General features: G+C 51.0%; 41 protein-coding genes and 1 pseudogene (1 of these 42 only partly in view). All 42 read left to right on the forward strand.

What is annotated here, in order from left to right:
* Window positions 1-124 precede the first annotated feature (124 nt).
* Window positions 125-913 carry a tyrosine-protein phosphatase gene (locus QQK89_RS22355; protein WP_284240901.1) on the forward strand — a complete coding sequence of 263 codons (789 nt, stop codon included), beginning with the start codon at window positions 125-127 and terminating at the stop codon, window positions 911-913.
* A gap of 173 nt (window positions 914-1,086) precedes the next feature.
* Window positions 1,087-2,124, forward strand: a complete 1,038-nt coding sequence (locus QQK89_RS22360) for an ABC transporter substrate-binding protein (RefSeq protein WP_284240902.1) — start codon at window positions 1,087-1,089, stop codon at window positions 2,122-2,124.
* Entirely contained in the window at window positions 2,124-4,175 is a 2,052-nt protein-coding gene (gene fhuB, locus QQK89_RS22365) for a Fe(3+)-hydroxamate ABC transporter permease FhuB (protein ID WP_284240903.1), read from the forward strand. Before QQK89_RS22360 ends, fhuB begins: the two co-directional genes overlap by 1 nt.
* A 199-nt stretch (window positions 4,176-4,374) precedes the next feature.
* Window positions 4,375-6,594 carry a methyl-accepting chemotaxis protein gene (locus QQK89_RS22370; RefSeq protein ID WP_284240904.1) on the forward strand — a complete coding sequence of 740 codons (2,220 nt, stop codon included), beginning with the start codon at window positions 4,375-4,377 and terminating at the stop codon, window positions 6,592-6,594.
* 322 nt (window positions 6,595-6,916) lie between these two features.
* The gene (locus QQK89_RS22375; RefSeq protein ID WP_284240905.1) at window positions 6,917-7,327 is read left to right on the forward strand and encodes an NADH-quinone oxidoreductase subunit A; all 411 of its coding nucleotides are present in this window, start codon (window positions 6,917-6,919) and stop codon (window positions 7,325-7,327) included.
* Window positions 7,312-7,830 (forward strand): NuoB/complex I 20 kDa subunit family protein, encoded by a 519-nt coding sequence (locus tag QQK89_RS22380; RefSeq protein ID WP_127497877.1) that lies wholly within the window; start codon window positions 7,312-7,314, stop codon window positions 7,828-7,830. The genes QQK89_RS22375 and QQK89_RS22380 overlap by 16 nt, the downstream gene beginning before the upstream one ends.
* Complete coding sequence (locus QQK89_RS22385) at window positions 7,827-8,594, forward strand: NADH-quinone oxidoreductase subunit C (protein WP_284240906.1); 768 nt, start codon at window positions 7,827-7,829, stop codon at window positions 8,592-8,594. Before QQK89_RS22380 ends, QQK89_RS22385 begins: the two co-directional genes overlap by 4 nt.
* A gap of 7 nt (window positions 8,595-8,601) precedes the next feature.
* A complete protein-coding gene (locus QQK89_RS22390; RefSeq protein WP_284240907.1) occupies window positions 8,602-9,702 on the forward strand; it encodes an NADH-quinone oxidoreductase subunit D in 1,101 nt (366 codons plus the stop codon).
* Window positions 9,702-10,715, forward strand: coding sequence for an NADH-quinone oxidoreductase subunit NuoH (gene nuoH / locus QQK89_RS22395; RefSeq protein WP_284240908.1), 1,014 nt, complete (start codon window positions 9,702-9,704; stop codon window positions 10,713-10,715). The genes QQK89_RS22390 and nuoH overlap by 1 nt, the downstream gene beginning before the upstream one ends.
* A 131-nt stretch (window positions 10,716-10,846) precedes the next feature.
* Window positions 10,847-11,296, forward strand: coding sequence for an NADH-quinone oxidoreductase subunit NuoI (nuoI, locus tag QQK89_RS22400; protein ID WP_284240909.1), 450 nt, complete (start codon window positions 10,847-10,849; stop codon window positions 11,294-11,296).
* Window position 11,297: 1 nt separating this feature from the next.
* Window positions 11,298-11,813 carry an NADH-quinone oxidoreductase subunit J gene (locus QQK89_RS22405; RefSeq protein WP_284240910.1) on the forward strand — a complete coding sequence of 172 codons (516 nt, stop codon included), beginning with the start codon at window positions 11,298-11,300 and terminating at the stop codon, window positions 11,811-11,813.
* A 2-nt stretch (window positions 11,814-11,815) separates the two neighbouring features.
* Window positions 11,816-12,118 carry an NADH-quinone oxidoreductase subunit NuoK gene (gene nuoK / locus QQK89_RS22410; RefSeq protein WP_284240911.1) on the forward strand — a complete coding sequence of 101 codons (303 nt, stop codon included), beginning with the start codon at window positions 11,816-11,818 and terminating at the stop codon, window positions 12,116-12,118.
* Window positions 12,119-12,126: 8 nt separating this feature from the next.
* Window positions 12,127-14,001 carry an NADH-quinone oxidoreductase subunit L gene (gene nuoL / locus QQK89_RS22415; RefSeq protein ID WP_284240912.1) on the forward strand — a complete coding sequence of 625 codons (1,875 nt, stop codon included), beginning with the start codon at window positions 12,127-12,129 and terminating at the stop codon, window positions 13,999-14,001.
* Entirely contained in the window at window positions 14,001-15,632 is a 1,632-nt protein-coding gene (locus QQK89_RS22420; RefSeq protein ID WP_284240913.1) for a complex I subunit 4 family protein, read from the forward strand. The genes nuoL and QQK89_RS22420 overlap by 1 nt, the downstream gene beginning before the upstream one ends.
* Window positions 15,633-15,635: 3 nt before the next feature.
* Complete coding sequence (locus QQK89_RS22425; RefSeq protein ID WP_284240914.1) at window positions 15,636-17,204, forward strand: NADH-quinone oxidoreductase subunit N; 1,569 nt, start codon at window positions 15,636-15,638, stop codon at window positions 17,202-17,204.
* A gap of 724 nt (window positions 17,205-17,928) precedes the next feature.
* A complete protein-coding gene (locus QQK89_RS22430) occupies window positions 17,929-20,805 on the forward strand; it encodes a S8 family serine peptidase (RefSeq protein WP_284240915.1) in 2,877 nt (958 codons plus the stop codon).
* 42 nt (window positions 20,806-20,847) lie between these two features.
* On the forward strand, window positions 20,848-21,111 hold the full coding sequence (locus tag QQK89_RS22435; RefSeq protein ID WP_284240916.1) for a DUF1146 domain-containing protein: 264 nt from the start codon (window positions 20,848-20,850) through the stop codon (window positions 21,109-21,111).
* 312 nt (window positions 21,112-21,423) lie between these two features.
* Window positions 21,424-22,797 (forward strand): UDP-N-acetylglucosamine 1-carboxyvinyltransferase, encoded by a 1,374-nt coding sequence (murA, locus tag QQK89_RS22440; RefSeq protein WP_284240917.1) that lies wholly within the window; start codon window positions 21,424-21,426, stop codon window positions 22,795-22,797.
* An 833-nt stretch (window positions 22,798-23,630) separates the two neighbouring features.
* On the forward strand, window positions 23,631-25,340 hold the full coding sequence (locus QQK89_RS22445) for an efflux RND transporter periplasmic adaptor subunit (RefSeq protein WP_284240918.1): 1,710 nt from the start codon (window positions 23,631-23,633) through the stop codon (window positions 25,338-25,340).
* On the forward strand, window positions 25,337-26,092 hold the full coding sequence (locus QQK89_RS22450; RefSeq protein ID WP_284240919.1) for an ABC transporter ATP-binding protein: 756 nt from the start codon (window positions 25,337-25,339) through the stop codon (window positions 26,090-26,092). The genes QQK89_RS22445 and QQK89_RS22450 overlap by 4 nt, the downstream gene beginning before the upstream one ends.
* Window positions 26,034-27,224, forward strand: a complete 1,191-nt coding sequence (locus tag QQK89_RS22455; protein WP_284240920.1) for an ABC transporter permease — start codon at window positions 26,034-26,036, stop codon at window positions 27,222-27,224. The genes QQK89_RS22450 and QQK89_RS22455 overlap by 59 nt, the downstream gene beginning before the upstream one ends.
* A gap of 238 nt (window positions 27,225-27,462) precedes the next feature.
* The gene (spoIID, locus tag QQK89_RS22460) at window positions 27,463-28,524 is read left to right on the forward strand and encodes a stage II sporulation protein D (RefSeq protein ID WP_284240921.1); all 1,062 of its coding nucleotides are present in this window, start codon (window positions 27,463-27,465) and stop codon (window positions 28,522-28,524) included.
* 80 nt (window positions 28,525-28,604) lie between these two features.
* Complete coding sequence (locus QQK89_RS22465) at window positions 28,605-29,354, forward strand: M23 family metallopeptidase (RefSeq protein ID WP_284240922.1); 750 nt, start codon at window positions 28,605-28,607, stop codon at window positions 29,352-29,354.
* A gap of 156 nt (window positions 29,355-29,510) precedes the next feature.
* Complete coding sequence (gene spoIIID / locus QQK89_RS22470; protein WP_042170162.1) at window positions 29,511-29,798, forward strand: sporulation transcriptional regulator SpoIIID; 288 nt, start codon at window positions 29,511-29,513, stop codon at window positions 29,796-29,798.
* A 138-nt stretch (window positions 29,799-29,936) separates the two neighbouring features.
* The gene (mreB, locus tag QQK89_RS22475; protein ID WP_284240923.1) at window positions 29,937-30,938 is read left to right on the forward strand and encodes a rod shape-determining protein MreB; all 1,002 of its coding nucleotides are present in this window, start codon (window positions 29,937-29,939) and stop codon (window positions 30,936-30,938) included.
* Window positions 30,939-31,103: 165 nt separating this feature from the next.
* Window positions 31,104-31,970: a flagellar hook-basal body protein gene (locus QQK89_RS22480; RefSeq protein WP_284240924.1), complete on the forward strand. Its 867-nt coding sequence runs from the start codon at window positions 31,104-31,106 to the stop codon at window positions 31,968-31,970.
* 18 nt (window positions 31,971-31,988) lie between these two features.
* Complete coding sequence (locus QQK89_RS22485; protein WP_284240925.1) at window positions 31,989-32,816, forward strand: flagellar hook-basal body protein; 828 nt, start codon at window positions 31,989-31,991, stop codon at window positions 32,814-32,816.
* 13 nt (window positions 32,817-32,829) lie between these two features.
* Window positions 32,830-33,129 carry a DNA-directed RNA polymerase subunit beta gene (locus QQK89_RS22490; protein WP_284240926.1) on the forward strand — a complete coding sequence of 100 codons (300 nt, stop codon included), beginning with the start codon at window positions 32,830-32,832 and terminating at the stop codon, window positions 33,127-33,129.
* A 181-nt stretch (window positions 33,130-33,310) separates the two neighbouring features.
* Window positions 33,311-33,853 carry a CDP-alcohol phosphatidyltransferase family protein gene (locus QQK89_RS22495; protein WP_284240927.1) on the forward strand — a complete coding sequence of 181 codons (543 nt, stop codon included), beginning with the start codon at window positions 33,311-33,313 and terminating at the stop codon, window positions 33,851-33,853.
* 164 nt (window positions 33,854-34,017) lie between these two features.
* Complete coding sequence (gene fabZ, locus QQK89_RS22500; protein ID WP_284240928.1) at window positions 34,018-34,449, forward strand: 3-hydroxyacyl-ACP dehydratase FabZ; 432 nt, start codon at window positions 34,018-34,020, stop codon at window positions 34,447-34,449.
* Between the two features lie 124 nt (window positions 34,450-34,573).
* Window positions 34,574-36,265, forward strand: a complete 1,692-nt coding sequence (locus QQK89_RS22505) for a phospho-sugar mutase (RefSeq protein ID WP_284240945.1) — start codon at window positions 34,574-34,576, stop codon at window positions 36,263-36,265.
* Between the two features lie 64 nt (window positions 36,266-36,329).
* Window positions 36,330-38,429, forward strand: a complete 2,100-nt coding sequence (locus QQK89_RS22510; RefSeq protein WP_284240929.1) for a DUF5693 family protein — start codon at window positions 36,330-36,332, stop codon at window positions 38,427-38,429.
* Window positions 38,393-39,572, forward strand: a pseudogene (csaB, locus tag QQK89_RS22515) (polysaccharide pyruvyl transferase CsaB). Before QQK89_RS22510 ends, csaB begins: the two are co-directional and overlap by 37 nt.
* Window positions 39,573-39,630: 58 nt before the next feature.
* Window positions 39,631-40,341, forward strand: a complete 711-nt coding sequence (locus QQK89_RS22520; protein ID WP_284240946.1) for a WecB/TagA/CpsF family glycosyltransferase — start codon at window positions 39,631-39,633, stop codon at window positions 40,339-40,341.
* Window positions 40,342-40,446: 105 nt separating this feature from the next.
* On the forward strand, window positions 40,447-41,583 hold the full coding sequence (locus QQK89_RS22525; protein WP_284240930.1) for a glycosyltransferase family 4 protein: 1,137 nt from the start codon (window positions 40,447-40,449) through the stop codon (window positions 41,581-41,583).
* Window positions 41,584-41,946: 363 nt separating this feature from the next.
* Entirely contained in the window at window positions 41,947-45,984 is a 4,038-nt protein-coding gene (locus tag QQK89_RS22530; RefSeq protein WP_284240931.1) for an S-layer homology domain-containing protein, read from the forward strand.
* A gap of 529 nt (window positions 45,985-46,513) precedes the next feature.
* Window positions 46,514-49,066: an S-layer homology domain-containing protein gene (locus QQK89_RS22535; RefSeq protein ID WP_284240932.1), complete on the forward strand. Its 2,553-nt coding sequence runs from the start codon at window positions 46,514-46,516 to the stop codon at window positions 49,064-49,066.
* Window positions 49,067-49,435: 369 nt separating this feature from the next.
* A complete protein-coding gene (locus QQK89_RS22540) occupies window positions 49,436-51,352 on the forward strand; it encodes a hypothetical protein (protein WP_284240933.1) in 1,917 nt (638 codons plus the stop codon).
* A 106-nt stretch (window positions 51,353-51,458) separates the two neighbouring features.
* A complete protein-coding gene (locus tag QQK89_RS22545) occupies window positions 51,459-51,956 on the forward strand; it encodes a hypothetical protein (protein WP_284240934.1) in 498 nt (165 codons plus the stop codon).
* Window positions 51,957-52,062: 106 nt separating this feature from the next.
* Window positions 52,063-52,338 carry an alpha/beta-type small acid-soluble spore protein gene (locus QQK89_RS22550; protein WP_284240935.1) on the forward strand — a complete coding sequence of 92 codons (276 nt, stop codon included), beginning with the start codon at window positions 52,063-52,065 and terminating at the stop codon, window positions 52,336-52,338.
* A gap of 169 nt (window positions 52,339-52,507) precedes the next feature.
* Window positions 52,508-53,716, forward strand: a complete 1,209-nt coding sequence (metK, locus tag QQK89_RS22555; protein WP_015847319.1) for a methionine adenosyltransferase — start codon at window positions 52,508-52,510, stop codon at window positions 53,714-53,716.
* A gap of 169 nt (window positions 53,717-53,885) precedes the next feature.
* On the forward strand, window positions 53,886-57,671 hold the 5' portion of the coding sequence (locus QQK89_RS22560) for an Ig-like domain-containing protein (protein ID WP_284240936.1). It continues 633 nt past the right edge of the window; 3,786 of the gene's 4,419 nt are visible here — the first part of the coding sequence; it begins with the start codon at window positions 53,886-53,888; its stop codon lies beyond the right edge, outside the window.

Here is a 57,671-nt window from a genome sequence, read left to right on the forward strand (position 1 = left end):
AATCTCTTAGTTGAGATTTAAGCGGCTTTTCTTTTGCCAAAGACGACTTGCGTCTCATTGACACCAATATAACTATCTTTCACAATGGATATACATAGAGGAACGATAGAAAGGGGGCATTGGTATGATTGATATCCATACGCATATCCTGCCTGGCATTGATGACGGAGCTGCCGACTGGGACTATTCGATCAAGCTAGCCCGTGCCGCAGCAGCCGAAGGGATCACCGGCATCATTGCAACGCCGCACCACTACGACGGCAAATATAGCAATGAAAAGGAAACCGTCATTGAGCTGACCGCCGAATTAAATAATAGACTGCTCGGGCTAGATATACCGATTACGATTCAATCGGGGCAGGAGATCCGGGTTCATTCCGAATTTCTGACCAACTGGCAAGGCGGAAGACTGCTGCCAATGGGCAATTCGTCTTATGTCCTTATTGAGATGCCGTCCTCGCAGATTCCGAAGTCCATGGAGCAGATCGTATATGAGCTGCGTTTGATAGGAATTCGTACGGTTATCGCCCATCCGGAGCGGAATGCCGAGGTGGTACAACATCCGGACCGCTTGGCAGAACTGATCGACCTTGGCGCTTGCGCTCAAGTAACGACCCATTCCTTGCTCGGAGGTTTCGGCAGAGGAATTGAGAAGTCGGCTTGGAACTTGTGCAGGCGGGGTCTTATTCATGTCGTGTCTTCAGATGCTCATCATTTGGAATGGCGCGGTTTCCGAATGAAAGAGGCGTACGAGCGGGTTGAAGCTGAGATGGGGCCAGTATGGAGAAGATATTTCGAGGGCAATGCGCAGGCCATCTGGGACGGTAGAGCGTTAACTGATCAGCCGTCGCTTACGCAATCCGCATCCAAAGCCGGAGGCTGGGGCAAGCTAAAGTCTTTATTCGGCAAGTGAAAATTTAGCGCTAAAATAGTGACCTGTCAGACATGACGAAATTATGATCATGTTGTGACAGGTTATTTTTTTTCGCGAAAAGTTGGTCCGATTCTATTGACTCTGATAGTGATAATCTTTATCATTGAGAACGTAATTAATGAGAATGATAATCATTATGTGGGGGTTTAGCAATGAAACAACTGAAATGGACAAGTCTCATGCTTGCTGTAATGATGGTATTTCTAGCAGCGTGCGGAAGCGGCAATAACTCGAATGCGGGTAATAACAAGCCAGCATCGGAGCAAGCAAGCACTAACGCGAATTCGAACGATAGCACAAATACGGCAGCCGGCGAGACTGCTGAACGTATGATTAAACATGCGCTTGGAGAAACGAAAATTACCGGAACACCGCTTAAAGTCGTTGTTCTGGAATGGACATATGCGGAAGATCTGATTGCCCTCGGCTTGCAGCCTGTAGGGGTAGCGGACGTAAAAGGTTACGGCGAATGGTACGGAGCGATTGAACCAAAGCTGGATGCCACGGTTGTTGACGTAGGTACGCGCCAAGAGCCGAGCATCGAGACGATCACAAGCCTTGATCCGGATCTAATTATCGGCGTAAGCTTCCGTCACGAAGCGATCTATGACCAGCTGTCGGCGATTGCGCCAACGCTTATTTTCAACCCGTATCCGGAAGAGGGCGGACTTGATCAATACAGCGAAATGGAACAAACGTTCACGGCCATTGCGGATGCAGTAGGCAAAAAAGCGGAAGGCGAGAAAGTGCTCTCCGATCTGCATGCTTTCTATGATGAGTCGAAAGCGAAGCTTGCAAGCGCAGGCAAAGAGGGTCAGGAAATTGTGTTTACGCAAGCTTGGACAAACGAAGGCGTAGCTACATTCCGTTTGTTCACGGATAACTCGATGGCGATGGCGATCCTGGCGAAAGTTGGTTTGAAAAACGCCCATCAAGACAGCGCATTCCAGCAATACGGCTACTCGGAGACCGATATTGAAGGTTTGACGAAGACGCCGAATGCAAGCGTGCTCTATACGACAAGCGCTACGGATACGGTGTTCAGCGATTTGCTTCCTAACAATGAAGTATACAAGAACCTCAATTTTGCTAAAGAAAACCGCGTGTACGATATGAAAGGCATCTGGCCGTTTGGCGGTCCGTTGTCGGCGAAGCTGCTTGTTGAATACACGCTTGAAGCTCTCGGCTAATGAATACGAACCTTCAAACAACGACTGAGCCGAATAAGGGCAACTGGAGCCCGCTGCTGTTATCAGCGGCGGGTCTTCTGCTGCTCGTTCTTTTGGCTTCTTATCATTTGACCCTTGGGGAAGCGGCTATTCCCGTGAAAACCGTGTGGCGAGCGATTTTTGAATCAACGCCGGTATTGGAGCATCAAATCTTATGGTCGGTCAGATTGCCGCGAACCGTCATCGGAATATTGACCGGCGGTGCGCTGGCCGTGGCTGGCGCGCTGTTTCAAAATGTAACGCGTAACCCGCTCGCATCCGCCGGCACGTTAGGGATTAACGCCGGCGCGTTCTTGGCTTTAACGGCGGGGACAATCTTATTCCCGGGACTGGCGATGGGGTTTCCGCTTCTGCTTACCTTTATTGGCGCTATCGCTGCCGCAGGAGCTGCGTTCGTCATGGCAGGCGGTACGAAAGCTTCGCCGGTCAGGCTTGCGTTATCCGGCATGATCGTTACGATGACGGCAGCCGCCTTCACGGGCGTGCTCCAGTTATTCCACGAACAGAAGACGCAAGGTTTGTTCATGTGGGGATCGGGCTCCCTTGTGCAGAATGACTGGAACGGCGTTCAGCACGCTTGGCCATGGATTATCGGCTGCTTCCTGCTAGCTTTTGTGTTGGCGGGCAAATGGGATCTGATGGAGCTGGATGAAGATACGATTACCTCACTAGGTCAAAAAGTCGGGCGGATTCGCCTTGCTGGTCTCGCCATTGGCGTATTGCTTGCAGCGGCGGCGGTCAGCGTTGTAGGTCCAATCGGATTTGTAGGCTTAATCGCGCCGCATCTGATGCGGATGCTTGGCGCCAAGCGGCATGCCGTGCTTCTGCCATTGTCGTTCCTATGGGGGGCCATTATCGTTATTGGATCCGATGCGATTGCGATGCATTTCAAGCATTCGCTTGGTCCGCTGCCTGCAGGTGCCGTTACGGCGCTAATTGGCGGGCCATGGCTGGCATGGCTTGTCTTGCGCACCGTGAAGGCGCGCCGGGAAGGGACTCCGCAAACGGGGAATTCGCCGGGGCGTTCGGCTAGCAAAGTACCGTTTGGCTGGTGGGTAGCGATTTTTTCGCTGCTCCTTATCGCGAGTCTTATTATCAGTCTAGCATTCGGAAGTTTGCGTATTCCGGTCAATGAAGTCATTAATGCCTTGATGGGGCATGGGGCGGACAGCACGCAGCGGATCGTCGAGATGAGAATTCCGCGTTCGCTTGTCGCCGCCCTTGCCGGCGCTACGCTTGCCGTCAGCGGTCTGCTGCTGCAAGGCGTGGTCCGCAATCCGCTGGCTGATCCTTCAATCATCGGCGTCACTGGCGGCGCCAGCGTCGGAGCCATGCTGATGCTTGCGGTATTCACGCAAGTGTCGGTGCAATGGCTGCCAGCGGGCGCTTTTATAGGGGCGGTTGGCGCGGCTGTCATCGTGTTCCTGCTGGGACGCAAAAGCTCCTTTAACCCGGCTGTTGTCGCGTTAATTGGTCTTGCCGTCTCCTCTATGGCCAGCTCTATCGTGCAGGTGCTAGTCATTCGAATGAAGCTGACACTCGCTTCTGCGCTTGTCTGGCTATCCGGAACCACTTATGCGCGTAACTGGGACGACTTCTGGCAGCTGGTGTTTTGGCCGATTATATTGCTGCCTGTTGCCTGGTTCTTGGCGCGCAAGGTGGATGTCCTTCAGTTCTCCGATGCAACGGTGACGAACCTTGGTCTTCGCGTAGACCGGACGCGTCTGATGATCGGCGGGGTTGGCGTGGCTATGGCGGCTGCTGCCGTAGCGACGGTTGGATCCATTGGCTTCATTGGTCTGATTGCGCCGCATATGACCCGTATGCTGGTTGGTCCCAAATACCGCAAGCTTGTTCCGTTAACGGCGTTGCTTGGCGCCTTGCTGCTTGTATTGGCCGATACGGTGGGGCGTTCTCTGCTAGCTCCCAAAGAATTGCCGTCCGGACTTGTGGCAGCTGTCATTGGCGCTCCTTATTTTATGTATCTGATGTATCGTTCTGGAAAAAAATAGAGCAGCGTGGAAGGAAGGCTGTCTTTAGATCTCGTGAATAGGTCTAAAGGCGGCCTTTTCGCGCTTGTTCATACTTTCGTACCAAGAGAAAGTTTAAAAATTTATAGAAAATACGAAAAATACCTGACATAACTATCAAATTTTCTCAAACGTTATGTTAGTATATATGACATATTTACTAGATGACAGGATATGGGGGATGCACGTGTTCGACTGGCTTGGTACGAAAAAAGGGCTTCCGCTTTGGGTCTCATGGCGTTTGAACCATGGAATGAAAAAAGACGTAGAACAGATCTTTGAAGGAATTGCGGAGACGCGCAAGGAGCTGCTTACTTCTTGGGCGCATGAATATTGGGGATATATTGAGCGGTTGGCCGAGCAACTGACTTCCGCACACATCCCCGGGCAGCCGTCGCAGCAGAAAGATCAAATCGGGCGCCTGCTTGAACGTACATATGCCAGAGGGCACGATTGGACGGAATTGTTTCTTCTCGATGGGGAAGGGCAAGTAGTTGTCTCTACTTACGGCAAGCATGAAGGAACGCGTTACGAGGGAAGTAGTCTCCTTGCGCCGGCTCTTGCGTATGTACGGGACGGAAGCGCAACTCGCCCATGCCTGTTTGGTCCGTATGGCGACCCCATAACGCTTGCGCTTGGAGCAAGATCCTCTTCTTTTCACGATAAAATGACTCTGTTGTTTGTGTATCCCCTTGTTGTGAACGGGCACTATGCGGGAGCATTATGCGGTCGCGTGCCTAATGACGTGCTTGGCGATTTGATCCAGCGGGAATCCGGGCATGTGTATCCGGACTCGGGCGACAACTATATTTTTATGGCGAAACCTCAATTGAACCGGCATATTGCGCTAGGGACTGCTTTATCGCGCAGCCGGTTTGAAGACAGGACCTTCACGCACGGCGAGAATTTGAAAGACGGCGTTACGACGGACTGGGGCATCGTGTCGATCAGGGAGCATACGGAGCTAGAGATTGTGTTTACGGATCCGGCTACAGGCGAGCTGCATCCCGGCGTTCGCAACACGATTGATAACGGCAGCAACTTGTTTGTCGAGTTTCCGGGTTATTCGGATTATCGGCATATTCCGGTCATTGGGAAGGGCGTTACGCTGCAGTTGCCCCATTGCCCCGACGTATGGGGGATGATGTGCGAGGGGGATCTCGAAGAGGTGTACCGGATCCGCAGCATCCGCTGGCGCTTCAGTATACTTCAACTATGGCAGACGTTCATACAAGCGGTACTGACCACCGCTTTGGTAGCGGTGCTGGCCGGGCAAGTTCCGGTATGGGTAACGGCAGCAGCGGCTGGCGTATGGACGCTATTGTTCGGGCAGCTAGTGGCCGGGGCGATGCAAAAGAAAGAATCCCGCCGGGTTGTCCGCAACCTGCGGCGCATTAACCGGTTCATCCGCATTAACGCGGAAGGGAAAGGGGATTTGACGCAGCGGCTTGAGCCTTCGAAGTTCGATAACGACGAGACGAGGGAACTCGCCAAATGGATCAACAACATGATCGATTCGCTGGAAGGCATTATGCTTCAGGTGAAGCTGGCCGCTTCGGACGTGCTGGCAAGCCAGAACGTAATGAATGAGTCGGCGGCGGTAACGGCGAAATCGACGGAGCGGGTAAGCCGCAAGGTTGGCGATATGATCGGCAGCATCCGCAACCAGCTGAAGGATATCGATATGGCGAAGCAATCGACGGATGAAATGCGCGATACGCTGCGGCTGTTGGAGTTCCAGGCTGCCGAGCAGATTGCGGTAGCGCAGTCCGAGGTGGACCGGATCGGCGATAAAATGCAGCATATTTCCACGAAAGTCGGCGATACGAACGATACGATCCGCAAGTTCATGCATACGGTTGAAGAGATTCGCGGCGTCTTGCAGGTCATTGAGGAAATATCCGCGCAGACCAATCTGCTTGCGCTTAACGCTTCCATTGAAGCGGCGCGCGTAGGCGAACAGGGACGAGGATTTGCGGTTGTAGCTTCGGAAATCCGCAAGCTGGCCGATATGACCCGCCGTTCCACGGAGGAAGTGCATCAGATTACGCAGCAAATCTATGAAGAAGCAGAGCAGGCGTATACGTCAATGGACGAGGGCACGCAAGTCGTAGAAGAAGGAACGCAGCTTGTGGCCGCGGCGGCCAGCACCTTGCAAACGGCGCAAAGCGAGGATAACCGGAAATCCCAGGTGGTGGACGAGGTTGTTGGCCTGATGGAACGGATCGCCCTTGTCAGCATGGAGAACCGCAAGGTATCCTCCGACGTGGAGGGCAAAGTGCAAGAGCTGATCGGCGAGATGGACAGCGTGCGCCAGACTTCCGAAAGCGTTGAATCGATAACGAAATTTCTACAGCAGCTGGTCGGTCAGTTCAAGCTGACGGAATCCAGGTTGCGGTAAGGGGAAGAGCAGGAAAGAGGCCGTTTGGCAGGCTGCTTTCCTGCTCTTTTGCGCGCAAGGAGGGACTTGATGCTGGGAGACATCGTTAAGGCCAGGGGAATAGGTAAGGCGCTGGGTGTAACGAGTTGGGATATCCATAGGGGGGGCGAGCATAGATTAATAGTGTGACAGGCGGGTATCGGGTTGATTGGTGTTCGGCGGGTGCTTTCCGATTCCCGGGAAGCCGCGCCGCTCAAGGCTTGTCCGGCTATCGGAGGAGGCCGAATGAAGCAACTTCCGTCATAGACGGCTGTGGAAGCATTTGTTATAATTGTGAGGAAAAATGACCAAGCGGCTGGTCCGCTTTGACGGAGGCGATGGTGTGGACAATTACGTCAACCAGTATGTCGTCGTGGCTATTTTTATCTTGCTCGGGATCCTGCTCCCGGCAGCGGCGCTGACCGTCGGAAGACTGCTCAGACCGCATAAACCGAATGATCCGAAGCAATCGACCTACGAGAGCGGCAATGAGCCGGTCGGCGAAGGACAAGTGCGCTTCAACATCCGGTATTATATCTTTGCTTTAATGTTTGTCATCTTTGATGTGGAAACCGTTTTCTTATATCCTTGGGCCGTCGCGTACAATAAGCTCGGCCTTTTTGTGCTGGTTGAAATGTTCATTTTTGCGGCAATGCTGTTTATCGGACTTCTATATGCCTGGAAAAAGAAGGTGCTGAAATGGAATTCAGTTTAGAGTCGATATCGCTGGAAGAACGCAAGGAGCTAGAACGCAATGTGTTTATGGGAACGCTGGAGCAGCTCAAGGCTTGGGCGCGAAGCAACTCCCTGTGGCCGCTGACCTTTGGTCTGGCGTGCTGCGCCATTGAAATGATGGGAACAGGCGCGTCCCATTACGATCTTGACCGGTTCGGAGTCATGTTCCGCACCTCCCCGCGCCAGTCGGACGTGATGATTGTCGCGGGTACCGTAACGAAAAAAATGGGGCCGTTGCTGCGCCGTCTATACGACCAGATGCCGGAACCCAAATGGGTGATCGCGATGGGTTCTTGCGCGACCGCAGGCGGGCCGTACATTAAGTCGTATGCCGTAATGAAGGGCGTCGACCAGATCGTGCCCGTCGACGTGTACATACCAGGCTGCCCGCCTAACCCGGCGGCGCTGATCTACGGCATTAACAAGCTGCAAGAAAAAATCCGTTACGAAGCGAAAACCGGGAAGCGGGTGACGGATCGATGAGCGAGGAGAAGGACGAAGGGCAGAAACCCGAAGCGCCTGCAGATCCGGAGCGGGAAGCAAAGCTGAAGGCTGCGGCGGAAGCACGCGCGGCAAGAGCGGCGGCGAAGGAAGCCGCTAACGCGGCGGGTGGCGCAGCGCCGGAAGCGGCGGCAGATCCGGAGCGGGAAGCGAAGCTAAAGGCCGCGGCGGAAGCTCGCGCGGCAAGAGCGGCGGCGAAGGAAGCCGCTAACCCGGCGGGCGGCGCAGCGCCGGAAGCAGCCGAGCCGCCCCCGCCGCCGGAGCCGTCGCCTAAGCAGCCGGAGCTGGACGCGGTTGCGTTGCTGATCCGAAGCCTCGTGCATGTTGAGGCGCTCGAGGATGCTTATGTCAATGAGATGAGTCAGCATATGCCGACGATTATCGTGAAGAACGAGCATTGGCTTAGGACGGCGGAGCTGCTGAAACAACATGAAGAGCTTCATTTTACTTATCTGCGCAATGTATCCGGGGTCGATTACGAGACGCATCTCGAGGCCGTTTATCACCTTGTTCACCTGGAAAGCCGGCGCGAGCTGGCCGTCAAGGTGAAGGCGGACCGCAGCGATCCCGTTATCGCATCGGCGACGCCCGTCTGGGCAACCGCCAATTGGAATGAACGCGAAATCTATGATCTGTTAGGAGTCACATTCCCGGGCCATCCCGATCTGCGCCGCATTATGATGTCCGACGATTGGGTCGGCCATCCGCTGCGCAAAGATTATGAGCCGCTCGATTCGGAGGTGTAGCTGCAGCGTGATTCGTACCGAAGAACTGCTATTAAACGTGGGACCCCAACATCCCAGCACGCATGGCGTATTTCGCATTGTGGTCAAACTCGATGGCGAAGTCATCACGGAAGCAACGCCCGTCATGGGTTATTTGCACCGCGGAACCGAGAAGCTAGCCGAGCAATTGAATTATACGCAAATTATTCCTTACACGGACCGGATGGACTACGTGTCGGCGATGACGAACAATTACGTGCTGGTCCATGCGGTGGAGACGATGATGGGGCTTGAAATCCCGGAACGGGCGGAGTTCATGCGCTTGATCGTAATGGAGCTGCAGCGGGTTGCCAGCCACCTTGTCTGGTGGGGCACTTATCTGCTCGACATCGGGGCGATGAGTCCTTTCTTGTATGCCTTCCGAGACCGCGAGATCATTATTAATTTATTTAATGAACTGTGCGGGGCCCGTTTGACTTACAATTACATGAGAGTTGGCGGAGTGAAGTGGGATGCGCCGCCGGGCTGGCTCGATAAAGTGCGGGAGTTCATACCGTATATGTACGGCAAGCTGCGGGAATATGACAAGCTGGTGAGCGGCAACGAGATTTTTCTCGCCAGGATCAAGGGGATAGGGCGTTATGACGCGGCAACGGCGATCGACTACGGATTGTCCGGCGCCAACCTGCGCTGTACCGGAATTGACTGGGATTTGCGCAAGACTGAGCCATATAGCTTGTATAACCGGTTTGAATTTGATGTCCCGCTTGGCCGGAACGGAGATTGTTACGACCGTTATGTCATCCGGCTCGAGGAGATCAAGCAGAGTCTTCGCATTCTCGAACAAGCGCTTGAGCAAATGCCCGCAGGAGGAGAAACGATGGGCAAAGTGCCCCGCGTCATCCGTCCGCCGGCAGGCGAAGCGTACGTCCGCATTGAATCACCCCGCGGGGAGATTGGCTGCCATATCGTGTCGAAAGGAAAAGCGGAGCCTTACCGCCTGAAGTTCCGCCGGCCGTCCTTTGTGAATCTGCAGATTTTGCCCAAGCTGCTGGTCGGAGAGACGATGACCAACCTGATTACAATCCTCGGCGGCGTCGACATTGTAGTCGGGGAGGTGGATTGCTAATGGGCGCTTGGCTGCATGACTCGATGACCTGGGGCAATGCGGTTATTATTTTTCTATGGAGCGCAGTGTTCCTGTTAGTCGTGCTTGGTTTCGTTACCTATGCCATCTATTTCGAACGGAAGGTCATCGGCTGGATGCAGCTGCGGATCGGCCCAAACCGGGTTGGTCCGCTGGGGCTCCTCCAGACGGTAGCCGACATCTTCAAGCTTCTTATTAAGGAAGATACGATACCGCGCAAAGCTGACCGCTTCTTATTCGTTCTAGCCCCTATACTTTGCTACGTACCCGCCTTTGCGGTTCTTGCGGTCATTCCTTATTCGGAGAAGTTATATTTTGCGGACTTGAACGTTGGCTTGCTCTATTACGCGGCATTATCCGGCATCTCAACGCTGGCAATCGTGCTTGGCGGTTGGGCTTCCAATAATAAATACGCGCTGCTTGGCGGCATGCGGTCGGCAGCCCAAATGATCAGTTACGAGGTTCCGCTTGTTATCTCGGTCGTTGGCGTTATTATGCTGAGCAGCAGCCTGAATCTGAAGGATATCGTGGCTGCGCAGTCTGGCGGCTGGTTCTGGGATTGGAACTTCATTCCGCAGATTATCGGCTTTGTCATCTTTATGATTGCGGCCGTATCGGAGCTGAACCGTACGCCGTTTGACTTGCCGGAGGCGGAGTCCGAGCTGGTAGCAGGTTATCATGTCGAATACAGCGGCTTCCGCTTTGCGTTTTTTATGCTGTCGGAGTACGTCTACGTCTATGCCATTGCGGCCTTAACAACCGTGCTGTTCCTTGGCGGCTGGCATGCGCCGGCGCCGTTTCTGGATTTTGTGCCGGGCATTCTCTGGTTTGTGCTCAAATTCGCGTTTATTGTCTTTTTCTTATTCTGGATCCGGGCGAGCTTCCCGCGTATCCGGGTCGATCAATTGATGGGGCTTGGTTGGAAGGTGCTGCTGCCGGTATCGCTGCTGAACGTGTTTCTGACGGCGGGTTATCTGGAGCTGTTCGTGAAGTAAATCTAAGCATACGCTTTCGAAGTAAGAATCATCACAAACAGCCTGAACTTGGCAGTTTAGGTGATCATTCTTTTAAGCATATGCTTTCGAAGTAAGAATTTCTTTGAAATTCTTTTTAGGAGGATGCAGCCATGAATGGACTTGTGCAAGGGCTTGGCGTGACGCTCAAATCGATGGTGTCCAAAAAAGTGACGACTTCTTATCCCGACGAGCCGATTCATATGCCGGACCGGTTCCGCGGCATTCAGCATTTTATCCCGGACCTTTGCATCGTCTGCAATCAGTGCGCGAGAATTTGCCCGACCGACTGCATTACGCTAACCGGCAAGCCTAACCCCGATCCGGATAAAAAGGGTAAAGTGATCGATACGTTTGATCTGAATTTCGAAATTTGCATCTTATGCGATTTATGCACCGAGGTTTGCCCGACGGAAGCGATTGTGATGACCAATCATTTCGAGCTGTCCGCGTATAGCCGGGATGATCTGTTCAAAGACGTGCAGTGGCTGACCGATAATAACACGCTTGTCCGCGAGGATAACAATAATATAGGAGCTCCTGCGAAAGGAGGCGCCAAATAAGTTGTTCAATATTGATTTTAACGGCGAGTTCGCCGCTTTTTCTATTCTCTCGGCGGTTATGATCATCGGCGCGGTCTTTATGGTCAGCCTTCAAAAGGTCGTGCACATGGTCATCTCCATGGCTGCGGTGTTTCTTGGCCTTGCCGGCATGTTCGTGCTGCTGGATGCGGAGTTTGTAGCGTTTGTCCAGGTGTTGATCTATGCGGGAGCGGTATCCATTCTGATGATATTTGGCATTATGATGACCAATCATCAGAATAAACAAGCAGATCCGGTCAAACCGCTCCACGAGACGTTGTCCGCTATTGCGGCGCTTTGCCTGTTCGGCATGTTGTTTTATGCGATCCGAACGACGGATTTCCCGGACGCCCAGCCGCTAGAAGGAGTTCAAAATAATACGTTCAGCATTGGAGAACTGCTGTATACTGGATATGTCGTGCCGTTTGAGCTGTTGTCGGTCCTGCTGACCGTGGCGTTTATCGGCGCGATAGCCATTGCGAAGAAGGGGGAGGATTAATCATGCTTCCATCCTATTTGACGATGGCGGCGATCCTGTTCTGCATCGGGCTTTACGGAGCTCTGGTGAAACGGAATGCCGTAATCGTCCTGTTATCGATTGAACTTATGCTGAATGCGGTGAACCTCAATCTTGTCGCGTTCTCCAAATACGGCGTTGTGCCATCCCTGACCGGGCAAGTATTCGCCTTGTTTACCATTACCGTTGCGGCTGCGGAAGCTGCTGTTGGGGTCGCGATATTGATAGCCCTGTTCCGCGCCAGAGGGACCGTTCATGTGGATGAATTCGACGAGATGAGGAGGTGATGTGACCCGTGGATTCCTTTACGCAAACAGCCTGGCTCATTCCGCTATTTCCGTTTGCCGCCTTTCTTCTGCTGACGGCCCTTGGCCGCGGCTATAGACGCGCTGGCGTCATGATTGGTTCAATTGGTTCGCTTCTTGCGCTGATCATGTCGCTACTCGTGTTGTTCGAGCGTCTCGATCCGAACGCGGTGGACTACAGCAACAGCTACAAGTGGATTGACCTTGGCGATTACACGCTGAAGGTTGGTTTTGAAGTGACGAACCTGAATGCCCTAATGCTTGTGATCGTGACGGCAGTCAGTTTTCTGGTCAACGTGTATTCGGCCGGCTACATGAAAAAAGATGAGCGGATTACCGTCTTTTACGGTTATGTGGCACTATTTACGTTTGCGATGCTGGGTCTTGTATTGTCAGACAATATGCTGGTGTTCTATATATTCTGGGAGCTTGTTGGCGTATGCTCCTTCCTGCTCGTCGGCTTCTGGTATGCCAGACCGGCAGCCCGCGCGGCAGCGAAAAAAGCGTTTATCGTGACGCGTATCGGCGACGCGGGGCTGCTTCTTGGCATCATCGTGTTGTTCTGGTATATGCCGGGCCATGCGCTTGATTTCAGCAGTATACATAATGTGTTTAACGAAGGGCAGTCCGGTGCGATTACGATGACCATTACGACCTCGATTGCTCTGCTTCTGTTCATGGGCGTGATCGGCAAGTCCGGCCAGTTCCCGCTGCATGTGTGGCTGCCCGATGCGATGGAAGGGCCAACGCCAATCAGCGCCTTGATCCATGCGGCGACCATGGTGGCGGCGGGCGTATTCCTCCTCGCCAGAACCTTCGATATATTCGAAGCTTCCGCGGCAGCGATGCATACGGTCGCTTACTTCGGCGGATTTACGGCGATATTCGCGGCAACCGTGGCGCTGGCGCAAAATGATATTAAACGGATTCTTGCTTACTCCACGATCAGCCAGTTAGGCTACATGGTTATGGCCATGGGGCTCGGCTCCATGACAGGCGGCATGTTTCATCTGTTCACGCATGCTTTCTTCAAGGCGCTTCTGTTCCTTGCGGCCGGCAGCGTAATCCACGCGGTACATACGCAGAACATTCATGAGATGGGCGGGCTTGGCTCCAAAATGCGGATAACCGCTTGGACCTTTGGGATTGGGGCGTTGTCTTTATCCGGCATTCCGCCGTTTTCGGGCTTTTGGTCAAAGGATGCGATTCTGGGTACCGCGCTTGATGAGGATCCGTTCTTGTTCGCAATAGGGCTTGCGGCGGCTTTTTGCACGGTGCTGTATATGTCGCGATTGTTTTTTATCGTCTTTACGGGCAAATCCCGCGTTCGTCAGCCTAACGAGGTGCGTGAATCCGGCCTCGCGATGGCCATTCCGATGGTGGTGCTTGCGGTATTATCCGTTGTTGCCGGTTTCGTCGAGACGCCTTGGAACGGCTGGCTCGGCAACTGGCTGACAGGCGGCGGAGAAGAGGTCCATGCTAATGGATTTGCGATTGTGGCTTCCATTGCGGTAGGCGTGCTTGGCATTTACGTCGGGTGGCTCATGTATGGCAGGGCGTATAGGGAACAAAGCCCGGCAGCTGCCCGAATGCCTTGGCTCGTTCAATTGCTGGAACGGCAATATTACGTGAACGAATTTTATAACGTTGTTATTGTAGGCACCGTGCGGTGGATCGGCAAGCTCCTTCATGCCTTTGATGAGCACGTCATTGGCGGCGCAGTCCGGTTAGTCGGCTTTACGGCGGTAGCCGGTGGCCGGGTAATGACGCGTTTGAATAACGGCCAGACGCAAACGTACGGCTTAACCGCGGTTATCGGCTTAGTTGTCATTATTGCGGCAATCGTCGGAAGGAGGTTTTGGTAATGATGGACCTAACCGATCTTCCGATTCTATCGATTATTCTAGCAACTCCGCTCATCGGGCTGCTGGTCGTTCTCCTGTTGCCTAAGCACCGGAATCGCTGGCTGCAAGCGGCTGCAATCATTTTCACGCTCATCCCGCTTGTCTTGTCTTTAATGCTGTACGCGGATTACGACAGGCATCAAGGCGGTAACGCCTATGAGGAAACGGCGAACTGGGTGGAGGTCCCGCTTAACAAGGAAACACAAGCTTCGAACGGAGTCACGAGCTTTACGTTGTCCTTCCAATATGATCTGGGGATAGATGGCTTGTCGCTTCCGCTTGTTGTTCTTACGACGCTCATTACGGCGATGGCTGCTTTTGCTTCCGTTCATGTGAAAAAGCGGTGGAAGGCGTTTTACGCCTGGTTCCTGCTTCTTGAGACAGGCGTGCTTGGCGTATTTATGGCGAGGGATTTGTTCTTGTTCTTTGTTTTCTTCGAGATTACGCTAATCGCGATGTATTTCCTGATCGGGATCTGGGGGTATTTCAACCGGGAGCGGGCGGCTAATCAGTTTGTCATCTATAACGGGCTTGGCTCGGCTATTATGCTTATTGCCTTTATTCTTCTTGTCTCAACGGCCGGCTTCCATATCGACCAAGATACTTCGACCTTTATTTATAGCGGCAGTTATGCCGATATTGTCCGCAATTTGGCCGATCCGTCGGCATGGGTGAATCTTGCTCCCGATCAGACGGGCGGGCTTAATCCGTTTCATATGTCGGATGCGATGCATACGGTTATTTTCCTGCTGCTCGTTGTTGCGTTTGGCATTAAGCTGCCGATTCTGCCTTTCCACACGTGGATGTTGAAGGTGCATAACGAAGCTCATCCGGCTATTGTTATGATTCACTCGGGCATTTTGCTCAAAATGGGAGCTTACGGTCTTATCCGCTTCGGAATCGTCTTATTCCCCGAGCAGGCAAAGGATTGGGCGATCGTGCTGGCTACGCTAGGCTTGATCAATTTGCTGTACGGGGCGCTGGTTGCTTTCAGGCAGACCGAGCTCAAGCTAGTGCTCGCTTATTCCTCTATCAGCCATATGGGAATCGTGCTGCTGGGGCTTGCGGCTTTTAACGAGATTGGCCTTCAAGGCGCGGTCTTCCAGCTGGTGTCGCACGGTCTTATCTCGGCGCTTATGTTCCTCCTTGTAGGGAGCTTGTATGAACGTACCCGGACGACGACTTTATCCGAGCTTGGCGGATTGGCGCGTTCGATGCCGTTTATCTCTGGCATCCTGCTTGCCGGAGGGCTTGCATCGCTAGGCCTGCCGGGCATGTCGGGGTTTGTTGGGGAGTTTATGTCGCTGCTCGGCTTGTTCGACAGTCAGCCTTGGATCGCCGGGTTCGCGGTAATTGGCGTGATTCTGACCGCTGTTTACGTGCTGCGGGCGGTGCTAAAAACGACATTTGGTCCTATCGATGAACGATTCCTTGCGGTCAAAGACGCGAGGCTGATTGAAGCCTTGCCGATGATTGTCCTGCTGGCGTTTATCCTGCTATTGGGTTGTTATCCATCTGTACTGACAGATACGTTCCAATATAGCGTTGACGGCGTGTTTAAGCCGTTATTTTCGTTAAGGATGGGGGGATAAGCGATGAGCAGCACATTTGCACCGATGACGTGGCATGATACGTTGTATCTTGCGCCGGAGCTTATCCTTGCCGCGATGTTCCTTATTCTGATCATAACGGACCTAATCCTTCCGCAGCGGGTGAACCGCTCGTTGATTGGCTGGTTGACGCTTGCCGGATTGCTGGTCTCGCTGGGGGCGGTTATTTGGCGGATGATCGACATGAATCCAAGCGGCGTATCGGCGGAAGAAGCGGCGAAGGCCGGTCAAGCGATCTCGCTGCTTGGCGCAAGTTACAGGGTAGATGATTACGGCAATCTATTAAAAATCGTATTTTTGATCGGAACGTCTCTTATCGTGCTGATGGGACTGGGCTCCACGCAAAAAGACGATGCCGTTACGGATAAAGCCGAATTTTATTATCTGCTTCTTCCGGCGACGGCAGGTGCGATGATTATGGCTTCCTCCGGTAATCTGGTTACCTTGTACATCGGGCTCGAGCTGCTTAGCATTACGACTTACGTGCTTGTAGGCTTGCGGAAGCGTTCTTCGTTGTCGGCGGAGGCGGCATTCAAGTATGTGGTTACCGGCGGCATTGCCTCCGCGTTTGTCCTGTTTGGGATGTCGTATCTGTACGGGGTAACGGGTTCGGTTAGTTTGGCGGATTTCGGGACGGCATTGCCGCAAGCTCTAACGGACTACAAAGCGCTTGTTTATGTAGGGTTTTTCTTCCTGATTGCGGGCTTTGGCATCAAAATCGCGGCCGCTCCGTTCCACGCCTGGGCACCCGATGTGTATCAAGGCGCGCCAACGCCGGTCTCCGCTTTTCTAGCGGTCATTGCAAAAGGGGCAGCGCTCGCCGCAGTGTTCCGCTTGCTGTATAGCAGCGCGTTTTTTGTCTCTGGCGGCTCCAAGGATCAGGCAGGCGATGATGTGATGTTCGCTTTGCTGGTCATAGCCGCGGTTGCGATGCTAGTCGGTACGTTATCGGCGCTACGGCAAAAGCAAGCGAAGCGGCTGCTCGCGTTATCCGGCGTAGCAAACGCGGGGTATCTGCTAGTTCCGATCGCGGTATCGGTTACGATTATCCATAGCAATAATTTTGCGGAATTTGCCTTTTATTTAGTGGCTTATCTACTTATGAACGTCGGGGCTTTCGCGGTTGTGACGGTCATCGCGCGAGCGACGGGGCATGAGGAGCTGAGAGGTTTCTCCGGTCTCTATTACAGGGCTCCGTGGACGGCGGTCGCTATGCTGGTCTTTATTTTATCGCTGTCGGGTCTTCCGGTTACGGCCGGGTTCTTCGGCAAGTTGTTTATCCTGCTCGGAGCGGCCAGCGTCAAGGCGTATTGGCTGGTAGCCATAATGGCGGTCAGCACGGTGATCTCTTATTACTTCTACTTCGGCATCATCCGCCAAATGTTCCTGCGGTCGAATGACGAAGCGGAGACCGAGATCCATGTGCCGGCCGTGACCGGCCTCGTCATCTGGATTTGCGCGGCCGCGACCGTTGCCCTCGGCGTTATGCCGGGCCCGCTCATGAAATGGATCGACATGGTGTTTACGATCCAGGGCGATTTGTTTGTGAGATAGATGGTTTGAGGTTTGGAGGATTGGTGGATTGGTGGCCCAGCGTAAATCGCTGGGCTTTTTTGTGTTTGTACGGAGGTAGCTGCGGAATTAGCTGGTTAGGTTGTGAGCATGAGCACGATTGTATAACCCTCCGCGCGGTTATTGATAGGATCATTGAGAAGATTGAGGGAGATAAGACCCTGGGAGGTCCTTTATTGGGTGAGTTAGGAGGGGGAATGGTGGGGATAAGACCCTGGGAGGGTCTTATTGATTGAAAGAGAGGGTGATTTCGCATGTATTGCTGCTATTCGGGAGAAATAAGACCCTGCGGGTCCTTTATTGGGTGAGTTGGGAGGGGGAAATGGTGGGATAAGACCCTGGGAGGGTCTTATCGGTGGGGGGGAGAGTGCGGATTGGTCCGTATATTGCGTGAATGGTGCGGATATGCGGAAGATTTGCGAAGTTAAGGTCCCTGAGGGACCTTAAGAGAAGTAGAAGGTGGGGACTGCGGCGGGAACACGGTGTGGGAGAGTTGCTAGAATCAGATCATCCTATGGCGAGATGATTCATTTATCAGCGTTTTTACAGGGAATTATCTTTTGCTAGAGACAGGAGATTGAGGGCTGGAAATCGAATGGTAATAAGAGATAAATAGAGATGGTTAACGGTCCATAGAGAAACGCTTGGTACATGGATGCGTATAATTTGAGAGCGGAGACAAATATACCGATAAAGGCAGAATCAGATGAGAAAAGTTGAGCTCTGCAGCCTGTTGAAAAGACCCATCCCCGCGCTTCTCCTCGCGGGGATTCTCGCCTGCGGGGCGGCTTCGCCCGCCCCTGCCGGCCCGGCCCCGGCGGGGGCCGCTGCGGCGCAAGCAGCCGCCGCGCCCGCCCCTGCCGGGGCCAAAGAGGAGCCGCATAGCTGGCTCCTCAAATGGCGCGAACCCGCGCAGGCTCACGCCCTGCGCGGGACGCGTGTGCTCCGCCGCCAAAGTACCGGGGCGGCGGAGATCTGGCTCGTCCAGCCCGCTGACCGCGGGGCGGACGTTGCCGCTTGGGCTGCCCGGCTGCAAAACGAGCCGGGCGTTCTATACGTGCACCCGAATGAACGGGTGCATGTCCTCGCCGCGGAGTCATCCGCGGCGGACGATCCGGAGCTCGCCAAGCAATCCTACTTGAAGCAGATAGGCGCACAGGAAGCGTGGAAGACGGTGCGCCAGCAGACGGATCTGACGATTGCTATTGTCGATACGGGAGTTGATCTGGACCACCCGGATTTGAAGCAAAATCTCGTTCCCGGCACGAACCTGGTAGATCCAAACAAACCGCCCGACGACGATAACGGGCACGGAACCAGCGTAGCCGGAGTTATTGCCGCTGACGGCAACAATGGCCTTGGCGTAAGCGGGATTTTATGGGAAGCGAAACTTATGCCGATCAAAGCGCTTGATTCTCATGGCGACGGAACGGAACGCGATTTGGGCGAAGCGATTTTGTACGCAGTCCGCCATGGCGCCCGCATCGTTGTATTATCCGTTGGACTTAACCGGTATTCGCCCTATATGCTGGACATAGTGAACTACGCGGAAAGCAAAGGCGTTCTGCTTATCGCTGCCGCAGGCAACGACGGGCTCATCCAAGGATCCAAATCGGCGGTGAAATATCCGGCTGCTTACCCTACAGTGCTTGGCGTTGGCGGCGTGAAGGCGGATAATACGCCGGATCCCCGTTCGAATCCCGGTTCCGAGATTGATCTTGCCGCACCTTGGCATGTGTATACGACGGCAATGGGCGGAAAGTACAAGCAGGAGGAAGGGACGTCCATGGCTGCGCCTCAAGTTGCGGCAGCAGCCGCATTAGTGTGGGCCCGTTATCCTTCGCTCAAGCCTTATCAAGTTCGCGAATTGCTGCGCCAGACGGCCAAAGATATCGGTCCACCCGGTTTTGACACCAAATCCGGCTACGGCCTGCTTCAAATCGATCAGGCGGTAACGATGTCGGCCAAGGCCGATCGTTATGAACCAAACGGCTCCCGTACCAGTGCCAAGCCGATTCCGGCTGGCAAACAGATTACGGCGATGCTGTCGGGCGGGGGCGATGAGGACTGGTTCACGATAGATACTCCTTATGACGGGACGATTACGCTTGATTTCGAAGAACTAGCCCCGGAAGGCGGCGCAATGCCGCCGGTTCGACTATCGCATTATGCCGGAGACAAGCTGCAAGCGACAAGCGACAGCAAACTTGCGAGCAGGGTTGTAGATTTTAAGGTCAAAAAAGGGAAGCAAACCTTCAGAATCGGGTATATGAATACCGATACGGATCAGAAGCTTCCTTATCTGCTGACGGCGTCTTTTGCGATGGCGCCAGACAGCTATGAGCTTAATGACAAATCGTACGAGGCGTATACGCTTCAGCCGCATTCGCAGACGATTACCGGCTCGTTTCACCAGACGGCGGACCGGGATTGGTATGCCGTCACCTTCACGCAAGGCGGGACGCTTAGTCTTCGGGTGACGACCAATACGGTGCGGATCGACCCTGCGCTCGCCATTCAGCGGGCCGGACAATCGTTGACGGTCTACGATGAGGAGCGGGAAGGGATGCCCGAGCAATCGCCGGAACTGACGGTTTCGCCGGGCAAATATTATATCCGCATTCACAATGCCATATCGCCGGAAGCAAGTCCTACGGTCGGAACCTACACGCTCCAGATGGATTATGTTCCGAAATATGCAGATCCTAACGAACCAAACGATAAATATTACGAAGCGCTCATGACGACTTCCGGGCCGGAATATGTCGGAGTAATCGGCAGCGCAAGCGATGTAGACTGGTTTCAGATCCGTCTTGCTTCTTCGAGTGTCGTAGACATGAAATTGTTCAATATTCCGGCAGGCAAAAAGATGAAGCTAGAAGCATACGATAAGAAGCAGAAGCTGGTCTTTTCCATGCAGACCGGAGGGGACGGCTCCCTTCTGGCAACGAACAAAGTTATGCAGCCAGGCGTGTATTACATAAAGCTGACGGCAAGCAGCGCTTTTGACAAGCAATATTACCGATTCACAATCAAGGCAGATCCGCTTGTAGCCGGCTTTCGGGATATTAGCAGCCATTGGTCGCGGGACGCCGTCGTAGAGATGAGCAAGCTGGGCGTTGTTAGCGGCACCGGACCTTATACCTTTGAGCCGGATCGCCCCATCACCCGTGCGGAAGCGGTAGCGATGGCGATTAAAGCGTATAAGCCGATTGTTTTTGGCATGCCGTCCGATATCCGGTTCAAGGATCTGGATTACGACCATTGGGCTTACGGCGCGATAGCCAAAGCGGTCCAGGAAGGGTGGATCAAAGGATTTCCGGATGGAACGTTCCGTCCGGAGCAGCCGGTAACCAGAGCGGAGATGGCCATGCTGATCGGTTATGCCGACGGGGTGCTGCCGATCCCGCCTGTTGCGGGTCCGTTCAAGGATGTTGGGCGCGCCCACTGGGCCGCTCCGATGTTGAATGCGCTCAAGCTGAAGGGGGTCATCAGCGGCACGGGAGATCAAGCGTACGAGCCCGGTAAAAAAGCTACCCGCGCAGAGTTTACGACGATTTTATATCGGGTATATAGACAATAGCCATTGATCAGACATATTGATGTAGAAGGGAACGTAAGACAGATGGGAATCGATCAAATGGTGAATGACGCGCAGACGGCCTCGGGCACAATCGCGTTGTTCTCAATAGTAGTCAATTTATTCAGCATTGTGTTCGTCTGGTATATCCTCCAGGAACTCAAGCTTGACGTGTTTTTCAAGTTTCCGCGCAGCCCGAAGGCGAGGATGTTTCAGGTTGTACTCGCCGTTGTGATCGGGCACGGCTTCGCCAGTTTTATACTGGATTACTGGAATTGGACGAAGCTCCTGCAGTATTTTGTCGAATAACAACCTTTAAAAAAGACAACAATGGATACTACAGGACGGTATGAAAATGACACGAGACTGCGAACAATTGTATAAAGCCCCCAATTCGACTCGAAGACGCTGCCAGACGGCAAACAGCAGGCGGTACTTTTGGCTCGGTTTAGCGGTTTTTTTAGTGCTTTGTGACGATTCTTCTGGTAATAATTTACCGCTTGTCGATTTGTGTAAATGAATGATAAGATGAAGGTTGGATAAAGCATGAATTTGTCATTTTCTTATACTAATAATGGAACTATTTACGGAGAAAATCAGTTCGTCGGAGGGAACTATAAGATGACCAAAATTATCGTCCGCGGAGGCCAGCGTCTATCGGGAACGGTCCGTGTCAGCGGTGCAAAAAATGCAGTACTTCCCATATTGGCAGCCTCTTTATTAGCGGCGGAAGGAGACAGCGTCATCTGTGACGTTCCCCTCCTCGACGATGTAATGACCATTCAGAAAGTATTGGCTTCGTTAGGCGCAAAAATCACTTACAACAATGAAACGATGCAGATTTCTGCGGGGACGATTTCCTCCTTTGAGGCTCCTTATGAATTTGTCCGCAAGATGCGCGCTTCCTTCCTTGTGATGGGTCCTTTGCTCGCTCGCATCGGTAAGGTGCGGATTTCGCTGCCGGGCGGGTGCGCGATTGGTACAAGACCAATTGACCAGCATCTGAAGGGCTTTGAGGCGATGGGCGCAGAGATCACGCTTGGACACGGCTTCATTGAAGCAAGTACGAAGACGCGTCTTAAAGGGGCTAAGATCTATCTGGATGTAGCTAGCGTCGGGGCAACGGAAAATATTATGATGGCCGCCGCTTTGGCGGAAGGTACAACGACGATCGAGAATGCGGCAAAAGAGCCGGAGATCGTTGATTTGGCTAACTACTTGAATGCAATGGGCGCCAAAGTGCGCGGCGCCGGCACGGGCGAGATCCGTATCGAAGGCGTTGACCGCATGCACGGCGTTACGCATAATGTCATTCCGGACCGTGTGGAAGCAGGCACGTACATGATTGCTGCGGCAATTACGGGCGGAGACGTTTTTGTAGAAGGCGCGATTGGAGACCATTTGACTCCTGTTATTTCGAAGCTGCAGGAAATGGGCGTAGAAGTAATGGAATCGGATAACGGCATTCGTGTCCGTGCTCCTAAGGCGCTCAAATCGGTGGATGTGAAAACACTTCCTCACCCGGGCTTCCCGACCGATATGCAATCGCAAATGATGGCGCTCTTGCTCGCTTCGGAAGGTACCTCGGTGGTGACCGAGACGGTATTTGAGAACCGCTTCATGCATGTGGATGAATTCCACAAAATGAACGCGCAGATCAAAGTCGAAGGCCGTTCGGCATTCGTAACCGGCAACATGCCGCTTGTTGGCGCTAAAGTATGCGCAACCGATCTTCGCGCAGGCGCTGCATTGATCTGTTTGGGTCTTCGTGCAGAAGGCGAGACGGAAGTATCCGGCATTTATCACGTGGACCGTGGTTATGTGGACATTACCGGCAAGCTTGCTGCTCTTGGTGCAGATATCAGACGGGTTGAACCGGAAGCTCCGGTTGCCGCTGTCGTTGCTGCAGCAGCACCTGCCGCAGCAGAACTTGAGCCAGTTGGCGGACGCAAACGCGAAGCCGCAGTGTTGAAAGTACAGCCTACTTGGGCGTAACAAATAGTATGGTGAAAAAGCTGTTTCCTCGTCAGAGGAAGCAGCTTTTTTGTGCATGTAATCACATTCACTAGCCTTCCGCCTACCTCGGCTGAACTCTAGCAGGCAAAAAGCCTGCTACTCGTGTATTTACTGCCATCCGCCCACCCCAGTCTAAGCTGTAGCAGGCAAAAAGCCTGCTACATGCCCCCATCCACCATCCGCGAACTCCAGTCTAAGCTGTAGCAGGCAAATTGCCTGCTACAGGCCAACCTGCGCCCATCCGCGAACTCCAGTCTAAGCTGTAGCAGGCAAAAAGCCTGCTGCTCGCACCATCCACCATCCGCCAACTCCAGTCTAGGCTGTAGCAGGCAAAAAGCCTGCAGCACGCGAACCATCCACCAACGCCCACCTCAGCCTTAGCTGTAGCAGGCAAAAAGCCTGCTGCACGCGCACCATCCACCATCCACCAACTCCAGTCTAAGCTGTAGCAGGCAAAAAGCCTGCTACTCGCACCATCCACCATCCGCCGATTCCAGTCTAATCTGTAGCAGGCAAAAAGCCTGCTGCACGCGCACCATCCACCAACGTCCAACTCCAGTCTAAGCTGTAGCAGGCAAAAAGCCTGCTACTCGCACCATCCACCATCCGCGAACTCCAGTCTAAGCTGTAGCAGGCAAATTGCCTGCTATTCATTCATCCCATCCGTTCGAGTACCTAGTCTTTGGCGCTCGAGGTGTGCGGACGTCACCCCCCCGTGCCCCAAATAGTCCCTTAGGCTTGTTCATGCTCTGTTCATTTTCCCGTGATATATTCGTCGGTAGATATGACCGATGGAGGGTGGAGTACAGTCAATGAAGAAGTGGACATTATGGCTTAGTATCATCATAATTCTTGCTGCCGCCGGCGGTGGCGCGTATTATTACTATTTCATGCGCGACGAGAAAGCGACGGCAGAGACGCCGCTTGCTGTTTCGGCCAGGGCGATCAAAGGTGACATTCAAACCTCGATAAGCGGTACCGGCTCGGTTGAGGCGAACAACAGAGAGACGGTAACGGCAGGCAAAAGCGGCACGCTAGCGACCTTGTCCTTCAAAGAAGGAGACAAGGTGAAGAAAGGGCAAGTGCTTGCTACTTTCGAAGATAACGATAATTATGATGATCAGATTGAGTCGATCAACAAAAATATTACAAAAACGAAAGATCAGATCGCGGATAAGCAAGAGGAATATAAGGAAGCGATCGGCACCGAAAACGAAGATCAAATGACGAAGTCCATCAAGGATGAGATTGCGGATCTGGAATCGACCATTGACGATTACAACGATCAGCTGCAAGATATCTACGATAATCAGGCAAAAGAAGTGAAGCAGGTTATCGCTCCGATCGACGGCGAAGTTACAACGAGCGATGTCAGTGTAGGCGACGAGGTACAAGCCAACACTACAATCGCCGAGATCGTGGATTACACGAATCTTGAGTTTGTTACCAGCATCGACGAGCTAGATATCTCGAATGTGAAGCTGAAACAAACGGCGCAAATTACGCTTAGCGCAATTACGGACCGTACGATCGAAGCAACGGTATCCGAAATTGCGAAGGAAGGTACATCCTCGAACGGTTCGGCTTCCTATAGTGTAAGTTTGTTGCTGAAAGACATTGATGGCGTCATGGTGGGAATGTCCGGTCAAGCGGATATCGTAACGGAACAAAGTAAAGACGCGATACTCGTACCGGTTAACGCGGTAGTTGAATTCGGCGGCAAATCCTATGTTCGCGTGCCTGGCACAGGCAACGGAACGGGTACAACGCCAAACGGAGCAACAGGCGGTCAACGCGGTCAAGGAACGCAAGGCACACAAGGCACGAAGGGCGCGCAAGGAGCTAACGGCAATGAAGCGGCTTCTGCGGGCGGTTGGCAAGGCGGCGGCGGTGGACGTTTCCAAGGCGGCACTGGCGAAACCGGCGGCGGCGCTCAAGGAAGAGGCAATTTCCAAGGCGCTAACGGCGGAACAACAACGGCTAATGGCGGTCAAGGTACTGGCCGCAACGTCGCAGCCGCAGACAGCACGAATAAAGGCGGCACAACTCCAAATGCAGGCAGCGGAACAGCACCAAATGGCGGAACGGCCCCTAACACAGGTAACGGCGCTGCCCCAGGTGGAGCACTTCCAGACGGAGCTGCCCCAGGCGGTAACGTACCGGGCAACGGTACTGGCCAAGGCAACAACGGCGGCGGCAGAAACGGCATGGCTGCTCAAATGAGAGAAAGCATTACGCTTGGCGGCCAGCTGAAGGAAGTAACGGTTGGGATTAGCAACGAGACTTATGTGGAGATCAAATCCGGTCTTGCGGAAGGCGACGCGGTTCTCGTTCCGGTCGCAACAGGCGCGCAAGGCATGGGCTCTTCCGCTACTCAGCAACAACAGCAGCAGCAGTTCGGCGGTTTCGGCGGCGGAGGCTTCGGCGGAGGCGGCTTTGGTGGAGGTGGCTTCACAGGCGGCGGAGGCGGTAATGTAAGAACCTCGACGCGCGCAGCGACAGGCGGCGGTGGCGGCCGATGAACGAACAATCACCTTTGATTGAAATGAAGGATATCGTCAAGTATTACAAGATGGCCGGAGAAAAAATGACGGTCCTGCACAATGTATCGCTGACGGTCAACCATGGTGATTTCCTCGCCATTGTTGGCCCGTCGGGCTCCGGCAAGTCGACGCTGATGAATATCATCGGCTGTCTGGATGTTCCTAATGAAGGCAGCTACAAGCTCGACGGCAAAGAGGTTCGCGGGCAAAGCGACAACAGGCTTACGGAGATGCGCAATAAGAAGATCGGTTTTATTTTTCAAGGGTACCATCTTCTGCCCCGGTTGTCGGCGCTTGAAAATTGCGAGCTTCCGCTTATCTACCGCGGTTTGTCGACCAAAGACCGGCGTGCCCGGGCGATGGAGGCACTGCAGCGCGTGGGACTAGGCGAAAGAGTAGGACACCGCCAGAATGAACTCTCGGGTGGCCAGCAGCAACGCGTAGCGATTGCGCGGGCACTGGCGACGAATCCGCCGCTGCTACTTGCGGATGAGCCGACGGGGGCACTTGATTCCAAGACAGGCATGGAAGTACTCAGCATGATGGAGGAGCTGAATCGCGCGGGTCAGACGATTGTTTTGATTACGCATGATATGGAAGTCGCGCAGCGTGCAAGCCGTACGGTCATTATACGAGATGGGGTGCTGACGGAGCAGAAAAGGAGGGACAGCCATGAAGATTACGCAGGGCCTCATAATGGCCGTCAAGAGCGTCTTATCGAACAAGCTTAGAACCATCCTTTCGATGCTTGGCATTCTGATCGGGGTTGCAACCGTCATCGCGCTTGTTTCGATGGGCAAAGCATCCTCCAACGAAGTAGCGAGCCAAGTCTCGACGCTGGGCAGTCCGGATTCCTTGTCGGTTACCATCACGGGTCGGGGGACGGTGACGTCCTTATCCGTTGATGAAGCGCTCAAGCTTGGCGAATTAAACAACGTAAGCGGCGTTGCTCCGATTACAAGCTCTACCGGATATGCGAAATACGGCAGAACGCAAGTATCGGTCAGCATCGAAGGGATTACGCCGGAGTACGAGGAAGTGAAGGACTTCAGCGTCCAGGACGGACGTTATATTGCTTCGCCGGACATAACCAACAAGACAAAGGTAGCGTTGATCGGTACGCAGACGGCGCAAGATTTGTTCGAGGATGAACATGTGGATCCCGAAGATGCGGTCGGACGCAAGATTACGATTAACGGCTATATATTTACGATCGTTGGTTTGCTGGAATCCAAGGGCAGCTCGCTCACCGGATCCAATGACGAGAAGATTCTCATTCCGATCTCGACCGCGCAGAAGGTATTCCAGGTAAGCGGCGTGACGACCATTAATATGAAGGTAACGGATACGAAGCAGATGAGTTCCGTTGTCACGGAAGTGGAAACGAAGCTTTACGAGAAATTCCGCGGCAACGAGAATGCCTACCGGGTACTGAATCAGGAAGAAGCGATGAAGACGCTCAACTCGGTTAATGAGACGATGAACAGGCAGCTGATTTATGTGGCCGCTATATCGCTAGTTGTCGGCGGGATCGGGATTATGAATATTATGCTCGTCTCGGTGACGGAGCGAACGCGGGAGATCGGTATCCGCAAATCGCTCGGCGCCAAGAAGCGGGATATCCTATTCCAGTTCCTAGTAGAGGCGGTTTGCATAAGCGGTCTCGGCGGGATTCTCGGTATTCTAATAGGCAACATAGCCTCTTATATCATAGGCCAGGTTATGAAGAGTCCAACCGAGGTGCCGATGAATACGATGCTGCTGTCCTTCGGTTTCTCCGCGTTTGTAGGCGTTGTATTTGGTTATCTGCCTGCGAATAAAGCGGCAAGTTTGCGGCCGGTTGATGCGCTTCGCCATGATTAAAATAATAGAATATACGCTTAAGCTTAAACCAGAACCGCAGGTTCTAGCCTATTAAACGGCCTCATAGAATAAATCCATCAAGGCTTTAGTTTAAGAGATTCCATTCTCTTAATACGGTCTATAGATGGAAAGGAGACTTATGAGATACGCAGTAGGCAGACAGAATCGGGCGGCAAGGAGGTCCGGCAGCAGGTGGCTAACACGTGTATGCTGGACTGCCTTCGGTATTGGAATCTTGATGAGCATATCTGTACTGCTGGCCACATCGGTCTACCGTAATGCCGGTGCCGCGCGAATCAGTACGGAATATCAACAATTCCAAGGGGAAAGCGGCGGCGTAACGTCTACTAATAAGGCGTCTGCCGACGGGTTCGGGCAGGCGCCTTTACCGTCTCCGGGGACCTCCAAACCTGGGGCTGGCGCTAGCGACGGCAACCGCAATGGCAAGGAGATCTATATTAATGTCTATTTGACGAAGGAACAACGTACGGAGCGGGTAAGCCTAGAAAATTACGTGAAGGGCGTCTTGGCCGGGGAAATGCCCGCCGACTTCGAGCTTGAAGCGCTCAAAGCCCAAGCGATTGCCGCGCGTACCTATATAGTAAGAAGACTTGAACTGGATGATCATAGCGGCATGCCGGCGACAGCGGCGGCGTCGCGAGCAGACGTAACGGATACGATTGATCATCAGATGTATATTTCGCTCGATCAGCTTCAAGTGCTTTGGCCCAAGGACGAACAGAAAGCCAATTTGGCTAAGCTGGATAAGGCCGTCAGCGAGACGAGAGGCGAGATTATAACATATAGCGGAGAGCCGATTCAAGCGGTCTTTTTCTCAACCAGCAATGGGTATACGGAGAACTCGGAGCAATATTTTCAGGAGGAGCTTCCTTATCTGCGCAGCGTGGCAAGTCCTTGGGATAAACAAATCTCTCCCCGTTACGAGGAGACCGTGAAGCTTGCGTTATCGGATTTTTATGCGAGACTAGGACTAGCTACCAACAAGAAACCGGCCATTCGGGTGCTAGACAAGACGGCAGGCAAGCGGATCGCCGATATAATGATAGACGGCAAGACGTATACGGGCAGGGAAGTGCGAGAGAAGCTAGGACTAGCATCCTCTCAGTTTACTTGGAAGCTGGATAAAGACGAGATTAGCATAACAACCTTCGGTTACGGGCATGGCGTTGGCATGAGCCAGTGGGGAGCAAACGGCATGGCAGAGGAAGGGAAAAGCGCCGAGCAGATTGTAACCTACTACTATACGGGAACCAAAGTGGAACAAGCTTCGAAGCTATAAAAATCATTTCTCAAAAAATAGTAACACCTCACGTATAAAGCTAGACGTTCTGGCAACAATGGCTAGTGAGGTGATATCAAATGAATGAAAATCAAAACAAACCAAAGCAAGACTCTCCTAAAAATGGTATAGGAGAAGTATCTGCCGCAAAGTCTAGCAACGGCTTTAAAAGACTGTTGTCGAGGAAATGGGTAACCCCGGCAGCATTCATGGTAGCGGCAGCAATCATCGTAGCCTTAATGTGGATCTACCAGGGTTCGGACAACACCAAAGAAACTTCAGCTACGACAACCGAGCAAACAGATACCACTGTAGGCAACGAAGCTGTGAAGCCGGATGATCAAGCACTTGAAGCAGGAAGAAAAGGCGAGAAATTGGCATGGCCTGTAGCGAACAAAGATTTGCTGGATGAAGTGCTTCCTTTCTTTGATGCCAATGCAACAGCGGAAGAGAAAGCGAACGCGGTTGTTCAAACGAACAATAATACGTTTGTACCGCATCTCGGCGTAGACTTTGCGGATCCAAGCGATCAACCGTTTGCCGTAATGGCTGCTCTGTCCGGTAAAGTAACGCTTGTAGAGAAACATCCAACTAACGGCAACATCGTTGAGATCAGCCATGGCAACGGTCTCGTGACCGTATACCAAAGCCTTAGCGACATTCAAGTAGCCGAAGGCGACGATGTGAAGCAAGGTACGCAAATCGCGGTAGCGGGTCGCAATGACCTTGAGAAAGACCTCGGCGTTCACCTTCACTTCAGCGTACAAGAAAACGGCAAGTCGGTTAACCCGGCTTCGATCGTAGGCCAATCGCTTACGGAAGAAAAATAGGACTTAAGTCTCACAGGCAGGGGTGGAAACCCCTGCCTGTTTCGTTTTTTTATGAAATTTTTAGGCCAAACACATCCTTAAGGCTTGACCATAAAGAATATATGCCCGGACCTCTCATATACTGTACCAAACTATCTCGAGTAGGGAGGCGGGAACGTGCATGATTACATCAAAGAACGAACCATTAAAATAGGTCGTTGCATCGTGGAAACCAAACATACGGTGCGTACAATCGCTAAAGAGTTCGGCGTGTCCAAGAGTACGGTCCATAAGGATCTGACCGAGCGTTTGCCGGAAATCAACCCCGACCTGGCGGACCAGGTGAAGCACATTCTCGAGTACCACAAATCGATCCGTCACTTAAGGGGAGGAGAAGCAACCAAGATTAAATACAAGAAGACCAGCACGAAGAAACGCGAGGTTCTCGCTGCGGGCAAATCCTAAACATTTTTCGAGTTTTTCCGCACATAAGCAAGAGGAATTTAGTCGTTTTTGGCGAATAATGTACATCAGTATGTCCTATGTCATGGGAACTATTTATGGACGGGATGTTCATATTATTCGTTGGAGGATTAAAGCCGTATGTTTAGCAAGGATATCGGTATCGACCTGGGTACAGCCAATGTATCCATTCATGTAAAAGGGAAGGGCGTCGTTCTCGACGAGCCTTCGGTAGTCGCAATTGAAAGCGATTCGAAACGGGTGCTCGCCGTTGGCGAAGAAGCGCATCGAATGGTCGGCCGTACGCCGGGCAATATCGTTGCCATCCGTCCGCTTCGCGATGGCGTTATTGCGGATTTCGAGATTACTGAAATTATGCTTAAGGCTTTTATCGATCGTGTTGAGGGCCGCAAATGGTTCAGCCGTCCGCGCATTCTGATCTGCGCACCTACCAATATTACGTCGGTAGAGCAGAAAGCGATTCGCGAGGCGGCTGAACGCAGCGGCGCGAAGGAAGTATTCCTGGAGGAAGAACCAAAGGCTGCCGCAATCGGGGCTGGAATGGACATATTCCAGCCTAGCGGCAACATGGTCGTTGATATCGGCGGCGGTACTACCGATGTGGCGGTCCTGTCGATGGGCGATGTCGTAACCTCTTCTTCGCTTAAAGTCGCGGGGGACAAGTTCGACGCCGCGATCATGAAATACATCAAGGACAAGTACCGTCTCTTGATCGGCGAACGGACAAGCGAGGAGATCAAGATCAAGATCGGTACCGTATACGGGAATGGCCGGCATGAAGAGATTGATATCCGGGGCCGTGACATGGTGTCTGGCCTGCCTTTGACGATTACCATCCGTTCCGAAGAAGTGCGCGAAGCGCTATGGGATCCGGTGATGTCTATCGTTGCGTCGGCAAAAATGGTGCTGGAGCGCACACCGCCTGAATTATCCTCCGATATTATCGATCGGGGCGTTATTCTGACCGGCGGCGGCGCGCTGTTGGACGGGCTGGATGCTCTGCTTGCGGACGAGCTTAAGGTGCCTGTTCTCATCGCTGAAGATCCGATGCATTGCGTAGTTAAAGGGACGGGCATTTTGCTTGATAACTTGGACAAGCTCGGCAAAAAAAGCCGGGCCTAATGTTGTGCGGGTAGGGCGCCGTGGGGGGCGCGCCGAGGCACAAATGAGTCGAAGGTCGCAGAGGCTATCTATAACGGCGGCTCGGTACGAAGCCGATATTATATATGAAGAGATACGATTATGAGGAACACGGCTTCGTAAGCGGACCGGCCGAGGAGGCGCCATATGTTAAGAGGTCTTTATACAGCTGCAGCAGGCATGACGGCGGAGCAGCGCAGACACGATACGATCACGAATAATATTACGAATATCAATACACCGGGTTATAAGCAGACGTATGCGGTAACCCGCTCTTTTCCGGAGATGCTGTTGTCCTTGACGGGCGTCGACGCGAAGGAACAGAAGCAGATCGGCAAGATCAGCACGGGCGTGTTCGCTGAAGAAAGCCTTGCGATTCATTTGCAGGGCGATCTGATGCAGACGGGCAAATCTTCGGATTTCGCCCTTGTGTCCAATATTGACGTGCCGGGCATGACCTTTGACGCGTCCGGGAAATACGTTTCGCCGGATGGCGAAGTAACGTTCCAGCCGCAGGCGTTTTTTACGCTGCAGGATAAGAACGGCGAGACCCGCTACACGCGCGGCGGTTCTTTCACGCTGACTTCGGACGGGTTCCTTGTATCCGCTGACGGATCAAATGTAATTGGGACGGACGGCAATCCGATTCAATTCCCGGTAGGCGTCAGCCTTGACGGCTTAACGATGACGGCAGACCAGCGATTCGTTGATGCGAATACGGGGGTGGACACGGGAAGACAGTTAATGCTTACGCGGATTGATAATCCAAATGAGCTGGCCCGCGAAGGGGATGGCAAATTCCGTCTGACTGGCGACGCGAATGACGCCCGGCCTGTTGCAGCCGGAGAACGGGTTGAGGTCCGGCAAGGTTACGTTGAACGCTCCAATGTGGATGCCGCGCAATCATCGGTAGACTTGATGGCCGCGCTGCGCGCTTATGAAGCGAATCAGAAGGTTATTCAATTCTACGATGAAAGCTTGGACAAGGCCGTTAATCAGGTCGGCCGAGTGTAGAGGCGGGGGACATAACAGATGAACAGCTCGATGATTAATGCCAGCGTATCGATGAACGCCTTGCAGCAGAAATTGGACATGCTGGCGGATAATATTGCGAATGTGAATACGGTAGGCTATAAACGTAAGGAAGCAACTTTCGAGGATTTGCTCAACAACACAAGAACGCAGCCGGAAGCTTTCAACCAGCCGGGCAGGCTAACGAACTTGAACTTCAATCAGGGCTGGGGTTCGAGACTTGCGATGATTCAGCCGAACCTGCAGCAAGGCACCATCAAGACAACGGACAAGGATACCGATCTTGCGATCGAAGGCAACGCTTTGTTCGAGGTGATGGTCAATGCTAACGGAGATCGCGCCTATACGCGCAGCGGCTCGCTGCAGTTGACGGTTGCCGCAAACGGTGATACGATTTTGGCAACAGCAGAAGGGTATCCGGTTATGGCAACGACGGCAAACGGCGAAGGACCGCTTGTAGTTCCGAGCGGCTACCAGCTTCGGGTGAATCCGGACGGTACTGCTGAAGGAGTAGCGAAAGACGGCGGCACGATTGCGCTTGGTTCGATCAAGCTTGTTCAGGCGACGCGTCCTTCCGCTTTGACCTTGGTTGCCGACAACTTATATGAAATAGCCGACGGCATTAACGTGGCAGATGTGCTGCAGAACGTAACGCCAAGCGGCGACAATGGCATTGCGCTTCGTCAAGGCGCCCTGGAGCAATCCAACGTAAATCTGGGTGACGAGATGACGGAGTTGATTAATGTGCAGCGTGCTTACCAGCTGGCAGCGAGAGCTTTAACGTCCAGTGATACCATGATGGGATTAGCCAACGGCCTGCGCAAATAGATAGGGTGAGAGTATGACGGAAGAACGGGCGGTTCTGACGAGGAGCGCGCGGAATCATCAGGACAAACCGCATGTAGAAGAAGCAAGCCCAACGGGCAGCGTCGGTAAGTCCGAGAATAAAGAGCAGCGTTCCAAGGGCGCGCGAATCGCGTTATGGATTTTGCGCAAAAGTCTTGTGCCGGTCATCATGGTCATTATGCTTCTCGCCGGTTTATATATCGGTTATGCGGTTATTGGCAAGCAGCCGGGTGGCGAAGTATTCCACTGGTCGACTTGGCAACATATGTATGATCTTGTTTTCTCCGATACGTAGAACATGAATATTTATTAATGAAGGACTGTTTCCGGAAGTCATTATGTTAAAGTGACTGAGAGGCAGTCCTTTTTTTGCTTACCGCCCGCATCCGAGTCCTGTTTTCATTTTCATATGGTAGTTGTATAATGATTGGGAACCTAGGTAGACGAAACGGATAAAGGTAGAGGGGCGTGCGCGTTTGAATCTGCCGAATTTTTTGACCTCGCTGCGGTTTGCGATGATACCGATCTATGTCGCGATCTTTGCGCAGGGACATATGATTTATGCCTTCCTGGTTGTCGTGGCAGCAGGCCTCACGGATATACTCGACGGGTATATTGCCCGGCGCACGGGGCAGGTGACGACAGTCGGACAAATGCTCGATCCGCTCGCCGATAAGCTGATGTTTATTTCGGTTATCCTATCGCTTCTTCTGGCCGGCCACATTTCGTGGGCAGCGGCAGCAGCGATCTTTTTGCGCGATTTGGGAATGATAGCCGGAGGCATGATTTTTCACTTTAAAGGGAAGAAGACCGTGCCGGCGAATTGGATGGGCAAGCTGACAACCGTGCTGTTCTATATCGGCATCATGTTTGTATTTCTGGAAGCGCCGTTTGCCGCAACCTACCTGTGGGCAGTTATTGCCTTCTCGTTTGTGACGGCGGCCGTGTACGTTATTTTGTTCCAGTCATTAAACAAGCCGGGCAGCGGACCTAATAACACGATTGGACCGGAGCAATAGGGCCGGATGACACACAAAGAGGCTTGGCCCGCGGATTATTGAGATCCGCCAGCCAAGCCCCCTTATCTTAACCTTCACAATCTGCAGTTTGATGAAGGGTACTACTAGTTTCAGTCATCACGGCCTGTTTTATACCTGCTAACTATCGAAAGGAGCTAATAAACATGCTCGATATCAATCAAATTCAAGAAATTATTCCGCATCGCCCGCCATTTCTGCTCGTTGACCGCATTACGGAGGTCGAGCCGGGCGTCCGCGCGGTAGGCATCAAGAACGTTACCATGAACGAGCCGCATTTTGTCGGTCACTTCCCGGGGTATCCGGTTATGCCTGGCGTACTGATTGTTGAGGCGCTTGCGCAAGTAGGTTCCGTGGCCATGCTGATGGTTGAAGCGAACCGCGGCAAGCTTGGATTCTTCGCCGGCATCGACGGCTTCCGTTTCCGCGGCCAAGTGAAACCCGGCGACACGCTGAAGCTGGAAGTGGAGATTACGCGTCTGAAGGGACCAATCGGCAAAGGTAAAGCAACGGCTTCGGTAGATGGACAAGTTGTAGCCGAAGGCGAGCTTATGTTTGCTTTGTCAGATCGTTCTTAATTGGAATTTAAGAGGATTTGAATGGATTTGATACACGCAACAAGTGATTTACAACCATAGAGAAACAGCCATACAAAGGCCAATATAAAAGGAGTGTAGCTGCTTGAATCAGAATGTTATTGCAATGGAACGTTACCAGGCTTGGTTGAACGATGCGCTTATCGATGAGGCTACGAAGGAAGAGCTTCGCGGCATTGAAGGACAAGAGAAAGAAATTACGGATCGTTTCTACCGTGATCTTGAATTTGGGACGGGCGGTCTTCGCGGCGTTATGGGCGCGGGTACAAACCGTCTTAACGCTTACACCGTTGGCAAAGCCAATCAAGGTCTCGCGAACTGGCTGTTGTCCCGTGCGGAAGGACAACCTTCTGCCGTGATCGCCCACGACTCGCGCAACAACTCGCCTGAGTTCGCGCTTGATTCCGCGCTTGTGCTTGCCGCAAACGGCGTGAAAACTTATTTGTTCTCATCGCTTCGCCCGACTCCTCAGCTGTCTTATGCCGTTCGCGCGCTTGGCTGTTCGACGGGCATTGTTATTACGGCTAGCCACAATCCGCCGGAGTACAACGGATACAAAGCTTATGGCGCAGACGGCTGCCAGCTGATTCCGGAAGAAGCAGAGCAGGTTATTGCTTCGATCGGCCAAGTGACAGGATTTGATCAAGTGAAACGCATGAGCCGCGAAGAAGCGGAAGCACAAGGCCTTCTTGTATGGCTTGGCGCGGAAGCGGACGAGCAATATACCGATACGGTTGTGGCGCAAAGCTTGAATAAAGAACTGTTGCAAAGCGGTCTTGGCGAGAAGTTCAAAGTGGTCTTTACGCCGCTGCATGGCTCCGGCAATCTGCCGGTGCGCGAAGTGCTGCGCAAAGCGGGCTTCAGCAATGTTCATATCGTAGCCGAGCAGGAGCAGCCTGACGGTTATTTCAGCACGGTCAAATCGCCTAATCCGGAAGAACGCGAAGCGTTTACGCTTGCGATCAAGCTTGCACAAGAGATTGATGCGGACATTATTATGGGCACGGATCCGGATGCGGACCGCATGGGTGCGGTTGTGAAGAACAATAACGGCGAATATGTCGTCCTGACGGGCAACCAGTCGGGCGCTTTGATGATCGAATATGTGCTCAGTCAATTGAAAGAGCGCGGCCAGTTGCCGGCTAACGGCGTCGTAATCAAGACGATCGTTACCAGCGAGATGGGGGCCGACATCGCTCGTTCCTACGGCGCGGCTGTAGAAAATACATTGACTGGCTTCAAATATATTGGCGAGAAAATGACTTCTTACGAGCAAACGGGCGAGCATACTTTCCTATTTGGCTACGAAGAAAGTTATGGCTATTTGACTGGCGATTATGCACGCGATAAAGATGCGGTAGTCGCTTCGTTATTGATTTGCGAAGCAGCGGCATACTATAGCAGTCAAGGAAAAACGTTGTACGATGTTTTGCTTGAGCTGTATGCGAAACACGGCTTCTATTTGGAAGGCCTCGAATCCCGTACGCTGAAAGGTCTTGACGGTGTGCAGCAAATTGCCGGTATTATGAACGACTGGCGCGATAATCCGCCAACGGAGATTAATGGCGTGAAGGTAGAACGCGTACTTGATTATCTTGAGGGCCTTGCCGGACTTCGTCCGGAGAACGTACTGAAATATATGCTCGCTGACGGATCGTGGTTCTGTCTTCGTCCATCCGGCACGGAACCGAAGATTAAAGTGTATTTCGCCGTTCGCGGTCAATCCACGGATAATGCCGCTGAACTGCTTGAGAAGCTGCGCGGCGCCGTGATGGAACGTGTAGACAGCAAGGCTTAATCCGCTTGGCGGGCGACGGCCGCAGACGGAACATATTCGTGAAAGAGTTGAACGGAGGATTATTGTGCTTCAACGTTGGCAGCAATGGAACCGCAAAGCGATACTCTGGCTGTGGGTTATTGCAATTATTGGCGTAATCGCCGCATTGCCGATCGGCATGAATCGAATGGACATGGAATCGTCCTCGAAGTCGGTTGAATATGTATTCGATTATCGCGACCTGGTTGAGATCTCGGATTACCAGGCGCGGCCGCAGCAGTTTATCGACGAGCAGTTAGACAAAATGAAAGACGTCGGCATTACGACGATGTCTCTATACGAGGGCTCCTTGAAGGAGTTTTCCCAATCGAACCGTCTTAAATATTACAACTCGAAGGATGTAGCTCTTCTGCAAGGCAAGCTGGAGCCGGTGGGACAGAACTTTACTTATATTCTGTTCAGCGGCACGGAAGAAGAAGAGAAGATCGGGCCAATCATCCGCGGAGCAATGGATCGGATTGGCGCGGTATATCGTCCTTGGTCGTTCGATGGCCGGAACGGTCTAGTTATCGAATTGCCGCTGCAGGAAGTCATGCTGCAGCCGCTTGATTTCGATCCGATGACGCTTCAAATGCTTCATGACAAAGGGTTTCATATTCTGGCTCGCTTCTCCGACCGCGTATTGCCTTACGACGAGGCCGCTACGGATGCTCAGCTGGCTAGTCTGAAGGAAGTTGGCGTGACGCGCGTTCTCTTTGACGGCGCAACGGTGAAGGGTTATAAGGATCAATTAGAGCGCCGAAGCCTCAATTCGTTCGCCGAGCTGCTGAACAAATACGGCATGGGTATCGCAACGATCGAGAATTTGAAAAAACCTCAGGGCGGCATAAATAAATTAGCATATATTACAAACTATAATATCGTACGCCTGTATTCGCTCTCGGCGGAGGATGCCATTGCGAAATCGCCAGAAGTACTGGTTGACCGATTCATGCTTGCCGCGAAGGACCGGAATATCCGGATGTTCTTCCTGAACGCGAGCGTACAGACAAGCCTCGAGAAATCGTCGGTTGTCAGCGGCTTGGACAACCTGTATCTGACGATGAAAGGCAAAGACGGCGCGGTACAGCGCTTGACGGAGGAAGGTTTCCCTCCGAATCTGGCGCAGCCGTTTGACGTGAAGCATCCGTCTTACGCGAAGCCGCTTAAGATGGTTGTAGCGGCAGGCGCGGTTGCTCTGATCGCTCTGCTCGTTAATGTGTTTATTCCGGGCACGCTTATTCCGCTGTTCTTGATCGGCATGGTAGGCGCAGCCGGACTGTTTATGATGAACAGCGCGCTTGCCGAACAGGCGCTTGCGCTAGGGGCAGGCATCAGTGCTCCAACTCTTGCTCTCGTCTGGGTGATGAACCGGGTATATGCCCGTACGGAGGGCAACCTCCGCACCGTAGGAGGGGCTTCCTGGAATGGACGAGCTTCCGTTCCGGAAGGCAAGTGGGTATTCGAAGGGATGACAATAGGTCGTCGTCTTGGCCTTGCCATTACGTGGTTTATCGTAACGGCTTGTATTTCACTGATGGCCGTACCGTTTGTATTTGGCCTTCTGAACAATATTACGTACAGCATGGTGCTGCAGCAGTTCCGCGGCGTAAGCCTGCTGCACTTGGCGCCAATCGGCCTGACGGCTATTTACGTTCTGCTGTACACCGGCAACTCGCCGATTCGCCGCATTAGAAAATTTGCGAATTTGCCGATTACGGTGTTTATGGTCGTCGCTTTTGTGGTAATTGCCGTAGTAGGTATGTATTATCTGTCGCGTACGGGCAACGAAGGTTCGGCGTCTTCGCTTGAGCTTACGTTCCGTAACTGGCTGGAGCAGACGTTTGGCGTTCGTCCGCGGAGCAAGGAGTTCATCCTGTCGCATCCGCTCTTATTGCTCGGACTGTTCCTCGCGCTTCGTTACCGCGCGGCATGGGTGCTCATCATTGTGGGTTCGATCGGACAGCTGTCGATGGTCGATACGTTCGCTCATATCCATACGCCGCTCTACATTTCGATTATCCGCGTCTTCCTGGGCCTTGGCCTCGGCGCGATTATCGGTCTGATCCTGATTGGCGTGTGGCAAGTGCTGGAAGGGGTATGGCGCAAATGGTCACCGGGACTGATAAAAAAACTTGCCGAGTAGTGATCTCCGGCTATTACGGATTTCGCAACAGCGGCGATGAAGCCGTCTTGCGCTCGATCCTGCTGGCGTTAGCCGAGCAGGGCGAGGCGAGCGGGGTTCGTATCCAGCCGGTGGTGCTGTCGGCCGACCCGGCGTGGACGACCCGCATGTACGGCGTGGAGGCTGTCCGCAGGATGCATCCGAAGGACGTGCTGAACGCGCTCCGCGGAAGCGACGGGCTGATCAGCGGCGGCGGAAGCCTGCTGCAGGACGCCACAGGCGCGAAGACGATTCCGTATTACACCGGAATCATCAAGCTTGCCCAGTGGCTAGGCAAGCCGACGTTCATTTATTCGCAAGGGATCGGACCGGTGAACCGGCGCTGGATGGATCCGCTTATCCGCTCAAGCATGCGGAAGAGCGCTTATGTATCGGTGCGGGATGCTGAATCCGCCGCTTTGCTGGAGCGGATTGGCGTGCCGCATGGCCGGATCGAGGTTGTACCCGATCCGGTGATGGGGCTGCCGCTGCCGGCTGGTTCGGCAGCGGGGCGGGCTGTAGCCGCCGATGATGCGGCGGCTGTGCCCGTGCTGGGCGTGTCCTTGCGGCATTGGCGCAAGGANNGCGTGGGGGCTGGGGCCCACGCACGGCACCGATCTTGGCCGCGCGGCAGACGCGCTGGCCGAGCTTGCCAGCCGCCGTGCCGTGCGGCTGCGGTTCCTACCGTTCCATACGCCGGACGATGCGGAAGCATCGAAGCTGGTCATGGAACGGCTCAGCGGCAGGCTGGCCGGCGGAAGCACGGCCGAGCTGGCCGCTCCTGGCGACGACCCCCAGCAAATGCTGCTGGAGGTAAGCCGCTGCGACGCGCTGTTTGGCATGCGCCTTCACGCGCTGATCTACGCGGCGAACCAGATGGTTCCGATGCTTGGCTTATCGTACGATCCGAAGATCGACCAGTTCCTTCACCGCCTCGGCTTAACGGCCATTGGCACGACGGAGCAGCTCGACCCTTCCGCGTTCGCGGACAGTGCCGAGCAGCTGCTGGGTAACCGGGCGGGCTGGACAGAGCAGCATCGCGAAGCGATCGAACGATTAAGACAACAATCGCAGCAGCCGGCGCAACAAATTGCGCAGCTATTGCGTCAAACCATATCGAGGTGATTTTCACTTGTCGAAACAAGTTCCAACGGTGCCGATTTACGGAATTCCATTCTCCAAGATGAGCATGGACGAGACGGTCAGCTACCTAACAGAAGCAATTGAACAGAAGCGCCAGACGCATGTCATTACGGCTAATCCGATTATGGTAATGTCGGCTGTTGAAAGCCAGGATTACTACAAGATGATGAGAAAAGCCGAGCTTATCGTACCGGACGGTGCGGGAGTCGTATGGGCAGCCAACTATGTTGGCACGCCGGTGACAGAACGCGTAACGGGCTTTGACCTGTTGCATCGTCTTATGCAAGAGGGCGAAAAACGGAGATGGACGGCTTATTTGCTTGGCACGTCTCAGGAAGTTATTGAAGCGGCGGCCGAGAAGCTGCAGCTGCAATATCCGCAGGTTCGCATCGTAGGCTACCGCGATGGCTATTTTGGCCCCGACCAGGATGCTGAAGTAGTTGAAGCGATTCGGCAGGCAGCACCGGATTTACTGTTTGTGGCACGGGGCGCGGAGACGCAAGAGCCTTGGATTGCCAAATATAAGAAGCAGCTTGGCGTCCCATTTATTATGGGAGTTGGAGGAAGTTTTGATATTGTGGCCGGCAAGCTGAAGAGAGCGCCAATGCTGTTCCAGAAGCTGCGTTTGGAGTGGTTTTACCGGTTATTGCAGGAGCCGAAACGGCTGCCAAGAATGTTGGTTTTGCCGAAATTCGTCGTGAAAGTGGTTCGTGACAAAGAAAACGTCAAGAAACCGCGTCCTACTGCGTAATAACCTCCCAAAACCGTTGAAAATAAGTGAAAACGGGATTTGGAGTTTCTTCTTCTGTCGGAGTATAATTCACTTCGGTAGAAAGAAAAAGGGGAGCTGCACAATATGCCAGCAGGCTTACTGTACACATTAGGATTTATCTTATCTTTAATAATAGCTCTAGTTATGACACCGCTAGTTAAAAAATTCGCTTTCAAGATTGGAGCGATTGATAAACCGAACCACCGCAAAGTGCATACGCGCATCATGCCTCGTATGGGCGGTCTCGGAATCTATCTGGCTTTTGCAATTGGATTTCTCGTTCTGATGCCGTTCATTCCGGACGGACTGCTGAACCATGAGGGAGAGAATCTGATCCGCGCCGTATTGGTTGGCGGAACGATCATTATCCTGATTGGCGCCTTGGATGACCGCTTCGAGTTGTCGGCCAAGGTGAAGCTGCTCGCTCAGATCGCTGCGGCTTGCGTAGTGGTATTCGGATTTGGCATCAAGATTGATCTCTTGAACGTACCGTTTGGCGCAACGATGCAGCCAATCGAGTCTTGGATTGCGGTTCCGATTACGATCTTCTGGATCGTAGGCGTAACGAACGCGATCAACCTGATCGACGGTCTGGACGGGCTGGCAGGCGGCGTATCCGCAATTGCGATCGGCACGATCCTCGTGATGGCGATCATCATGGGCAACGTACCAATCATCTTGCTCAGCGTTCTGCTGCTTGGCGGTATTGTTGGATTCTTGTACTTCAACTTCCATCCGGCCAAAATCTTTATGGGAGACTCGGGCTCCTTGTTCCTGGGCTTCTGCCTGGCGATGCTCTCGATGACGAGCTTCAAACAGATTACGATCGTCTCGTTCGTAACTCCGCTCCTCATCATCGGCGTACCGCTGTCCGATACGTTCTTCGCGATCATCCGCCGTTTGGTTAACAAACGCCCGATCTTCGCACCGGACAAAGGACATCTGCATCACTGCTTGCAAGAGCTTGGCTTCAGCCACCGCAAGACGGTTCTTATCATCTGGAGCGTGGCAGCCATTTTCGGCGGATTCGCGATTCTGCAATCCACCGTCGTACAATCTTCGGCAGCGAACTGGATTACGTTTATCGTTATCTGCTTGGTGATCTTCAGCCTTCAGATCGGTGCCGAGCTGATCGGCATCGTAGACAAAACGCGCCGTCCGCTCATCAACTTCTTGAACCGCATGTTCCGGACAAAGGTAGATGCGGGAAGCTCGAAATAATCTCATAACTTATAAATAAAAGGTTGTCCCTTAAGCAGACTCGATCTGCGAGAGGGACAACCTTTTTTTGTTGTAGCTTCTTTATCTCAGACACAGTGATTTGCGCTCTCTTCGGAGAAAGACCCTGCCAGAGTCTTATTCATTAGAATTTCTTTATAATTCCAATTACCCGATAGACTAACATTTCCAGTGCATTAGGCCGATAACAACAGTACAGAAATATTCTTCATCTGAAGGTAGCAAGGGAGGAAGGCAATCGAATCAGACTAATCGACCTCTAATTGCAATGTCAAACAGTTGGACTAGTCGATCCATCACTTCGTCATTACGCTAACAGCCATTACATAAAGGAGGAACATCGTTTTGAAAAAGCTATTATCCCTTGTGCTATCCCTGGCGCTTCTAATCACGCTGCTGCCGCCGTTTGGTACACCGCACAAAGCATCCGCCGCCGGCACTTACTTTATGTTCAATAACGAGATGTACGCAGCTAAAGATGCACGCATGACAACCGATAAGTACGTCACTCTGACAGGTACAATTAATAATGTTGTAGGCAACTCGATCAGTTATAGTGTCTACAATATTAAGAGGAATGACGCGAGCGAAGTTCCAGTCAAAAGTATTGAGAACCAGACCTCCAATATCAAGTTGACGGGCAATAATATGACGGTTACGAACTTGGAGTTGTATCCGGGTCTAAACAAAATCACGTTTAAGGGGATCTATGGGACCTCTACCGTCACTGAATCCATTTACATTGAATACCGTGATAATCCTTTGTTATATGATTTGACTGCGAATATCCGCGGCATTCAATATAGCATTCTGGAGGATGCAACAACGGTTCTTCAATCTCCAATGTCGGAAGGCAAAGACAGTGAAGATATCTCGATCAGCGGTGTAGCGCCGAATGCGACGAAAGTTGTTGTTGTCATGAACGGCAAGAGCTACGAATATCGGGTATCCGATTCGGGAGATTACAAGTTTATCGCATCTCCGCTTAATGTTAAGGCGGGCAAGAACATTGTGACGATTCGGGTCTCGAATGACAGTCAGACAATCGAAACAACAAGAGAACTCGCATTTTATAACGGTAGTGTTACCTTCTATGATGTGAATCTGACGGATGGAACAAACACGGCGGATCTTGCGCAAGGACCGGATCTCTCCGTTGATACTACAAGTACGGGCGCACTAACATTAACGGGTAAAGCGATCGTTCCTGTGCAGCAGGTTGCGGATATTGCGGATATTACATCGAGATTTATTTTCGCGCCTGACTCTCAGTTCACTACTACTCCGACGATTACGGTGATCCGAACGACGCCGGATGCGACAACATATAAATCATCGGACAAATTTATAACGGTTGAGTTCTCGGCCAACCTTGGAAGTGTTTCATCTTATACAGCTGAAAAAAGCTATACCTTTAATTTGAAAGGTTATAACGTCGTCGAGAAGCAGACTGAGCAGTCCGACACGCTGTCGTTCAAGCTTCATAACAGCACTAAGCCTTATATTTATGACGTCAATTATTTGAGTGGATATACGTCCGATTTGAGTACGAAGCCAACACAGCTTCAGGCGCTGGAAGGCACGGATATCGAGAACGCTAATATTTTCGCGTTGCCAATGGGCGTTGAAGTTCTGATCGGCAATTATACGTCATTAAGCAGCCCATATACCGGTATTATGAGTCTCGCGAACTCTTCGGGCGTTAAATTAACGGACAGTTCCTTTAGTCAACTAGGATATGAACAAGTTGTTTACCGCAATGTTAACGGCGTATCCCGTCCGTTCCTTCGCGTATTTATGGAGATATCCAAGATGCCGGCTGCCGGCACGCAAGATCTCTATTTTATGTTGAAGGACGATAAGGATGGCATGAAGCATGTAGCCGTAAAGCTACTGTATGGTCCTTTTGCGAAGTACGACAGCATTTATGATGGGTTAGTTATTAAGTATGATACAACTTTGGCCAATGATGCGGGGAAAGCCTTTTTGCTTAGCCAATTAGGTAGATTTGCAGGTCAGTTCTCCAATGTAGCAAATGAAAGCGACATCGTATTTTCAAAAGAAGCAATTCCAACCAAACCGCAAACGGTATATTTCTACTTAAACAACGTTGCGATTGGTTTGACTAAGAACTCGTCTTCGTCTCAATTCAAGATAGATCCAGCAGATGAAGAACTTGCGTTTAATATTTTGAACAAGACGGGCGAGAACACGATTCGTATTGTATTCAGTACGGCGAAGAACAATTATGAGAATACGATCAAATTTAATATCGTACCGACAAATTTGCCTCAAATCCCGGCTCCAAATACGGACGGCGTTTATCCGTACAGCATCAGCAGAAATGAACCGTTAGCCAACGATCCGAACTTCACCAAGGTATCAAGCTTCTTCTCCACGAAGGAAGCTCAGATGAAGGTGTATGGAACATTTGCCTTTATTGACCTGGGAGAGAGACCTGATCTTATCCAAGATAAAGTAACGGCTCTAGGGTCGAAGACTAATTACATTTTACAGATCAGCTCTCCTAACTTTAAGAGCGATATCGAATGGGATTTGTCTAAGGAATTCACGGTGGTATCAAATGGCGTACGAACCCAAGTCGTTAATCCAAGCACATCCGGCGTAAATAATACAATACCAAATTTACAAGTGTTCTATGATGTGGACGGTAAGTACTTCTACTTCATCTTAGACAATCAGGAAGTTCCGGATGATGGTAGTTCGCAAATTTATTTGATAACCGTATTTAACACAGGTAAGACCGGTCCCCGCGCGACTTATCGTCTGCAGGTGGACCCAATCGCTATTCCGTATACGGTCCTCGCGCCAGTGCTCGAAGAGCGGAATCTCAACCAGAACTATGTAGATGTCATTATTACATCGCCTGGCGCTGAAACGATGACCATTAATAAGATCGCTGCAAAAAAAGTTAATTACTTGGACTATTCCACTGATCCTGTTAATCCAACTCCTATTGAATCTTTCAAAGTACGCGTAACAGGGTTAAAGGAGAATAAGGAAACAGCTATTCCGATTGTTATTACACGTGGTAAAGATAAAATTACCGATACACTGAAAGTAAACTATCAGCCGGCTAGTATTCCAGGGGCTCAGTACACAGAAACGATGGCGACTTCCCACAAAGCTTTTAATGGAAGCTTGTCGCTTACTTTCCCTAAGAATACAAAGCTGATCCGTCCTTCTTACAATTCGACAGCCGGCAATTCCAGTCAGATTTACAGCGGTAACCAGTTGCTGTTCGGTATTGCTAATCCGACAGACGGCATTGTGAATCGTTATGAATATCGGAAGCAACCGGCAGATTTCTGGCTCGAGAACAGAACCGGTAGTTACATTATGGGGAAATATTTCTCGGATCGGTTTATCAAGGTCAGCCCATTGTTCTGGATAGACGGCGGACAAGCTGATGATGACAGCACGCCAGCTTACGATCCAATTACAACTGGATTAGATCCATATCCTTATCCGTTGGTGCAAGGAGATCCAGACAAGCAGTTCTTCTTAAGACGCAACAATAACAAAGAAGTAGTTCCTTCTCAGATCGGCTCGCTCACGTTGTCATATGACCCAAGCGTTGCACAAGGAGCAGGTACGGTGGTTACCGTATTCCGCTACGACCCTGTTGAAGATTTGTGGGAGAATATTGGCGGAGTAGTCGACGAGAAGAAACATACGATTAAAGTTCCATTTAATAAATTCGGTTACTATGTGGTAAGCAAGCTTACTTACGGCTATAACGATATCAACGATCACCCTTATGCCCGTGAAGCGATGGAAGCGATCTTCGCTAAAGGAGTAATGAACGCATTTGATCCAACCGGTATTTTTGGAGCAGATCAATATGTGACCCGCGGCGAATTTGCGAGAATGATTGTTAAGGCTCTCAATATTCCTCTCAATTATGCGGGTACGCAGCACTTTAGCGATGTGACCGTGGATACGTATATAAATCCTAAAGCGCTCTACGACTACCGCTTTATTGAAACGGCTGCAAGGGCCGGGATCGTCAGAGGTACGCAACCTAAGAGCTTCCAGCCGGAATCCAGCTTGACGCGTCAGGATGCTACCGTTATTCTAGCTAAGGCACTTAACCTGAAGCTCGAGACGAATGCAACCAAAGCAAAGGCGGCGCTGGATAAAGCATTTAAGGACTCGGGCAATACGGATTACTATGCTGTTCCTTCTATTCTAGCAATCCAGAAGAAGGGCTTTATTCAAGGCTCCATGATCGATCCTTCGGATAAGAAGGCGGGCTACGTATTTGAGCCGAGAGCGAGACTTCTAAGAAGCGACGCGGCAATTATTATGTCCAAAGTAATGGCGAGTTTGAAGACATTGCCAGCAATATACGCTAATTAATGGATGTAGAGCAGGTTGGCTCTTGGCCAATCTGCTCTATTATTAATTTTTGCTCATTACTATTTATTTCTAAAGAAAAATTTACTAAAGTAAGTTTATCCATGGAAAATGTTAAGCATCGACGAGATTAATAGGCCAAGCTATACTAGGAACATACCTAGAGAAGGGTAGCAATACATATAAAACCGAATTAAAAAAATCTCAGATCTTTTTTAGAACTGAGCGCAACTTTTTAATCTGCTCTGCGTTTAATTACATGACATTGCAAAAAGCGAGGCATGTAGTACCTTGGGACTACTATTCTTGCTTGAAGTGGAATGATTTCTCAACTTCCTCTTTACGCTGAGAGTAGCCCATTGTATAATGTGAAGTGGTAGGTCTTCTCTAGTAATAGATTTATAGAGTTTTTCCGCAAGTTTACGAGTTTCTGCGACATGTTCTTACATAGGGTTGAAGCATGGAAGCAGACATCATTTATATTACAATTTTTAATTTATGCTCTTAACTCGGGGAAGGGGGTGAATCGGCTATGAGAAAAACGAGCAATTCATTTCTTACAAATAACTCTCAACAACCGAAGCAATTTAGAGGAGGAGAAAAAAAGGTTATGAAAAAAAGTTTACTTTCGCTGGCACTCGCTGGCTCCATGCTTTCCGCACTGGCAGTTCCTGCATTTGCAGCTACTCCATCTGACGTAGTTGGCAAACCTGTACAAACTGCAGTAGAAGAGCTTACAGCTCTGGGTATTATCAATGGTTATGCTGATGGTACATTCAAACCGGACAACACGATCACTCGTGCTGAACTGGCTAAAATCGTGATCGTTGCTACTGGCAACCAAAGCGCTGCTAACCTGATGGCTAACACAGCTCCTTCGTTCAAAGACGTTAAAAAAGGTGCTTGGTACACAGGTTACATCAACGCTGCTGCTGCTAAAGGCTTCATCCAAGGTTACAATGGTAACTTCCGTCCTAACGACACTATCAAGTTCGAAGAAGTAACTGCGATCTTGGTTCGTGCACTGGGCTACAAAGATAAATACCTGTCCGGTTCGTGGCCTTACAACGTACTTCTGCAAGCTGACGAAGTTGGTTTGTTCGAAGGCGTTGAAATGGCAAACGGCACAAACGCTAACCGTGGCGTAGTTGCTGAACTGACAGAAAACGCACTGGGTGCTAACCTGGTTCAATACAACGCTGACGGTGACATGTCCAACGTTGAAAAAACAGTAGCTGGCAAACAAGTTGCTCAACTGCTGATCAACAAACTGGGCGAAAGCACTGCTCAAGTTCTTAAAGGTACTGCTGTAACAGACGGAAAAATTTCCTTTGTTGGCGAAGATGCAGTTGTTGCTGACAACTTCTTCATCACTGGCGGCAAAAAACTTGCTGATCTGATTGGTCACTCTGTGACTGTTCTGAAAAACAAAGATGGAAAAGTTCTTGCTGTAACTGACAATCAAGCTGCAACTAAAATCGTTTCCACAACGCTGAAAGGTAAGCAAGTAATTGATGCTGCGCTTACAACAAATGCTTCTTCTACAGACTATAAAGTTGCTACAGGTGCAGTTCTGTATGTAAATACAGACCCTACAACAATTGACACAACTGAGTATGCAGATGGTACTGATGTACAATTGCTTCTGAATGCAGATGGCGATGTTCAAGCAGTTCTAGTTACTAACTGGATTTCCGATGCTCAAGTTAGCGATATTGTAGCTTACAATACTTATAGCGTAATTAACAGCTCTGGTGGTTCGTTCAAAGTTGACGCTACTACTTCGGTTACTTTGGATGGCAAAGCAGCAACTCTTGCTGACCTGAAAGCTGATGACATCATTAACGTTATTAAAAATAAAGCAGGCCTTGCAACAAAAGTAGTTGCTACACGCAACACAGTAACTGGTAAAGTTGAAGCTAAAGGCACTTCCGGCTCTGACAAAACAGTTAAAGTTAACGGTACAACTTATGTTACAACCGTTGATACATCTAAGTTGACGCTTGATAGCGAATATACGTTCTACCTGAATAAAGATGGTAAAGCTGTAGCATTTAAAGCGCCTTCGGCTGCTACTGCTACTGACTACTTTGTAGTTTACACTGTTGCTACAACTGGTTCGCCGATTATTATCGACAATCAAGTATCCACAGATGACTACTACAAAATCGTGTACTACTCGTTGAAGGATTCGACGAAGAAAGTTGCTTACACGAAAGAAAAAGTCGCTGTAGTTAATGCTTTGAAAGATAACTCCATCGCACAACTTACGTTTAAAGATGGATATATCACTGAAGTTAAAAACGCTAAAGAATTGGCTAATAATGGCCTGGCGAAGGTAGATTCCATTTCTGGTTCCAGAGTAACTCTGAAAACTGGCGCTGGTGCAACATCTACTTACGTACTGGACAGCAACACAGTATACCTTAAAGTAACTGACAAAGACGCTGATTCTACTGTAGCTGCTCTGACAGCTGCTGACGTTAAAGTTGGCGACTATGTCACTGTTAGCAACGAAGGCGCTACAGCTAAATTTGTAGTTGTAACTGCTCAAGGTGCTGTTGCAGAATTGCCGCAAGTACAAGGTCTGTTTGTAAGCCAGTCCACTGTTGAATCGACTGCTGACGGCAAAACTTATACAGTTAAACTTAATGTTAACGGTGAAGAGAAAACATTTGCTGTTCAAGCTCCAGTTACTGCAAACAAATATGACGTTGTAACACTCGTTGATAAAACAAGTGACAATGCTTACTATGAGTCTGCTGGTATCACAGTTAGCGACCACACAGCATTGATTGCAACAGCTCCAACTGTGGATGCTTCCGCAAAAACAATTACATCGGGTACTACTACTTATGTAGTAACTGAAAACACTAAATTCTACAACATCAATGCTGATGACACTGGTCTCGCAATTGGCTACTTCAATGATGCACGTGTTGCAACTGATGCGGTTTCCGGTAACTACGGTACTGCAAAAGGTAAATATCAATTAGTTATCGTTGAAGGTAAAGAGACTTATGGTGAAGGTGCTACTGCTTCCAAAGAAGCTGGCGTAGTAGTTGTTGTATACCACAACAACTAATATTCAGTGCCTGTACTAGAAAGCTGAGAGCTTATGCTCTCAGCTTTCTTTTTTTGTTTTCATAGGACATGTTCACATGCAGTTCATATAGATTAGATATAGTTACGGATATAGGCGGAGCAAAGATTTTTGAGTGTGCCGAAACTTATAGGATTCCATTCTCGTCTATTTAAGTAAATCTAATTATACGGAGTGAATGTGACAATGCGGAAAAGCTTCAAACGATCGACTATGCTTGTATCCCTCTTCGTTGCTTTTGTTATGCTGCTCAGTGCGATACCAGTGTCTTTCGCTGCATCAAGTTCTTCTGTCAACAAGAAAGTGTACGTATCGAGCGCTTCATATGTACAACTGACGGATGCTAGTTTAGTGCCAAGTGCGAGTGGCGCGACTGCAAGCTTCACCTTTGAGTTTTACAATGGTGATAGCAAAGCAATAAATCTGGTGGACTATTGGGCACGCTTGAAGTCCAAGAGCGGAACGAAATATACGCTTACTTTGCTAGACAAGGCGAACAAGAAAACAATCAGTCCAAAATCTAGTACAACCCTTACTTTCTATAGCTCTGTTGGATCGAAAGTAACGCTTGACCAGCTCATTCTTAATTTTGTGAAGTTTGATTTCTCGGTGTCCGGTTATGAGAAAACATTGGGTTCGTTCACATTCCCGGCCGGTTATTCAAATGACGTTAAGCTTGGTGGCTACAAAACGGTTAAAGTCAGCAGCTCTAACATAAACATGCGAATCGATCAGAACACCGTATCCAAAACATCGGACTACTATAATGTTAACTTATCTTTTGTAGCACGTAATACGAGCCAATTCGGAGTAGCCATTCCGGAATATAACTACTACTTAAAAACATCTAGCGGCTTGTACAAGTTGAAGCTGAAGAACACCTCGGATTCCAACTTGACGCTTGAGCCTGCTGTACTTAACTCCATCCGGTTGACGGGATCGATTCCTAACACCGTGTCAACTTCAGGTTGGAAGTTAGTTATTACTCAAAAGACTGGAGCAGAAGGCAGCCAAGTCGAGTTGCCTGTCGCATCGTTTGCAGTTCCATTCTCGCTGGATACTACACCAGGTACAGCCAAACAAACCTTTACGGATGAAAAAGGAACTTATGAAGTTGAACTGCAATCCGTACAGCGTTTGCCTTGGGGTAACGACGATAACGTAGTTGCCAAGTTGTCTATCAAAAACAAAGAATCCGTTTATCTGCCGCTTCCAGACTTAACAGGTACGATGGTTTTGGATGCGAATATTACTATCAATGGTCAAGCAGTTAAAAATACGGGTGACATTGGATTAGCGCCAGGTGCTTCTACAACGGTTACCTTTATCGGTAAATTGCCTTACGCTTATAACTGGAAGAAGTTCGAGCTTCAGCTTAATGAAAAGTCCGGCACAGAAGATGTTCAAGTAGCAGAAGTAACGAAATCAGCTTTATCAGCCATCTACTCGGTTAATGCAGGTAACGTGTACACGCAAAAATCGATTGGTTCTGAAATGAGCGTTAAAGTGACGGATGTTCGTACTTACCAAGGCGATATCCAGGATACTTATGCGGTATTTATGGATGTAACTAATAATCAGACTCGGAGCAAAGTAATGCCACAGTGGACAGGGTACTTCAAATCTGCCGCAGGCAACTATTACGAAGCCACGATTCAGAAGACAGCAACATCTGTAACACCGGGTAACAAGGAACAGATTATTGTATACACGCAGCTTCCTAGCAATGTGAGCCGCGATGGATTACAGCTCTTGCTCGGTGAAGCGATTGATGCAAACGGTCTGCTAAAAGGTACAACTGGCACACCAACTGGCTTCATTCGTGGTGTATACTTCGGACTACCAGCAGAGAATACGGATCTTACAAACAACCATGCCATTAAAGTAGGTCCTTATAATATCGACTTTAATCTCTTCAATGTATATGCAAATGCTGATTCTCTAGAGCTTGACCTTGGCAGCAAGGTTCAACGTGATTACAGCTACGATGGATTTACACAATCGAAGCTGACTATGGAGCTTGAGTATACGCCTGCGAACGATGTTCTCTGGTCGCAAGATATTAATCTTGAAGGCAAAGGCGAGAACAGCTTGACTTGGAAAGTCGGCGACAACTATAACTCCTTCAGTAAAAAAATGGAGAGCAATCTCTACTGGAGTAGCTACACTCTTAACGTTTACGAGACTGTAAACGGCAGCAAGAAAAAGCTCTTCTCCAAAGATATTAGCTTCTCCTCTCTGATCAACTGGCTCGACGGAGAACATTAATAGGTCAGAAATAACTGGTTAATCCCATCCAAATCTAGTATCTTAGTAAAAGATACTAGATTTGTTTTTTTGCTATCTTTTGCTATAAGAAAGGAGTTTGTCGAAATTGAAGAAGTATGCACTACGGATTGTACTCGCTGTTGTTCTTGTAGGAGCAGGCATTATTGCTGGGGTGAACTGGCCGACAACCCTTGAGGCGGAATCAAATGCGGCGGTACCGGGTACGGCTGATGATCCGGTTGTCACGAAGAGTTATGTAGATGAGCAGATCGCGAAAGCGGGTTCCGGCTCTGGCGGTGGCACTACTCAGCCTGAGACTGGCGGCGGAAGCGCCAAGCTTGAGGTTGTATCGGTCCCTAACGGAAAAACCCTCATTGCTAATGAAGGAACTGAAGTTGTTGTTCGTGCCGGTAAAGCGGTTGTATATAGTACGGACGCGAATGGTATTGCGGATCTGACGGATGGCAAAGATTTGACTAAAGGCAAATCCGTACCGGCGAACCATCATATCTTGTTCCCGCGCGCTGGACGTGGAGTAACTACGGACCCTTCGTATACCAAGTCCCTGACGTTGCTTGTTCGCGGCAGTTACGTGATTCAGTAAGTTATAGAACATTTTACCCGGACACCCAATAGGTTATACGCTTCAAACCATGAGGAAGGACGCACAATAAAGCCACGTTCCTAATTCAAATGGAGGTGTTCTTATTATGAGTCGTTCCAACAAAGTGGTTGTACCGGATTGCAAAGCCGCGCTGAATCAAATGAAGTATGAGATTGCTGCTGAGCTTGGGTTGTTCGCATCCCATGGCGTTCCTTCGGGAGCAGGCGCGGATACGGAGTTTGCCGGCGAGCTTGGCTCGGTAGGCGGAGGCACTCGCATCCAGTGGAGCGAAGTGACAAGCCGTGACGTCGGTTCGATCGGCGGCAGCATCACGCAACGTCTTGTTGCTCAAGCGGAAAAAGTGTTAAACGGCTATTCATAAGTTATTGTCGAATTTTTATCAAAAACTGGAATCCGTTGACACCAAGCGACATTTTCGGTATTATACTGTTTTAGAGAGTTGTCTAACAACCTTTTCCTTCGGGGAAAGGTTCATTTTTTGTGTAGAATGTCTGCACTTATTTCATACTAGCTGTAGGAGGTTGATACGGATGTCTGTAAAAGGTCGTCACTTGTTTACATCGGAATCAGTTACAGAAGGCCACCCGGATAAGATTTGTGACCAAATCTCGGATGCTGTTCTTGACGCGTTTCTGGAAGCGGACCCTTACGCTCGCGTAGCTTGCGAAGTTTCGGTTGCAACTGGTCTTGTACTTGTTATTGGAGAAATCAGCTCCCGTGCTGATTATGTCGATATTTCCGCTATTGCTCGCCGTACAATTAAAGAAATTGGTTACACGCGTGCGAAATACGGTTTTGACTCCAGCACTTGCGCGGTGCTGACATCGCTTAACGAACAATCCGCGGATATCGCTCAAGGCGTTAACGCTGCGCTTGAGAGCCGCGACGGTAAAGACGTTCAGAAGGAAAATGAAGATATCGGTGCCGGTGACCAAGGCCTGATGTTTGGTTTTGCAACGAACGAAACGCCTGAGCTGATGCCTTTGCCAATCGCATTGTCGCATCGCATTGCTCGCCGCCTGTCCGAAGTTCGTAAGAACGACACGCTGGGCTACCTGCGTCCGGACGGTAAAACGCAAGTTACAATCGAGTACGTAGACGGCAAGCCGGTTCGCGTAGACACTATCGTAGTATCGACTCAACATGCGGAAGAGATCTCCCTGGAGCAAATCCAAAAGGATATCCTTGAGCATGTTATCAAACCGGTTGTTCCTGTTGAATGGCTGGATGAGCAAACTAAATACTTCATCAACCCTACAGGCCGTTTCGTAATCGGCGGTCCTCAAGGCGATGCTGGTCTTACAGGCCGCAAAATCATCGTTGATACTTACGGCGGTTACGCTCGTCATGGCGGCGGCGCGTTCTCCGGTAAGGATCCAACGAAGGTTGACCGTTCCGCAGCGTATGCAGCTCGCTATGTAGCGAAAAACATCGTTGCTGCTGGTCTGGCTGACAAATGCGAAATCCAATTGGCTTACGCGATTGGCGTAGCACAACCAGTATCGATCAACGTTGACACATACGGCACTGGCAAAGTATCCGAAGAACTTCTTGTTGATGTTATCAAGAAAAACTTCGATCTTCGTCCGGCTGGCATCATCAAGATGCTTGACCTTCGCCGTCCAATCTACGCTCAAACAGCTGCTTATGGTCACTTCGGCCGTACAGATGTGGATCTCCCTTGGGAGCGCGTGGACAAAGCAGAAAACCTTAAAGCAGACGCACTTGCTGCTAAATAATAGATTTTCCATCAAGAGCTCTGAATCTTCGGATTCAGGGCTTTTTTTGTTGCAATATGCAACCTTTTGGCATCGCCTCTCGACTAATAACTAGTTAACCTAAAATTTTCAAGCGGATTTGCCGACAAATAGGGTACAAGTGTATTTAGCCGGGGAGTGATTACGGGAAATGTTAGTACGAAGCCGATTCAGTTTCATGATAGCTGTCTTATTAGTGCTCCAATTGGTTCTTACGGGCCTGCCAACAACAAGCGTGGTGCACGCAGCCTCAAGCGGACCAATCGTTGTAGGCATGAGCCCAGCGGATAATGCAACGGGAATTACGCCATCAAGCGATCTGACGCTGACGTTTGATGAAGCCGTTACCAAAGGCGCCGACTCAGCCGTCATCACCATTTATAACTACAATACAAGCGACATTGTCGAGAGCATTCCGATGTCCTCTTACAAAATCAGACTAGATGCGACAGGTCGGGTAGCAACGATTAATCCGGATGCGACGCTTAATTTGAATACGGATTATTATGTGCTGATCGATTACGGTGCTTTTGCCAACGTGTCTAACGGGGCTTATTTTGCGGGGATTTCGAGCGCGGCTGCCTGGAATTTCAGAACGACTGCTCTTGTGGATACGACGGGCCCGTCGCTTACGGGCAAATCGCCCGATCAAGGTGCTACGCAAGTGGCCGTAGACAGCAAGGTGACTCTGCAGTTTAACGAACCGGTGTACGCTGCAAGCGGCAGCGTAACGCTTAGTAGCGTGACGGATACGAAAACCATTCCCGTGACCTCGAGTATGGTGCAGGGCAGCGGCACAAACACCATCACGATTACACCTAATACGCCACTCGATTCGGATAGCGATTACACGGTTACGGTTCCTAGAACCGCTTTCCAGGACGGGGCAGGCAACGCGATCGAGACCGGAGGGGCATCGTACGTAAGCTGGAGCTTCCATACCGATCTTGCTCCGCTTAACACGACTGCGCTCACGCCAGCAGATAACGCAACTTCCGTGTCCGTTCTGACGGACAAGCTGACCATGACGTTTGACCACAATATTATGGCCGGAACAGACAAATATATAGAGATCAGAGACGTGAAGAACAATGCGTCATTTGCAAAAATAAAAACAAGTTCATCGCAAGTTGCCATCTCCGGTTCAACGGCAACCATTACTTTACCTGCGAGTCCTCGGTTTAATGCGAACACGTCATATTATGTGTTAGTCGATGCAGGAGCGTTTCTGGAGACCGACTCGGGCCTCAATCATCCGTTCCCGGGCATTGCCAATGCGGCGGCATGGAATTTCACGACCGGGTATGGCAATGATACAACTAAACCGTCTTTAAAAAGTCTTGCGCCTACGTCAGGCGGAATCCTGACCGCAACAACAGGCAAGCTTGTGCTGACGTTCACCGAGCCTGTGTTCCAGGACAGCGGCGTCATTGAAATCCGCACGGTAACAGGCAACACCTTATTCCGTTCTATTCCGGTAACATCGGGCCGGGTATCCGGCGGCGGAACCGATACGATTACGATTGATGCAACAAGCGCTTATGGCGGCGAAGCTGCAAAAGCTTTTGTAAACAACACGTCTTATTACGCGACTGTCGGAAGCCGTGCTTTCAAAGACGGTGTAGGACTGTATTTCGACGGACTGACAAGCTCGTCCAGCTGGAGATACACGGTTACGCAAGATAATGTGAAGCCGACTTTGTCGGCCACTTCTCCTGCCAACAACGCAACTTCCTTTGATCCGAACGCCACATTGTCTGCAACGTTTAGCGAAGCCGTTCAGCCGGGCAACGGGCAGATTTGGCTGCAATGCGTTAGCGGCACCGGCAGTACTTGCAGTACACCACTGATTGGAACTTCGGTAAACGTAGATCCGCTTAATAACAAGAAGCTTAATATTACGCCTAACCAAGCTCTTCAGGCGGGCATCACCTATTATGTGGAGATTGAACCGGATGCCGTAACCGACCTGGCGGGCAATACATACAACGGCATTCAGAATGAGTACCAGTGGACGTTCAAAACGCTCGGCGGCGATACAACGGCCCCGGCGATTTCGAAGTTAGAGGCTAACGGCTCGAACATCGTCATGACCTATAACGAAGACCTGATGAACAATTCGATTCCTACTGCCGGCAGCTTCTACATTACGGTAGATGGGGCCTACCGCTCCGTGACCGGCGTTTCGGTATCGGGTCCTAAGGTTACGCTAAGCTTGGCGAGCAACATTGTTGACGGCCAGCAAGTGAAGCTTTCTTATACCAAGCCATCGGTTGCTACGTCTGGCATTCGCGATCTGTCGGGCAATCAGGCGGCTAGCTTGACCGCTCAGACCGTTACGACGGCTGTGGATACAACCATTCCTACGTTAACGGGCGGTACGGCAGCAGGCGGGATCGTGACCTTAGTCTTTTCGGAAAATCTGGCTTCGGTAAGCAGCTATGCTTATACGCAGTTCAGCGTATATGTTGGAGGCAGTTATTACACGCCAACTTCCGTTTATAGCACGGGGAACAAAGTGATTCTGGCGGTTAACGCTTCGATCGATTCTAACTCGAACGTTCGCGTATCGTATAACGCCGGCTCTTATCCGCTTCAGGATGCTGCAGGCAATAAGGTGAACAGCTTTAGCGGCGTAAGCCTCACGAGCACGGTGGATACATCGGTGCCTACCTACCAGTCCATAGCGGCAAACGGCAATTCTATTATGATTAATTATAACGAAGCGTTGGATACTTCCAGAAGACCTTCGACGAGCCAATACAATGTGATGGTCAACAACTCGCAATACAATGTGACTCAAGTGACGGTATCGGGTTCTCAGGTTGTTTTGACCGTGAGCCCGGAGATTACGGCAGGATCAACCGTGCGAGTGACTTATTCGAAATTGTACACGGCTCTGGTCGATCTGGCTGGCAATGAAGCTGCGTCCTTCAGTAATGTGACGGCAACCGTAGGAAGCGGATCGTCTTCGGATAACGGTTTGTACGGGGCAGTTGTCAAAGGAACGAAGGTAACCTTGTCCTTCTGGAAAACGTTAAGCACATCCTATATTCCATCCGCCGCGTATTTCGCAGTGAAGGTAGATGGCGGTTCCGATCCGGCAACTAATGTGACGGTAAGCGGGAATACGGTTATTTTGACACTGGCCGCGGCACCGGATGTAGGTGATTCGGTTACGATCACGTATTATGCGACATCGTCCAGCAGTTTGCGTTCGACAGACGGCAACCTCGTTCCGGGCTTTACGAACGTAACGGTGGCCAATCAGACGACTCTTATTGATTCCTTGCCAGGTGGATATGTGGAGACGGCCGGCGGCGGGATCGGACTAACAACGTCGATGGCGACGCAAACGTCGGATATTTCGCCAGCGGGCTACACGACAACGCGTTATACCCTACCAACAGATAAGTTAACGACGGCATATACCGCAGCGAAAAGCGCTGGTGTCAACAATGCCCGTGTTGTATTTGAAGTACCAAGCTCGGAGCGGGCTGCGATTGTATCCGTTCCATTGACTGCACTAGAGAGTGCTTATCGCTTAAGCAGCGGTTCATCTTTCGCCGTACAATATGGCACAAGCTCCTATGAGATTCCGTTGAGTGCTCTGGCCTTCAAGAGCATGGCTTCGCTCGTAGGATCGAGTTATACGACAGGCAACCTGTTGATCAAGATTGAAAAAGGCAATAACGCCAACACTAGCGCATTAACTTCAGCGATCAGCAAAGCGGGTGCATCACTGCTGTCGTCTCCGTATACGTTCGAGACTTCGGTTATAAGCGGTACAACGGAAAAGACGCTATCCGAATTCGGCGGTTATGTGAAGCGCAGCTTCGAATCGTTGATCTCAGCCGATTCTAGCAATAGTGCGGTGGTGTGGCTGGATCCGCAAACCGGCAAACTCTCGTATGTGCCTACGACGTTCTCTAGTTCG

Origin of the sequence: Paenibacillus glycanilyticus (genome assembly GCF_030161375.1) — a bacterium.
Classification (GTDB): Bacteria; Bacillota; Bacilli; order Paenibacillales; family Paenibacillaceae; genus Pristimantibacillus; species Pristimantibacillus glycanilyticus_B.

Bases quoted from the DNA above. Each gene is read 5' to 3' on its own strand.
- QQK89_RS22355 (WP_284240901.1), top strand. From the start codon at position 125: ATGATTGATATCCATACGCATATCCTGCCTGGCATTGATGACGGAGCT.
- QQK89_RS22360 (WP_284240902.1), top strand. From the start codon at position 1,087: ATGAAACAACTGAAATGGACAAGTCTCATGCTTGCTGTAATGATGGTA.
- fhuB (WP_284240903.1), top strand. From the start codon at position 2,124: ATGAATACGAACCTTCAAACAACGACTGAGCCGAATAAGGGCAACTGG.
- QQK89_RS22370 (WP_284240904.1), top strand. From the start codon at position 4,375: ATGCACGTGTTCGACTGGCTTGGTACGAAAAAAGGGCTTCCGCTTTGG.
- QQK89_RS22375 (WP_284240905.1), top strand. From the start codon at position 6,917: ATGACCAAGCGGCTGGTCCGCTTTGACGGAGGCGATGGTGTGGACAAT.
- QQK89_RS22380 (WP_127497877.1), top strand. From the start codon at position 7,312: ATGGAATTCAGTTTAGAGTCGATATCGCTGGAAGAACGCAAGGAGCTA.
- QQK89_RS22385 (WP_284240906.1), top strand. From the start codon at position 7,827: ATGAGCGAGGAGAAGGACGAAGGGCAGAAACCCGAAGCGCCTGCAGAT.
- nuoH (WP_284240908.1), top strand. From the start codon at position 9,702: ATGGGCGCTTGGCTGCATGACTCGATGACCTGGGGCAATGCGGTTATT.
- nuoI (WP_284240909.1), top strand. From the start codon at position 10,847: ATGAATGGACTTGTGCAAGGGCTTGGCGTGACGCTCAAATCGATGGTG.
- nuoK (WP_284240911.1), top strand. From the start codon at position 11,816: ATGCTTCCATCCTATTTGACGATGGCGGCGATCCTGTTCTGCATCGGG.
- QQK89_RS22420 (WP_284240913.1), top strand. From the start codon at position 14,001: ATGATGGACCTAACCGATCTTCCGATTCTATCGATTATTCTAGCAACT.
- QQK89_RS22425 (WP_284240914.1), top strand. From the start codon at position 15,636: ATGAGCAGCACATTTGCACCGATGACGTGGCATGATACGTTGTATCTT.
- QQK89_RS22430 (WP_284240915.1), top strand. From the start codon at position 17,929: ATGAGAAAAGTTGAGCTCTGCAGCCTGTTGAAAAGACCCATCCCCGCG.
- QQK89_RS22435 (WP_284240916.1), top strand. From the start codon at position 20,848: ATGGGAATCGATCAAATGGTGAATGACGCGCAGACGGCCTCGGGCACA.
- murA (WP_284240917.1), top strand. From the start codon at position 21,424: ATGACCAAAATTATCGTCCGCGGAGGCCAGCGTCTATCGGGAACGGTC.
- QQK89_RS22445 (WP_284240918.1), top strand. From the start codon at position 23,631: ATGAAGAAGTGGACATTATGGCTTAGTATCATCATAATTCTTGCTGCC.
- QQK89_RS22450 (WP_284240919.1), top strand. From the start codon at position 25,337: ATGAACGAACAATCACCTTTGATTGAAATGAAGGATATCGTCAAGTAT.
- QQK89_RS22455 (WP_284240920.1), top strand. From the start codon at position 26,034: ATGAAGATTACGCAGGGCCTCATAATGGCCGTCAAGAGCGTCTTATCG.
- spoIID (WP_284240921.1), top strand. From the start codon at position 27,463: ATGAGCATATCTGTACTGCTGGCCACATCGGTCTACCGTAATGCCGGT.
- QQK89_RS22465 (WP_284240922.1), top strand. From the start codon at position 28,605: ATGAATGAAAATCAAAACAAACCAAAGCAAGACTCTCCTAAAAATGGT.
- mreB (WP_284240923.1), top strand. From the start codon at position 29,937: ATGTTTAGCAAGGATATCGGTATCGACCTGGGTACAGCCAATGTATCC.
- QQK89_RS22480 (WP_284240924.1), top strand. From the start codon at position 31,104: ATGTTAAGAGGTCTTTATACAGCTGCAGCAGGCATGACGGCGGAGCAG.
- QQK89_RS22485 (WP_284240925.1), top strand. From the start codon at position 31,989: ATGAACAGCTCGATGATTAATGCCAGCGTATCGATGAACGCCTTGCAG.
- QQK89_RS22490 (WP_284240926.1), top strand. From the start codon at position 32,830: ATGACGGAAGAACGGGCGGTTCTGACGAGGAGCGCGCGGAATCATCAG.
- fabZ (WP_284240928.1), top strand. From the start codon at position 34,018: ATGCTCGATATCAATCAAATTCAAGAAATTATTCCGCATCGCCCGCCA.
- QQK89_RS22505 (WP_284240945.1), top strand. From the start codon at position 34,574: ATGGAACGTTACCAGGCTTGGTTGAACGATGCGCTTATCGATGAGGCT.
- QQK89_RS22520 (WP_284240946.1), top strand. From the start codon at position 39,631: ATGAGCATGGACGAGACGGTCAGCTACCTAACAGAAGCAATTGAACAG.
- QQK89_RS22525 (WP_284240930.1), top strand. From the start codon at position 40,447: ATGCCAGCAGGCTTACTGTACACATTAGGATTTATCTTATCTTTAATA.
- QQK89_RS22535 (WP_284240932.1), top strand. From the start codon at position 46,514: ATGAGAAAAACGAGCAATTCATTTCTTACAAATAACTCTCAACAACCG.
- QQK89_RS22550 (WP_284240935.1), top strand. From the start codon at position 52,063: ATGAGTCGTTCCAACAAAGTGGTTGTACCGGATTGCAAAGCCGCGCTG.
- metK (WP_015847319.1), top strand. From the start codon at position 52,508: ATGTCTGTAAAAGGTCGTCACTTGTTTACATCGGAATCAGTTACAGAA.